Source organism: Pseudomonas sp. 65/3-MNA-CIBAN-0223 (assembly GCF_040310425.1).
Lineage (GTDB): Bacteria > Pseudomonadota > Gammaproteobacteria > Pseudomonadales > Pseudomonadaceae > Aquipseudomonas > Aquipseudomonas gregormendelii.
The window spans coordinates 57672-113587 of the sequence record NZ_JBEOPV010000003.1 but is presented as its reverse complement, the minus strand read 5'-3'; the positions used below and the strand labels follow the sequence as shown (position 1 = coordinate 113587).

The following is a 55916-nucleotide window of genomic DNA, read 5'->3' as shown; positions in this document are numbered from 1 at the left end:
ATTTGTCTATATTTACTTCGGCAGCTTCTCTAACTGGCAACTAATGGCTCGGACTGATATCGCGGATACCCACCCAATGTCAGCAGCAGCAATGGGCCGACGACAAAGCAGATAAAACTGAACAGCAGCATGGCCGAGTAGCCACCGGTGAGCTTGAACAACCCGGCGAACAGTAACGGCGAGATCGCCGCACCTGCGGTAATCAAGCCCAGGTGCGCGCCAAACAAGCGGCCGTAGTCGCGCATGCCGAAGTAACGGGCGATCAGGAAAGCAGCGATATCGAACTCGGCACCGGCACCCACGCCGACCAGCAACGTGGCGAGGGTGTACATCGCAATACTGGAATCCCCATAGGCAAAAATGCCGCAGGCAAATGCCGGCATCAGCAGCGCGACAGAGGCAACACCGGGCGCCCACAACCGGTCAATCAGGTAGCCCACCAATAGTCGGCCAAGGATCAGCGACACGCCGAAGCTGGCGAAAATCTGACTGGCCTGCAGGGCGCTCAGGCCACGGTCCTGCAGCAACGGCACAATGTTGGTGACCATGCCCACCACGCACGACACCACCAACGTCATCGACAGGTTGCACACCCAGAAACGCCAGGAGCGCATCGCCTCGCGCAGCAGTAGACCGCCGGTTTGTTCGCTGGTGGCGGGGAGTTGCGTCGAGTTGTGGCTGACATTGGTGGTCGGCAACAACCAGCGTAAGGCCAAGGGCAACGCCAGCAGCACCGGCAATACACCCAGCGCGAGGAATCCCGCCTGCCAATTCCACCGGCTGATCGCCCAGGCGGTGATCAGCGGAAGCATGATGGCCGCCAGTCCGGAGCCACTGAGGATGATCGCCAGCGCCAGACCACGGTTTTCCTCGAACCACAAGTTCACCAGGTGCGACCAGGTCACCTGCAACGTACCCAGCCCGGCTAGCGGCACCAGGAAAAAGCCAAGGTAGAGGGTCCAGATCGAGCCATTGATACAGGTCAGGGTGAAGACACTCAGGGACAACGCGAGCAGCGACAGCAACGTGACCCGGCGCAAGCCGTAGCGCGAGTTGAGCCAGCCGGCCAATTGCGACGCGACGATGGTGCCCAGCGATAACGCGGTGATCGCCGCCTGCAACTCCGCCCTGCCCCAGCCCATGGCCTGTTCCAGCGGAATCACCATGGAGCTGAAGCTGTACAGCAGCAACGAACTGGAACTGGTGGCAACGCCCACCAGCGCCAGAATCAGCACCCGCCAGCCGCGTTTGAATTCTGCGTTATCAAAGCCTTTCATGGTGTGTGACCTCAGTCGTTGCCAATAAACACAGCCGCTTGCGCGCTCTTGCTCAGTACCTGGGCACGACGTGCCGGGCCAGGTGCGGTCTCGACCTGAACAAGGGTGTCTTCGGGGTGAATCAGCGTCGGGCCATTACCCAGTTGCTCAAGCGCCAGAAGCGCCAAGTCATCTGCTTTGGGCAAGGTCATGGTCAGGGCGTCGGCAATGTTCAGTTTGACCATGGCATCGCGCATGGTGGGTGTGTCGACAGTGCCGATGACCAAATTGAGCACGTCGACGCCACGGTCTTTCCACTCCGCCCATAACGATTCGCCGAGGTTCAGCGCAAACCCTTTGGTGGCGGTGTACATCGCCAGTTTGCGAATACCCCCCAATGCAGCCTGGGAACCCACCAACAGCAAGCCGCCCTGCCCGCGCTCCAGCATCGCGGCACCAAAGGCATGGCTGCATTGCATCACGGTCAAGCAATTGAGGCGCAGCAACGCGCCCCAGTCCTCGGTCGAGGTATCGAGGAAGCGCGTGATGTAGGGATCGCCACCCGCGTTGTAGATAAACAGACCAACTTGACGTTCACCGACAGCCGCGAGCAATCGCTCACAGGCATCGGGCTGAGAAAGGTCCTGGATTACCACCAGCACTTCGATGGCGTAACGTTGCTCCAATTCGCCTTTCAATTGCGCCAGGGCGTCGCCACGGCGCGCCACCAGGACGCAGTTGAGGCTACGCTCGGCGAGGGCACGGGCAAACGCCGCGCCCACACCATGGGAGGCACCGGCAATCACCGCCCACGGACCATACCGATGCAGGAAGGCATTATCAGGAACAGACATAAACACTCCGAATACGAAGGCCCGGCGACCAGCCACCGGGCGAGAAAGGTTTCACCCTGTCAGGCCACGGGTGGCAGGTCGATGTGGCGGGCGGAGGCGCCAATGGCGGTGCTGCCGTAGACCAGGACGCGCCGCTCGATGTGCGCCATGAACAGGCGCAGCAAAGGCCCGTCGTATTCAGGCCCGGCGCTTTTGACAAAGGCTTCCAGCGCTGCATCAATCTCGCTGTAGTCACTGAAGGTGCGGTCCAGCAGGACTTGCGCCTCCTGTTGTTCCAGCTCGCGCAAGTGCAATTCCATGGCATCGCCACGGCCCAGGTACTCCACCAGTTTGCTCACGGCGCGCAGCTTGGTTTTCTGGAAGTCACTGCCGACTTCCACCTGCGCCAGGGCATCGGCGAGCATGGTCAGCAACTGGGCATTCGGGCCGCTGCTGACCATGTCCAGTTTCGGCGTTTGCAGAGGCACACCCATGGCTTCGGCCAGCGCATGCACCACCACCCGGCGCAGGGCGATGTCAAACTCGGTGTAGGTGTCATGTGGGTCGCCCGGTTGTGGCGTGGCCACCGACGCCGAGAACTGCATCGTGCTGACGGTGGCAAACAGTGCCGTGTGGTAACGCACCACATCGGGCTCCGCCGGTTCGCCGGTTACTTGCTGGTAGTAGCGATACAGGGCGGCGAAGCTGTCCCCGAGCGGCTCGTAATTGTCACGCATGCGCGCCGACGCCAGGTCGGCCAAGGGATCGCCGATCATGGCAAATTCGAAATCGTAGAGACCCTGTACCTGTCCGCTCTCGAACAGATATTGCCCTGAATCGTACTGCACGAAAGCAGGCCGGATACGGTGCTGCGGCACATTGCGGCGCAACCAGCCGAGGGCGAATTCAACCAGCGGCTGAGGCCTGGTTTTATTGCGTGCATACAGCGGGTAGTAAGCTTCCAGACCTGCGAGGGTAATGTCCTCGGCACTGGTCGGCAGGTGAATGCCCTGCTCAATGAAGGGTTGCAACGGCAATTGGTGCATGCGCGCCATGGCGTCGACCCACTGGCGTGCGACAGCATGGCGCTCGGCATCACTGATCGCCGTGCTGATATCACGACTGCCCGGCACTAACTCCATCACGATGGCTTGCGGGTCTTCGCAGAAGCCGTAGATACGCGGCACCGGCACACCTTGCTGGCCGAGCAAGGTGAGAATATCCGCCTCCCGGCGCAGATCCGGGAATGGGCTGACATCACCACCTCGCTCGCCACGAATATGCAATTGAAGGGTTTCGCCATCGCGTTGCAGTTCAAGGTTCCACGCCGGACGCCAGCGCAGCAGGCGTTGCATGGCCGTGATGTTTCCGCCCAGCAGCCCTTCGACAAAGGTGCGCAGCTTTTCTTCGACCGGATCAACAGTCGTATTTATTGTTGTTGGCATACGGGGTCTTCCTCAGGCGCTGATGTCCAGCGCCGCTCTCAATGGGTGCTGGTGCTACCAGCGTTCGGCCCGCCTACCTGCTCCAGCGGCACGCCCTTTTTCTTCGCCAGGTCGGCGGTGTCCAGGTACTCGCGCCAGGCACAGATCAGTCCGTGTTCGTCCAGCTCATACACCGCCACCATCGAGTGCGGCATGGGGACGCCGTTGCTGACGCAGTAATCGTCGCGTTCGGTCATCACCACGCGCTCCGAAGAGACGATGTGGCGCGTGGTGCAACGGTTATGCGTGACATAACTCATCTGTCGCTCTATCTCCCGGCGTAACGCATCGCGCCCCCGGATCACGGGACCACCGGGCACCCACAGTTGCCAGACGGCGTCGTCGGCGAAGGTGGCCATGATGCGTTCGATATCGGGGCGGCTGCCGTCGCTGCCATCGCCCCAGGCGGCCAGCATGTCGAGGATGAAGCGTTCCTGTTCGAGTGCCATGAAACGGGCTCCAGTGCAGTGAATGGATCGGGATCAGACCGAGGTTTGAGGCAGCAGGAAGTTGCGCACCACCGGCACCATCGGTGTGCCGCAACTCATACCGCCGTCCACGCGCATCAGCGTCCCGTTGACATAGGCGGCGTCGTCGCTGGCGAGGAAAGCGGCCATGGCGGCGATGTCTTCCGGCTCGCCCAGTTGCGGTACGTTTTGCAGGTCGAGAAAGGCCGACTTCATCGCCTCGTTGGCCCAACTTTCCATGGCTGGCGTGCGAATCACTCCCGGCAGGATGCCGTTGCAACGAATGCCGCGTTTGCCAAAGGTGGCGGCAATGCTTTGCACGTACCAGTTGAGCGCGGCCTTGGAGGCGCCGTAGCTGAACTGAGAAATTTCGCCGGCAATCGAGCTGGTGGACGAGGTGAACAGAATCGAACCGCTGCCCTGGGCGAGCATGTGCGGCAAGGCGTATTTGCACGCCAACACGCCACCCAACACGTTGACCCGCATGCAGTTGTGGAACAGCTCGGTGTTGAAGTTGATGAAGTCGATATCGCGGGTGGTGGCCGGGTTTCTGTACACGGCGTTATTGAACAACACGTCGATACGACCGAAGGTCTCGACAGTCTGCTCGACCATCTCCCGCAAGGCGCCTTCCTCACCAACATCCACTTGCATGGCCATTGCCTTGGCACCTATTTCAGCTGCCACGGCCTGCGCCGATTCGGCGAAAAGGTCGGTGACCACTACCGTGGCGCCCTCCCGGGCAAAACGCAGTGCCGAGGCGCGGCCGATGCCACTGCCGGCGCCTGTGATGACGCAGACCTTGCCGTCTAAACGTTGCACAATCTCGCTCATAAAAGGGTCTCGGGACGGATAAAAAAATCGGCGCCTGTGACAAGCGCCGAAAAGGAGCATGAGGTCAGCGGGTCTGGCCACCGGCAATGGTCTGCGGATTGGCTTCACGCTCGGCGACCGGTTCCTGGCGGTAGCGCGTCGGGCCGTTGCCGAACATGCCGTACTGGTCACGGGTGAAGTCGTACAACGAGTAGGAATCCTGTTGCGGGTTATTGGGAATGCCATACGCCTCGATGTTGTATTGCGAGCCGGTACGGAACAGCGCGCCGCTGTCGTCCCAGGCGTCGTAGACCGCAGCACCAAAGGTGTCCTCGTCGATGTAGTAGCGGCGTTTTTTCTGCGCGTGGCGGACGCCGTCCTTGCGGGTCGCTTCCACCACCCAGACACGGTGCAGTTCCCAGCGTTCACACGCGGGATTGATGTGTTTGGGCATGAGTTTCTTGTCCATGTCGCAACCCCATTTCAGCGTGTAGTTGCTGTAGGGGATGAACATTTCCTTTTTACCCACCAGCTTCCAGTCGAAACGGTCCATCTTTCCGGAGAACAGGAAGATTTCGTCGTAGAACGCCACCCCGCCGAACGCCGAGTTGGGGGTGTCGTAGTTGAATTCCGGAGCCTTGCGCACGCGGCGCTGGCCGGTGCTGTAGCTCCAGGCGTAGCGGGAGTCGGCGACCGGGTCGAGATAATCCCAATACCCGGATGCCTGGCCGGCCGTACGGGCCGGCGCGACGATGCGCGACCAGATACGCTGGGCGATTTTCGGATCACGCCCGGGAACATCCATCTGGTAGAAGGGTTTTTCGCCGGTGGACCGATTGGTGTTGGTTAGCGTCGCGTGGCCTTCATTAACCACGTAGGCACTGTGGTTCCAGTCCCAGCCATTCACGCCCTGATAGTTGAGGATGTAGTTCCACATCAATTCCCGGCCATCTCGCGGCAGCGGGAATGGCAGGCCGCCCCGGCACCCTTCGCTGATCGACAGCCCGTCGTTCTCGGTTTTGCAGTCCTTGCGGCTGGCGTTGCGCTGGGTGGCTGCCAGGAAATTCGCCGGAAAGGTTGCCGTCCTGTGGGTGGGGTACACCTCAAGATAATAAGTGTCGGGGTTCTGCTTGAGCAGTTGCAGCTGCCCGGCCGCCAATTGGTCGGCGTACTGGTCGGCGTTAGCCGCCGTAATGCGCAAGCGGGGTTTTTCATTGGCAAACGGGTTGGGCCAGTTGCCGTCGCCGGGCACCAGCCCTGCGGGCACTTTCAGGCCACCGTCGTAGGGCGGAATAGTGCCTGCCGCGTTACCCGCCACAATCGCGCCAAAGCTCGTGAGCTTACCGCCCAGGTCGGCGGTGGTAGCGCCCTCATCGGCCACAGCCGCCCCCGCCAAAGCAATGGCCACAAGGCCCATCGCATATGCATTAACCGTCATAACGTTCTCCATTCAGATGGGTGATCGCCGAGTCCGGTGATCACTGCATTGCAGTTCAGGCGCGGCTCAGAACGCAGTGCTGAGGGTCAGCGAGACCCAGTTGCGGTCGGTCAGGCCGACGTCGCCGGTGCCCCCGACGACGGTTTTTCCGACGCCGGCAACGTCTGCATATTTGCGTTCGCTGCCGTAGCCGATGTACGACAGAGTCACGTCGACGCGCTCGTCGTAGGTGCCCTTCACACCTGCTTTCCAGGTGTATTTGCCTTCGTTGCCACCGCCCGTGGCGGCATTGCCGTTGACGCCGTAATCCACACTCATGGGCGTGGAAATATTCCAGCCAGGGAACACCCCAAGCCATTGCGGCGCAAAGCTAACGGCCAGGCCGACATAGTTCTTGGTAGCGCAGCCGTAATGCTTGTCCTGCCCCGCCGGGCAGCCGCCATAGCCTTCTCCTTTGAACAGTTCCTCGTGCTTGGTCACCCGTTGCACATGACTGAACGCCATTTCGGTGATCAGGCTGCCGGTGTCGAAGTAATCGGTGCGCGGCAGCAACCACAGGCCGTTGACCACCATGTGCCACGTGTCACCGCGAGCGCCCTGATTGTCGGCAGTGCTGATGTTGCTGGAGACCAGCGAGGTGTTCTGGCGATACGACAGGTCGACGCCGAGGGAACCTCCGCCCAATACCGGACCTGCGGAGTAACCCAGGCCATAGAGCTTGACGTTCTCGGCGTACACGTAACGGGCGAAGGTCGGCGCTACTTGCAGGCCCCACGGGTTGTAGTCATCGAACTCGCGATAGAACGCGCTGACCTCCGAATGCAGGAAGTCGAAGCTGTAGGTGCCCATCACGCCCCAGTTGCCCCTGTCCTTGGGTTTGACCGGATCAATCAACGGCCGCGAAACACCGCTGAACAATGGCAAACGGTCCGGCCCTTCCAGGGCGACGTCGGCGGAGGCCAGATAGGTACCGCCTTCAGGCGCGCGCGTGGTGTCCCATTCGAAGAAGTATTGCGCTGCCAGCGACAACTTGTCGGTGACCTGAGCCTGGGTTGAAATCTGCGTCAGCGGCAGGAAGATTTCACGGGTCTCGGTACCAGGGTTGCTCACCGCCTTGCGCCCATCCAACGGTGCTTGCGAGTAGGACACCGCATGCCCGGCAATCAGCAGGCCGTTGCCCCAGTACACGGTATGCCGGCCGGCACGCACGCTGACCGGAATCTCACCCAGGTCGAAGCGGGTAAACGCAAAGGCGTCCAGCAACTCGCCGCTAGGGCCACGGTGATAGCGTTTGGTGAAGCTGGAGTATTTACCGTTGTTGTAGCTCGGCGTGCTGGTACCGGGGAACGCACCTGGGTAGTAAACATTGCCGGGGCTGGTTTCGACATCAGTGTTTTCATATGCCTGGTCGTACCAGCCAGCGCCGCTGATGCGAAAGCCGTTGTACTGCTTGTACGCGACCTCCATTTCGCTCATCAAATCGACACGATTGGTCACCACATCGCCCCGATCAAACTTGGCGTCGGACTCGTCGTAGCTGGCGTTATTGGCCAACGCGGAGTCGCGCCCCTCGGCCCGTATGCCCAGGTTGTAACGTACGGTGTTGTCCCAGCGCGCGGTCCAGTCCGGATTGCCGGTATCAAACTCGGCGGCCTGCACAGCGCCAACAGTCAAGGCACACCCGGTCACGCTGAACCAGACAGCCAGGCTTAACGGCTTTAGCTTTGCGTCGATCATCAACACTCCCATTACTTTTTATTGTTGTTGGCAGCCGAAGCGTTGGGCCGTCTGGACCGCGCCAATGAGCGCTCGTCTGTGGGCTTTCGGTATGGACTGAAGTAGACGGGACGGGGAGGTTCGAGACAACGATTGGGAGTATTGCTGAAATGCATTTTGGTATTGGTCAAATACTCCCGACCTATACTCAAAGGTCCTGGATCGTACTTTTTGAGTACAGGAGGTGACCATGAAATCGGGAACCCGGACAGCGACACTCCTAGCCGCTGCGATGATCGTCGGCTGTACGACTTCATCAAGCCAGACAGTGACTGTTCCCTTGAACGCTACACCACGCAACGGCGGTCAGATCGCCAATGCAACGCTGGCCGTTCAGGGCAATGAGACAGCGTTTTCCTTTGTCGTCAGTGGAGTTCCAAGCGGCACCCTTCGGCCCTTGAATCTCTACACCTTTATCAACAAAGGCAGCTGCGAGCGCCCCGGGACTGTCGCCTATGCAATGAATGACCGGATCAACACCAATCGCATTTCTGCAACGCGCGGCTGGACCTATTCACGAAGTGCGCCAGTGACGCTGGCAGAGCTGCTTTCTGGTGGATATTACTTAGTAATAAGGACCACTCCGGCCGATGGCAACGTGGATATTTTCTGTGGGGATATCAAGCCCGAAACAAGGTGAAATGACACCAGACCGATAACCGGCTTTATCTACAACAGCGTGAAGAACAGTGTGCGTTGCGGTATTTGAATATCCGATACCGCCCCATTGTTTTTGTGATTTTACGATGGCAAAACTGCTCCCTAGACTCCAGCCAATAACTAGGCAACGCCGCTCTCCTGGCGCCGCCATGACAATAAAGCCTGGAGGATGAACATGAGTGCGCCCCCGTCTCTGGATGACAAGTACGTCCAGCACACTGGAAAAGTTTTGCTCACCGGGATTCAGGCGCTGGTGCGTCTGCCGCTGATGCAGCGCCAACGCGATCTGGCCAATGGCTTGAATACCGCCGGTTTTATTTCCGGGTACCGTGGCTCGCCGCTGGGTGGTTTCGACCAGGCATTGTGGAAGGCGCGCGACTACCTCAAGGAACACCACACGGTGTTCCATCCAGGCATGAACGAAGACCTCGCTGCTACCTCAATCTGGGGTACGCAACAGGTCAATCTCTTCGAAGGCGCCACCTACGATGGCGTGTTTGGCATGTGGTACGGCAAGGGTCCGGGCGTCGATCGCTGCGGCGATGTGTTCCGCCACGCCAACGCCGCCGGCACCTCGAAATTTGGCGGCGTGCTGGCCATTGCCGGCGACGACCATGGCGCACGCTCCTCCTCGCTACCGCACCAGACCGAACACATTTTCAAAGCGGTGATGATGCCGGTGCTGGCGCCATCGGGGGTGCAGGAATACCTCGACTACGGCATGCATGGCTGGGCCATGTCGCGCTATTCCGGCTGCTGGGTCGCCCTCAAAGCGGTGGCCGATACCGTAGAGAGCGCGGCCGTCGTCGACATCGACATTCATCGCGTACAACCGATCATTCCCGATATCCCGCTGCCCGAAGGTGGCTTGAATATCCGTTGGCCGGACCCGCCCCTGGCACAGGAACAGCGCCTGCTGGAACACAAGCTATATGCTGCCCTCGCCTATGCACGGGCCAACCGCCTCGACCGTGTCGTGATGGACTCAGCGAAAGCGCGCATCGGCATCATCACGTCAGGCAAATCGTACCTCGACGTTTGCCAGGCACTGAAAATCCTCGGCATCGACGAAACACTCGCCCAGCAGATTGGCCTGCGGGTCTACAAGGTCGGCATGGTTTGGCCGCTGGAGGCTGAAGGCGTCCGGCAGTTCGCCGAGGGCCTGGAAGAAATCGTGGTGGTGGAAGAAAAACGCCACATGATCGAGTACCAGTTGAAGGAAGAACTCTACAACTGGCGCGAGGATGTGCGCCCGCGCATCGTCGGCAAGTTTGACGACAAGGGTGAGTGGAGCCTGCCGCACACGGGTTGGTTGCTACCCGCCATCAACGACCTGACCCCGGCTATGATCGCCCGGGCGCTGGCCAAACGCATTTTGCGCCTGCATCAAAGTGGCCCGCTGCAAGTGCGCCTGGCGGTGCTGGATGCGCAATTGGCGAGCAAAGACCAGTTCAGTAACCTGATGGAACGCGTGCCCCACTACTGTTCCGGTTGCCCGCACAACACCTCGACCAAAGTCCCGCAGGGCAGTCGCGCATTGGCCGGCATCGGCTGCCATTACATGGCCGCCTGGATCTACCCGCAGACCCAGACGTTCAGTCAGATGGGGGGCGAAGGCGTGGCGTGGATCGGCCAGGCACCGTTTACCACTACTCAACATGTGTTCGCCAACCTCGGTGACGGAACCTATTTCCACTCCGGCATTCTCGCGATTCGGGCTGCCATCGCGGCCAAGGTGCAGATCACCTACAAGATTCTCTACAACGACGCCGTGGCCATGACCGGCGGCCAACCAGTGGACGGCAGCCTCAGCGTGGCGCAAATCAGCCGGCAACTCGTTGCAGAAGGCGTGCAGCGTGTGGTGGTGGTCAGCGAAGATGTCGAGAAGTATCAGCACATCCATGATCTGGCAGACGGCGTGCCGGTGCTGCGTCGCGACCAGATGGACGAAGTGCAGGAACAGCTGCGCCAGTTCCAGGGCGTATCCGCAATCATCTATGACCAGACCTGCGCTGCGGAAAAGCGTCGGCGTCGCAAGCGCGGCAAGTTTCCGGATCCGGCACGCCGTGTCGTAATCAATGAAGCAGTGTGTGAAGGCTGTGGCGATTGCAGCAGCAAATCCAACTGTATGTCGGTGGTGGCGGTGGAAACCGAGTTCGGCCGCAAGCGTGAAATCGACCAGTCCTCTTGCAACAAAGACTTCACGTGTCTCAACGGTTTTTGCCCGAGTTTTGTCACGGTCGAAGGTGGCACCTTGCGCAAACCCAAGGCCTTGGCGGCCGCGAAGGATGACGTGTGGGATTTGCCGACGCCCGCGACCGTCGCGCTGGATGAGCCTTACAGCATCCTGATCACTGGCGTGGGCGGTACGGGCGTGGTGACCATCGGTGCCCTGCTGGGGATGGCGGCGTTCATCGAAGGTAAAGGCACGCTCAATCTGGACATGGCCGGCATGGCGCAAAAAGGCGGCGCGGTGTGGTCGCACATCCGCATCGCCGCGCACCAGGAACAATTGTTTGCACCGCGGATTGCCGAGGGTGAAGCGGGCTTGCTGCTGGGTTGCGACCTGGTGGTCAGTGCCAACACCGAAACCTTGTCCAAGCTGCGTCACGGCGTCACCCATGCCGTGGTCAACAGCGAGGAAAGCATTACCAGCGCTTTTGTGCGCACCTTCGCCCAGCAAGCGGAAAGTGGTGATTTGCTCAAACACCCGGACCCGAAATTCCAGACCCAGAGCATGTCGGCACAAATTGTCGAAGCAGTGGGCTCCGACCAGGCGGACTTTGTCGACGCCAGCAAAATTGCCACGGCGTTGTTGGGTGATTCGATAGCCACGAACACCTTCATGCTCGGCTATGCCTACCAGAAAGGCTGGTTGCCGGTGGGTAAAGCGGCGCTGCTACAGGCCATCGAACTGAACGGCACCGCGGTGCCCTTCAACCTCTCGGCCTTTGACTGGGGCCGGTGCAGCGCCCATGACTTGCCACGGGTTTTACGCAAACTGGAAGCCGGCAAGGTGCAAAGCCCGGACCGCTTACTGTCGCAAAGCCTGGAAGAAACGCTGGCACGGCGCATGGAGTTTCTCACTGCGTACCAGAACTACGCCTATGCCCAACGCTACCGGTTTCGTGTCGAGCAATTCATCAAGGCGGAAACCGCACTGTTCGGACAACCCGGCAAGCTGTCGGCGAGTGTCGCCCGATATTACTTCAAAGTGCTGGCGATCAAGGATGAATACGAAGTGGCGCGCCTGTTTACCGATGGACAATTCCTGGAAAAAATCCAGGCCGGCTTCGAGGGCGACTACCGCCTGCGCTTCCACCTGGCACCACCGCTGCTGAACGATAACGGCTCCGGTCGCGAACCGAAAAAACGCAGCTTCGGCCCGTGGATGCTGCAAGGCTTCAAGCTGCTGGCCAGGCTCAAGTTCCTGCGTAATACCTGGCTTGATCCGTTCGGTCGTACCCATGAACGCAAGGTGGAACGCAACTGGCTGGCCAGTTACGAACGCGTCCTCGATGAAGTACTCACTGGCTTGACGGCCGACAAGCTGAGCCTTGCTCAGGAGTTGGCGGAGTTGCCAGACAGCGTTCGCGGTTATGGTCCGGTGAAAGAGCGTTTCCTCGGCCACGCCGAAAAGCGCCAGGCGCAATTGCTTGAGCAATGGCGTAATGGTCCGAGTGTCACGTTTCACGATGCCAGCCAGGTCACCGGCAAAATCGCCATCACTCAACTGTAAATATCCCGGCCCTGGGCCAGGTGCCAGGACCCGGGTTGCATGCGATGCCGCCCGGGAAGTTGGCTAAAACAATAAGGTCGACCCATGAACGAAGAGCTGGCCAGAAACTACCGGGAGATTCTTCACGGAGTGGGCGAAGATCCAGAGCGAGAAGGCTTGCTGGACACGCCAAAACGCGCGGCGAAAGCCATGCAGTACCTGTGTCATGGCTATCAGCAAAGCCTCGAACAGATCGTCAACGGCGCGTTGTTTGAATCGGACAACGATGAGATGGTCATCGTCCGTGACATCGAACTGTACTCACTCTGCGAACACCACCTCCTGCCGTTTATTGGCAAGGCCCATGTCGCCTATATTCCCACTGGTAAGGTGCTGGGGCTGTCGAAAGTGGCCCGCATTGTCGATATGTTCGCTCGCCGTTTGCAGATTCAGGAAAACCTGACACGGCAGATTGCCGACGCGATTTCCCTAGTGACCGATGCCGCCGGAGTGGCGGTAGTGATCGAGGCAAAACACATGTGCATGATGATGCGCGGTGTGGAGAAGCAGAACTCGGTGATGAGCACCTCGGTAATGCTCGGCGCGTTCCGCGAGTCGTACAACACCCGCCAGGAGTTTTTGCAGTTGATCCGCGGTCGCTAGGAGAGGCGCCAGGCGCCCCACCTTCAACTCAACTGAGCATCAGCATGCCGCCATCAATCATCAACGTTTGCCCGGTGACAAATCGCGAACCGTCTCCGGCAAGAAATACCAGCACAGGCGCCAGATCCCGGGCCGGTTCACCCAGCTGTCCGCCGATGGGCACTTGCCTTGTCATGTAGGCATCGTGCTGCTGCAATTGCTCGGTGCTCATGCTCGCGCGAGTCGCCTCGTACATCGGCGTCCACATCGCCGGGGCGATAGCGTTGACGGTAATGCCCAAGGGGCCCCATTCCCGCGCCACCGTGCGCGTCCACGCCAGCACCGCCCCCTTGCTGGCCGCGTAATGGGCTTTGCCGGGCTGTCCGATGACGCCTGCCGCAGAGGCGAAGTTGATGATCCGCCCACCGCTGCCCTTCAGCAGCTCATAGGCCGCGCGGTTGGTCAGGAATGTGCCACGGGTATTCACCGCAAAGACTTTTTCCCACTCGTCCAGCGTGATGCTGTCGGCACTGGCATTCGGCGCGATACCCGCAGCATGTACCAGCACATCCAGACCATTGAGCCGTTCGTTGGCCCAGGCGAAAGCGGCATCCACGGATTGGCTGTCAGCGATATCGCAGACTCGTGTATGCGCCCACCCGCCACCGTCCCCCGTCATCAAGGCGGCTTCGCCCAGGTCGAGGCTGACGACATAGGCTCCCTCCTCCACAAATGCTTTGACCACTGCCGCGCCGATACCCCTGGCGCCTCCCGTGACGATGATTCGTTTACCGGCCAGTTGCATGGGCTTTCCCTCTGGTTATCAGGCGGTTTGATCGATGCGCTGCAACGCCGTAGCGAATAGATGCAACGCTGAGGCGTGGTGTTTTTCACCCGTGACCATCGAGGCTTTACCCGCACACGCACGGGCGTAACTGACTTCGAGAAAGATGCCGAGTTTGAAACCCGCCAACACCAGGTACCAGGTGAAGTCCGCCAACGAGCGCGAGCTGCCGGCGTGGTAATGGGCGACCAGTTCGTCGCTGCTGCAAAAGCCGTCCCAGGGATGCACTTCGATGGTGCCGGCACCACGACCGTCGGCACAGGGCCAGGTGACCACCAGCCAGGCAAGGTCGAGCAACGGATCACCGATGGTCGCCAGCTCCCAATCGACGACCGCGGCCAACTCCCCGCAGTCATGCCGGAACATGACGTTGGACAGGTGAAAGTCGCCATGTTGAATACCGGCCTCAAACTGCTGCGGGCAATGATCGCTCAGCCAATTGGCCAAACGTGCAAGTCCCGGCAGGCTGCTCGCCCCCGGCCAACCGGGGTAGTCTTTGACGCTGTCCAAGTGTGCCAGCCAGCGTGAGACCTGACGCTGATGAAAACCGTCCGGGCGGCCAAAGTCCGCCAGCCCCACCGCCTGGTAGTCAATGTCGCCCAGACGCAATAGCGCATCCACCATGGCAAAGCCCATGCGCCTGCGCAGCGCCGGCCGTTCAGCATGGGGTGCTGGCAATCCTGCGGCGCTATTGGGGTTGAAGCCCTGCACTGGTTCCATTAAATAAAAACTGGAGCCCAGAACGGCCTGGTCAGTACAGTCGGCGATCAAACCGGCATGGGGCACTTGCGATCCGGCCAATACCTTGAGCAGGCGCGCTTCACGGACGATGGTTTTACCGCCGACTTCGCGCAGTTCCAGGGAAGGCCGGCGCAACACGAATTCACGCACGCCTCGCCGAAAGCGCAGCAGCAGATTCTGCGTGCCGCCGGCTAAACGTACCGCAGCCTTGATCGGGCCACTTTCCAGGTCTTGGGTGTCCATCCAGTCGGCCAGGCGCTCGAGGTCGACCAGATCCTGCCAATCGTTCATACGTCGCGCTCGCCGAGACTGGCCAGCACGCCGGCGTATTTTTCCCGGGCGCGGGCCGCGGCGGTGGGCCGATGGTAATCGGGGAACAACTCGTCGCAGGGCTGATAGTCGCGCAGCAGCTGTTTGGCCACCGTGACTTTGTGCACTTCGGTGGGCCCGTCGGCCAGCCCCATCTGGAAGGAGCGGACGATGTACCCGGTAAACGGCATTTCTTCGCATACCCCTAACGAGCCATGTACATGCAGGGCGCGCGCGGCGATGTCATGCAAAACCTTGGGCATGGCGGCTTTCACCGCAGCGATGTCCTTGCGCACCCGCTTGTAGTCCTGATACTGATCGATGCGCCACGCCGTACGCATCACCAGCAAGCGAAACTGCTCCAGTTCGATCCACGAATCGGCAATTTTTTCCTGGACCATCTGCTTGTCCGCCAGGCGGCTGCCCTGGGTACTACGCGACAGGGATCGTTCACAGAGTGCATCAAGGGCTTTTTGCGCCTGGCCGATCACCCGCATGGCATGGTGCACGCGGCCACCACCGAGCCGCACCTGAGCCACGACAAATGCCTGGCCGGGCGCACCGAGCATGTCGCCCGCAGGCACTCGCACCTTGTCGAATGACAGGTAAGCATGGGTGGCGGCGGGGTCATCGGCGATACCGACGTTACGGATAATGCTCACCCCGGGCGCGTCAGCGGCGACGATGAACATCGACATGCCTTCATACACCGATACGCTTTTATCAGTGACCGCCATCACGATATAGAACGCTGCGTAGCGGGCATTGGAGGCGAACCATTTTTCGCCGTTCAGCAGCCAGTCATCGCCATCGCGCACCGCTTCGGTGGTGAACACGGCAGGATCCGCGCCACCTTGCGGCTCGGTCATGGCGAAGCAGGACACGATATCGCCATCGAGCAACGGTTGCAGGTAGCGCTGCTTCTGCGCCGGGGTGCCGTAATGGGCGAGGATTTCCCCGTTGCCTGAATCGGGGGCCTGGCAGCCAAACACAATCGGGCCGAACAGCGAGCGGCCGAGAATTTCATTGATCAATGCCAGGCGCACCTGGCCATACCCTGCCCCGCCCAGTTCCGGGCCCAGGTGACACGCCCACAACTTGCGAGCCTTCACCTGCGCTTGCAGCGGTTTGACCAGTTGCTTGAACAACGGATCGTGGATATTCCACGGGCTGCCCAGCACATGATCGAGGGGCTCGACTTCCTCCCGTACAAACTGCTCGATCCAATCCAGTTCCGCCTGTATCTCGGGGTCGGTCTGAAAGTCCCAGGCCATGGTGTGTCTCCTAGCAAATAGCGATCAGGCCAGCAGCATGCCGCCGTCGACCAACAGGGTTTGGCCGAGCACATAGCTGGCCAGCGGCGAGGCAAGGAACAGGGCCACGTTGGCCATGTCCTGGGGCGTGCCCAAGCGCCCTTGAGGAATGGCGCGCAATGCGCCTTCGAGGCGCTTGGGGTTGCTGGTGGTCACCCGCGTCAGCTTGGTTTCCACCAAACCGGGGGCAATGCCATTCACCCGGATGCCGTCACGTGCCCAGGCTTCGGCCAGGGTGCGAGTCAGTCCGAAAGCACCGGTTTTCGAGGCGTTGTAGGCCGGGTTGCCACGCGTGGAGTGGAAGGCGGCAGCGGAGCTGACAGTGATCATCGAACCCTTGGCCTGCATCAGCAGTGGGTGAAATTTCTGCGCGCACACCATCAGGCTGGTGAGGTTGACGTCGAGTACTCGCTTGAAACCCTCGGTGAGAAATTCCTGACGGTCGTAGAGCACCGTGCCTTGTGCCTGCACCAACACATCCAGGCGGGTGAATGGCACACAGACCCCTTCGATCAATGCCGCATCCGCGACGTCTACCTGGGCGTAATGCAGGCCTTCAAGATTAGAGTCAGGTGAGTCGTTATAGGCCGCCGCCGAGGCACGCGTACCCCAGACATGCACCTCGGCACCGCGCTGGCGAAAGTTCTGCGCAATGCCATTGCCGATGCCACTGGACCCGCCAACTACCAGCACGGTTTTACCGCTGAAATCCAACTCGTACATGGGTATTCCTTGTGCTTGTCGAAAAATCCTGTCGGGCAATAGGCCCACCGTTACAGCGCCACCAGGCCAACCGAGGCCAATCGTTCGAGCTCGCTGCCGGTAAAGCCGAGGCCTTCCAGAACTTGCCGGGTATGTTGGCCGAGGGCGGGTGGCGGACGCTGCAGCGATAACGGCAAGTTGCCGAAGTCCCAGAACGCGCCGATCTGTTGCAGGTCACCGTAAACAGCATGTGAGTAATGAGCGTGCAGACCCGCTTCGGCGTGTTCGGGGCTGTCGAGAAAGGCATCCATCTGCGCTTCCAGCACTGCCTGTGCAGGAACCTGCGCTGCGACCAATGAGGCGAGCGCCGCTTGCCGGGTCTGATCGGCAAACCAGGTTTCGGGCTGATCATCCACCAGCCTCTCGAAACGTTGCACCTCATCCGGTTGCAGCGCTGCCACCACCAGCCAGGAATCGCTACACCGATACAAACGATGGGCATCACTCAGACCGGTCTGTTGCGCGTCCAAATGATCGATTGGTGTGAGGCTGCCGTCTTCCAGCACCACCGCTTCGCTCATCGACAGCATCGTGGCGCCCAGCAATGACGAGCTGACCATTTGTCCGACGCCACTGCGGTTGCGCTCATACAACCCCAGGAGCAAGGCGTAGAGCGAGGACAGACCGGCAAAAAAATCACCCACGCCGAAGCGCAGCCACATGGGCGCCTGGCCCTCACCGCCCTGCTCGACTTCCCAGCCGCAAGAGGCCTGCATCAGTTGGTCAAAGCCCGGCCAATCCGTGCGCGGTCCGGTCGGTCCGTAGGCACTGACATGGCAATACACCAGCTGCGGGTTGAGCGCTTTGAGGCTCTCGTAGTCGACCTTGAGCTTGCGTGCGGCGGGAAGCCGCATGTTGTGGTGTACCACATCGGCCCAACGTGCCAACGCCTCTACGGCGGGCTCGGTCTGCCGATCGCCCAACTGCAACGCGACGCCCAATTTGCCACGCTGGGTACCGCTGAAAATCCGCTCCAGGCGGCGCATGGCATCGCCCTTGGGCGCCTCGATTTTAATGACTTCTGCCCCCAGGTCCGCCAGCAACATGCAGGCAAACGGCCCGGCCAGATAGGCGCCCAGATCCAGTACTTTCAGACCGTGCAGCGGAGGCAAGGGCGCCGGACTCGACCTGGGCAGTTGCGAAGGGATCACAGCATCGGCGCCAGACAGTCCGGCGTTCCCCTCACCTGCCAGAGGTGCGCTACCGCCAACTCGTGCGGGTGGCTGCACCTGCCAGGCAGGGCCTGGTTGCAGTGTTTTGCCCAACTGCACATCGTCGACTTCAACCACATAGCCATTCAGGCGTGCTTGTTCGTCGAAGTAGATATCGCCAAATGGAGCGGCAATTTGCGCAGCAACGTCGTGCTGCCAGAAATGCTCGACCCATTCCTGTGCCGACCGTGTGGCAATGATCGCCTTGTTGGCGCCGAAGTTTGGCGCCACATGGCTCGATGGCCACAGCGCGTTCAAGCGAGCCACTTCGGTTTCGCCGAACTCACTGAGTGCCGCGGCCATCCAAGGGGATTTGTCCGGCGAATAATGCACATGCAACCAGCGGCCATCAGCGCACTGGTGCAATGGAATTGGAATGTGTTTATCCAGACCTTTGGCAAAGGCCGGGGTCGGTGTTTGTGCGCGGTTCCAATGCATGGTCATTGGCACCAAGGCTGCCTGAGCCAAACTCGTATGAGCGATGCCGCCGCAGCCGTCACGGTCGCGCGCCAGTAACCGCGCCATCACCCCGACCACACACAGCCAGCTGGCCAGCCAATTGGCAAATGGCATGCGTACGAACACCGGGCCGGGGCGATGCGCCGGCTGTTCGTCCAACAGGCCCAGGCGCGCCAGGATAAGCGTTTCCCGGGGAATGGAATTCGCCAGTGCATGCCGATGGGGCCAGCCGCTGATCGCTGAGATAACCAATCGAGGGAAGTCTGCAGTGAGCTGCGCGTCTGCCAGACCATGGGCCTGCGCTACCGCGGGGGTGAAGTCATGCAGCAGCACATCGGCGCTGGCTAGCAACGAGTTCAGTTGCTGGCGATCTGCGGCATTTTCCAGGCAGAGGATGACACTTCGTTTGCCACGGTTAAGCACAGCAAACAGCGCCTGTTTCTCTCTGGCACGGTTGGCGGGTGGCTCGATCATCACCACTTCGGCACCCGCTTCGCAAAGATGCATGCCAGCGGCAGATCCGGCAATGCCGGAACACAGACTGATGACGCGAATTCCTTCGAGGATTGCCTGGCTCATTCAGCACCTGTCTTCTTCTGCGCTTAGCGTTTTGCAGCAGAGCTGCAGAACGAATCCATGGCGTTACCCTAAGCGATCGGCGATAAATTCCATAGATAGATTAGTATTCCGAATATAGAATCATAAGCATGAATATGAACAATAAATAACAATTCGTCTAAATATCACTAAAAGCCGATTAAGGGCGTTGCGATGATCCTGCGCATGGACCACTTCACCATCGTCTCAGACCAACTGGAGGCGACACGAAATTTCTATGTTGGAGTACTCGGGTTGGTGGAGGGGCCACGCCCGCCCTTCCCGGTTCCCGGATTCTGGCTGTACACCCAGGAACAACCAGTTCTGCATGTGGTGGGCGTATCACAAATGCCGGAGCCGCGACGTGGCGTGCTTGACCATATGGCGTTTCATGCCCAGGGCTTGCAGAGGATGTGGAAACACCTGAGTGAGCACGGCGTGCGATTCAAAGTGATCCGTGCGCCCGGCGCCGAGCGCACGTGGCAGCTGTTCATCCAGGACCCCAATGGGGTTGAAGTGGAGTTGGATTTCGACGCCAGCGAAGTGCCGCCCGCCGACTGGAAAGAACGCCGGGGTGGCTAAATCAATCCGGCATAGCTGCCGCCGTCGATCTGCAAATTTTGCCCGGTGATATAGCCGGCTTGCGCCGAACAGAGAAATGCGCAGGCCGCTGCCAGTTCGCTCGGCTGGCCAAATCGTCGTGCGGCTATCGGCTTGAGCATTTCCACCCGTGCTTGCTCAAAACTGAGCTGGCGAAGTTCCGCCAGTTGCTCGGTCATAAAGCGCAGACGGTCCGTCTCAATGCGCTCCGGCAGCAGATTGTTGATCGTCACATTGTCCCGCACCACCTCGACCGACAGAGCTTTGCAAAAAGCGGTCAGCCCCGCACGCGCCGCCGTGGACAAACCCAATGGCAACCGGGGCGACTTAACCATCGCCGAGGTGATATTGACGATACGGCCGAAACCTCGCGCACGCATACCAACGACCACCGCCTGAATCAGCAGGATACCCGAGAGCATGTTGGCCTCAATGGCCGCCAGCCAGGCAGCATGATCCCAATCCTCCGGACGACCCGGCTCTGGCCCGCCGTTGTTGGTCACCAGAATATCCATCACCGGACAGGCAGCCAGCAGCGCCTGTCGCCCGGCGGCGGTGGACAGGTCGGCCACCACGGTGCGCGGCAGCCGGCCGGTGCTGCGCAAGATGTCCTGCGCAGTGTGTTCCAGGCTCTCGGCATCGCGGCCGTTGATCAGCACCTCACAGCCCTCCTGCGCCAATGCCAGCGCACAGGCTTTGCCAAGTCCCCGAGAGGATGCGCACACCAGAGCAATACGTCCGCCAATACCCAGATCCATTGCAGCACTCCTCGTACATTGGTGTCAGTCGTTCATGCCGAGCAAGGCCGTGATGTCGCGCCCGGGTTCAGCATCGCCGCCGTAGGTGAATTGGCCAGCGCGCTGGCGTTCGGCCAACTGCTCCATCTGGTAGCGATAACGGGTACCCGGCGTATCGAAGCGCGAGTGCAGGTCGCGACGTGGGTCGACCTCGAAATAACGTTGGTTCTGCGGGCGCACCACCGAGTTGTCCTGGGGCTGGATGATGTAGTTGATGCGCGGCATCACATAACGAAAAGGTGCGGGTGCAGCGGTGGTGTTGAAGGTGACGTCACACCGCGAGCGATGCTTGCCCACCGGCAGGAAGGGTTGCAGGTTGGGCACGTCGTAACCGGGGCGAAAGCGCGGATAGGAGATGCATACGTTGCTGCGTAGATGAATGTGCAGCACGGCGCGAAAATCCTGATACCTGGCGCGCACGCCGCCGACCCAGCGCATGATCGGCGCCACTGACTTTTGCGCCACGGTACGGGTGCGAGTCACGGTCTCGGAGGTCCATTGCACTTCCACCACGTCCGACTCGCTTACACCGTCGCCAATGGTATTGGCATGCAGGAAATCGGCATGGGTCAGATCAATCAGGTTTTCCACCGACAGCGCCGAGGTCGCATCAAACCGCACGGTTCGCTGGGTGTAACCGGGAAGACTGCCATCCTGGGGTAGAAACGGAATATGCGGGAGCAACTGCATGTCGGCAGCGTCCGGATTACCGTACCAGACCCAGATGTACCCGTAGCGCTCAACCAGCGGATAAAAGCCCCGTCCCCCGGTAAACGCTGTGAGTGTCAGCTCTTTATGGGGGAAATGCGGGTGAAACTCGGCCGCCACCGCACGCCCGTTGTCGCGCCACAGGTAATAGGGCTGAGCATGAATGATCCGGCGAATGGGCCGGGTACCCAGGTCGCGGCTATGGGACACCGGGAACCAGGTGTCACGCAGGTCGTAGTTGATTGGCGTCCAGTCACCCCGAACTTTGCCAGGGATCGTATCGGTGGAGGAAGGCACGGCATGCATGGTGGGAGCTCCTGTGCTCAGACGACTGCGCTGACGGGAATCAGGGTCGGTTGGCGCAACTCACGCAGTTCGCGGGATGAGGTTTGCAACAAGGCCGCGACGGCTGTGCCGTCGATCCGGCTGTTCACCTGGAACGGCGCCTGTTTGCGCAGGCGGGCCAGACGCCAACGCAGGGGTGCCCTGAGGTGTACGTGCTCATGCACAAAACCACGCCAGCACAAACTGGTTGTGCCACGACGGTTGGCACCGGTGGCGATCATCAGCGTCACCAGCGGCAATTCATCTTCGCTCAGCAAATCCACTCGAACAGTACCGCCGTTAAAGGGGACCGCGGTGCGCACGATCAAGGGGTAATCCACCACAAACTGCGAAGGCAGGATTTGTGTGGTCCATACCGCACCTCGCTCCAGAACCACCCGCCCCTGCTCGCTGCGCAGATCGCCAAGGAAAAAATCGGTGAGGCGCACATGGGCAAACCCGAGCAAGCATTCCGGGCCGTCGAGCATCGCGTCCAGGTACTGGTCGTGACTCATGTTGACGATGGTGGAACCGGTAAATTCGCGTCCGCCCGGTTGGTAGCCGCTGCTGGGCAATTGCCCTTGCGGTGCCCCTTCACCCAACCACACATGGACAAAACCATTCGCCTCGCTGACCGCAAAGGCACGCGCGGCATAACGTGCAGGCACACGCTCATCGGTATGCAGGTTGGGGATCTGCGTACAGCCACCACTGGCGCCATCAAAGGTCCAGCCGTGATAACCGCACTGCAGACCGGACTCGACGACTCGCCCCAAAGCCAGCGGCACCCGCCGATGTGGGCAACGGTCTTCCAGGGCAAAGGCCTGGCCGGCTGCGTTTCGGAACAGGACCAGTTCCTCGCCGGCAAAGGCCACGGCCAATGGCACTTGATCTTTCACGGCCTCGCAAAGCGCCATGGCCCACCAGCCAGGGGTCATCATCGGGCTGCCTCTTTGTTATTGGTCTTGGGCAAATGCGTTGAACGCAGTCAGCGCTAACGGTAGTGCTTCGCGGCAGAGAGAGCAAACACAAATAAACAGTATTTTGTTTTCTGTTGAAATTATTTACAGCCAACGAAAACCGCAAGATGTGGCCACAACCCTCTACGAACCTTGGTTCAATAGACACATTTCCGCTCTTTAGGCCACCTACAAATGGACATTTCTTCTATTAGTGATCATGTTCTAATGGAAAATAGCTAGCGAGCAATCCATAAGCCTGATTACCATTAGCTTGCTCATTAACTCCAAGGTGCGCTGACGATGACCCAATCCACCCTCGGCTTTGTCCTCCATGACGTTGCGCGCGAGGTGAAACATGGCTGAGCCGACATTGCAGCGCCCTGCCGTGCACGCCGAAGCCCGACCGCTCGAGCCCGTGGAAAAACCCCGGATGCAGGCGCCCGAGGCTTCCGCCCTTGATGGCGATGCTCAAGAACCGAATGACACGGCGCGCCAACGCTGGCGCATCGGTCTGTTTTTGCTGGCACCGATCAGTGTCGTGGCCTGCGCCGCCTGGTATGTGTTGGGTGGCCAGGTCGTGAGTACCGACAACGCTTATATCCAGGCCGAGCGGGTGGGAGTTTCAACCGATGTCGCCGGGATCGTCGCGGCCATTGAAGTCAGTGACAACCAGACCGTGAGCAAAGGCCAGGTCTTGTTCCGCCTCAAGCCCGAGCCGTTTGAAATCGCCGTGGCCAGCGCCAGGGCGCAGCTGGAGAACGCGCGCAACCAGATCCTCTACCTCAAGGCGAGCTACAACCAATCTCTGGCCGAAATCGCCCAGGCTGAAGCCAAATTGCCGTTTTACCAGACCAATCTGCAACGGCTGGAAAAGCTGGTCAGCGTTGCCGCCGTCTCAAGGACTATCTACGACGACGCCCACCAGGACCTCGACAATACCCGTCAGCAAGTATCGGTCGCCAAGGCCCAGGCTGCCGCGGCGTTGGCCCAACTGGGTGGGCGCCTGGACAGACCACTTGAGCAGCATCCTTCCTACTTGCAGGCGCTGGCGGCCCTGAATGAAGCCGAACGCAACCTGCGAAACTCCGTGGTCATCGCCCCGTTCGACGGCGTCGTCACCAACGTTGACTCGCTGCAAGTGGGCGCGTATCTGCAACCACCCCAATCGGGCTTCAGCCTGGTCTCCAGCGAGCGACTGTGGGTCGCGGCGTCCCCGAAAGAAACCGAGCTGACCAACGCCCGGATTGGCCAGGGCGTCACCATCGAGGTAGACACTTATCCGGGTATCACCTGGCATGGCACCGTGGAAAGCATCAGCCCGGCCTCCAGTTCGAGCTTCTCCCTGCTGCCGGCCCAGAACACCACGGGCAACTGGGTGAAAGTCGTGCAGCGCATTCCGGTACGCATCCATATCGACGATGCTGTCGGCAAACCGGCGCTGCGCCATGGCATGAGCGCCGTGGTAGATATCGACACCGGCACCGCACGAGGCCTGCCCAAGCCACTGGCAAACCTGCTCGCACGCCATCATGAATGACGTGTCCGGACCGCTGCCGCCCTCGCCGCTGCGGGTACTGATCACACTGTGCGTGGTGCTGGCGGTGGTCATGCAGGCGCTGGACACCACCATCGCCAACGTCGCACTGCCCTTTATGCAGGGCAGCGTATCGGCCAGCGCCGATCAGATTAACTGGGTGCTGACTTCCTACATCGTCGCCACAGCCATCATGACGCCGCCCTCGGCATTCCTTGCCCGACGCTTCGGTCGCAAGCGCGTATTGCTGTGGTCGATCTTCGGTTTTGTATTGGCCTCGGTGCTCTGTGGCATCGCCCGCTCCCTGGAAGAAATCATCCTGTTCCGCCTGCTGCAAGGGGTGGCCGGGGCGGCATTGGTGCCCTTATCGCAAGGCATTCTGCTGGATATTTACCCGCAGAAAGACCGAGGGTCGGCAGTGGCCCTGTTCGGGGTATCGGTCATGGTCGGCCCGGTATTAGGTCCGATGCTCGGCGGCTGGCTGACGGAACACCTCAGCTGGCGCTGGGTGTTCTTCATCAACCTGCCTATCGGGTTGCTGGCCTTTATCGGCATGACCCGCTTCATACGGGAAACCCCGGCCGACAAGACTGCACGCCTGGACTGGCTGGGCTTTGGCTCGCTCAGCGTGGCGATCATGTCGATTCAATTGTTCCTCGACCGCGGCGAACAACTGGGCTGGTTCGACTCCGGGGAAATCATCCTGGAAGCGCTGGTGGCCGCCGTCGCTTCGTACATCTTCATTGTCCACACCTTCACTCATGACAAGCCCTTTATCAGCCTGAAGCTGTTCAAAGATCGCAATTACTCGGTGGCGGTGGTGTTTATCTTTATCATTGGCATCACCTACCTGGCCTCGCTGGCACTGATGACACCCTACCTGCAAACCCTGATGGGGTACCCGGTGCTCACCGCCGGCATGGTCATGGGGCCACGCGGACTGGGGACGATGCTCAGCATGTTCCTTGCCGGGAAGATCATCGGCAAAGTGGATATTCGCTGGATACTGTTTTGCGGTTTGTTGCTGTCCGCCTGGTCGATGTACATGATGACCGGCTGGACGCCGGCCGTGTCCATCGACACCATCATCTACGTCGGCTTTATTCAGGGCGCGAGCCTGGGTCTGTTGTTCGTCCCGCTGACCACCATCGCCTTTACCACCCTGCCCCCGCATTTGCGAGGCGAAGCCACGGGCCTGTACAACCTGTCACGCAACGTCGGTTCGAGCGTTGGCATCTCGATCGTTACGGTGCTGCTGGCGCAAAACACCCAGATAAACCATGCCGAAATCGGTGCATACGTGACGCCGTTCAACCGCCTGTTCGATGCCTGGCCTGTCAACCATCAGCTCAATCCATTGACCGCCAGCGGGCGTGCAGCACTGGATGGCTTGATCACTGTGCAGGCCAGCTGGGTGGCTTACCTGGATGACTTCAAGCTGCTGATGTGGTTATCCATCGGCGTCATACCGCTGCTGCTGATATTCAGGACGGCGAAGTCTCAAGCGAATCAGGCCTCGTAGCGAAAACGTCCCACCGCCACATTCAGCTCATCGGACAGCTCGCGCAAAGACACCACGGCTCCGGATACCTGATGGGTGATCGCATCACCCTCGCCGGCCATGCGTGCGATGTGCTCGACGTTGGCCACGATGCCTCGCCCACCCTCGCTCTGCACGCTTACCGCATCGGCGATCCGGTCAACCCCGCGCGTAGAGTCACCCACCAGTTCCGTTGCCTGCTGCAGGGTGCTTTCCAACTCACTCAGCAGCCGGCCGCTTTCTTCCAATGCCACAGTGCCCGCGCTCAATGCCTGGTCGACGATCCCGGACTGGCTCTCCAGCTTCAACGTCAGCTGGTTGATCGAGTTGGCCGCCAGCGCAGAGCGTTGTGCCAGGTTACGCACTTCGTCGGCCACCACGCTGAAGCCGCGCCCCCTCTCTCCGGCACGCGCCGCTTCGATGGCCGCATTGAGCGCCAGCATGCCCGTCTGCGCGGAGAGGTCCTTGACCTGACCGATGCTGGCGGTAATCGCTGTCGTACTTTCGACAAAATCGCCCACCGAGCCGCGGATCGCGGAGAAGGCATGGCGCACGCTGTCGATTTTCTCAAGCAGTCGCGATAAGGCCAAGTGTCCATCCTGCGCACCGCGCAAACTGGCTTCGGCGCAGCTGCGCAGGCTTTCAGCATGACTGGAGATTGCCGCAATACCGTCGCTCATCTGCTCGATGGTCATCGACACCGCGCCCACCGCACCGGCCTGCGCCGTAGAGCTTTGCGCCACCCGCGCCGAAGCGCCCACCAGCTCCTCTGCCGAGGCGCCGACCGATGCCGCGACTCCGGCAACCTGGCGCATGGCCTGCTGGAAGCTATCGATGAGTTCGTTGAATGCTTGAGCCGTATGGGCAATCTCGTCTCGACCCATGACCCGCACGCGTCGGGTCAGGTCGCCATCGCGCAACTCGATCGACGCCCTCTCGATTTCCCGGATGGGCCGGATGATTTGCGCACGCAACAAAAGACTGACTAACACAGCCATTAAGCTGCCACCCAGCAGCACCGCCACGAGCATCCGTGAGACCTGCTGTTGTGTTGCGCCCGCCTCAGCGAAGGCGCCAGAGGTCAGCTCGGCTTGTAGACCCAACAGCCGGTTGAATTGACCTTGCAAGCCATTGTTGTCGGCACGCACCCGACCCAGCAGCGAGGCAGCCTGTATCTGGTCGCTCAAAGCAGTGCGCTTGAATTCGGCAAGCCCCTCGCCGACCACTGCGGCCTGCTCCTGCACCGCTTGATAGAGCGCTCTCTCCTCTTTGCCCAAGCGAGTTTCACGGGCCACTTTGTCCAGCCCGGCACGCATGTCGTCGACACTGGCCTGCATATCCTCAAGATATGACTCAAGGTCCTCCGCAGAAGCTTGACCACTGGATTCAAGGATGCGCGCGCCTGTGGCATAGGCGCCGACCATCGCCGCCTGCGAGGCGGCCGAGGTTTCTAACACTTGCCGATACTGCTGGAAACGCAACTGGTCGATTTCCTCGATTACCGCTTGTTGCTTGGCCAGCCCGCGATAGGCCAGACCCGAGACAACCAGAAGAGCGAGCACAAATAACCCGGGCAGCACGAGGAGCTTGGCGCCGATTGAGAAGCCTTTCAGAAATGGCATGTTGGTTACCGTTTTTGTTTTTATAGAGCATGACTAGGCAGGCAGTTTATCCTGCATTATTCTTTATACAGTATTTAATTCTATTATCAGAACGATATTGAAGGTTTGATGTCCCGCCATAGCGCCTTGCCTCCGCCCTGCAACTAACGCCTGGCGTAACCAAAGCCAGCCAACCAGCACTGGAACGAACAGCCCAGGTAAGCAGCGGCATTGCAAAGACCAAGGTCAGGTTCGATACCGCCCCCCACAGAATCGCCAGCGCCTTGATTAATTCCGCCGCCAGTACCGATGAATGCCGCAGCCCTGCGGCCTCATCGAGCCCGCGGCGACCTGCTCAGCCGTAAGCGAACGTCCATGTGAGGCTTTCAGCAAGTACTTACCTATTCAGGCGAGGGGAAGTTTTTCAATGAAGGCCGTGAATTCCGTTAAATGCGGAGTCACCGGGCAAGCAGGGAGGAACCCGCACCCTTCACGTAACGAAAAAATCGACGCTGACTGGTGTCCCCAATTGCAGACAAGTTTTTGAATGGCGCGGCCGAGGTACTGTGCTCAACAGGTGAGCCAACATCGAAGGATCGAAGTCGAAGGTCAGAAACCGAGATGAGCGAGGCAGTAAGGTTAGGACCGGATGTGAATACTTAATATGCAGTGGTCCATGCCCACTTCAGAGGAACAACTGCAAGTAATTTTGTGGGGGTAAAAAGAACAAAAATAAAAAAGGGTCGCGAGATAAAATCTCGCAACCCCTTGAATTATATGGTCGGGACGGAGTGATTCGAACACTCGACCCCTAGCACCCCATGCTAGTGCGCTACCGGACTGCGCTACGCCCCGACTAGGCGTGAAACTCATCCTTCACCTCGAAGGACGCTCAAGAATATATCGCAAGCTTTTGAAAACTGGAAGTATTTAAAAGCAAAAAATCATTTCTTGAGTACAACCAGCACATCTTCCAACTCGGCAATCATCTGCCGGATCATCTGTTTGTACTGGGTGGTGTCATCTTTGGCTTCGTCGCCGGACAAACGCAAGCGTGCGCCGCCGATGGTGAAGCCCTGATCGTAAAGAAGCGCGCGGATCTGCCGGATCATCAGCACGTCTTGTCGCTGATAATACCGGCGGTTTCCGCGGCGTTTGACGGGGTTGAGTTGAGGAAACTCCTGCTCCCAATAGCGCAGAACGTGCGGTTTTACCGCACACAGCTCGCTGACTTCACCAATGGTGAAGTAGCGTTTGCCTGGGATGACGGGTAGCTCGTCGTTATGACTTGGTTCCAGCATAAGCCTCAACTCGGGCCTTCAACTTCTGCCCTGGACGAAAGGTGACCACACGGCGAGCCGTGATCGGGATTTCTTCTCCCGTTTTCGGATTGCGGCCAGGCCGCTGGCGTTTGTCCCGAAGGTCGAAATTGCCGAAACCGGACAATTTGACTTGTTCGTTGTCTTCCAGAGCGTGCCTGATTTCTTCAAAAAACAGTTCGACCAATTCCTTGGCCTCCCGTTTATTCAGGCCCAACTCCTCATACAGACGTTCCGCCATCTCAGCTTTCGTCAGAGCCCCCATACGTCACTTCCTTAACGTGGCGTTCAACCTTTGTTCGAGCGAGGTGAGGATATTTTGCGTCGTGGTATTCACCTCATCGTCATTAAGAGTGCGCGATGGATGCTGCCAGGTCAAGCCGACTGCAAGGCTTTTTCTATCAGGATCAATGCCTTTACCCTGATACACGTCAAATAGCCTGAGGTCTGTCAGCCATTCGCCTGCATTTTCACGGATTACGTCGAGAACGGCGCTGGCTGCGACGTCTTTTTCCGCGATCAGGGCCAGGTCACGTCGCACTTCAGGAAAGCGCGATAACTCCCGGAATTTAGGCATTTTACCCAGTGCCACTTCCGCCAGAACCAGCTCGAATACGAACACCGGACGGTCGAGACCGAGGGTTTTCGATAATTCCGGGTGGATGGCGCCGACGAAGCCGACCAGGCGGCCTTCGCGTTCGATGCGCGCGGTTTGACCCGGGTGCAGCGCTGGGTGTTTGCCCGGCACGAACGTGAACGAATCCAGTGCACCGGCGAAGCCCAATACCGCTTCCACGTCGGCCTTGACGTCGAAGAAGTCGACGACGTCGCGACCTTGCGCCCAGCCTTCCGGCAGGCGGCTGCCGCACACTACACCGGCGATCATCGGCTCTTGCTTGAGGCCGTCGAGTTGACCGACGAAGCGCAGGCCGCTTTCGAACAGGCGCACGCGATCCTGCTGGCGGTTCAGGTTGTGCTGAAGCGCCTTGACCAGGCCTGGCCACAGCGACGAACGCATGGCAGCCATGTCGTTGGAGATCGGGTTGGCCAAGAGCAGTGGTTCAACACCTGGATTAAACAACTCGAACTGTTTCGGATCGATGAAACTGTAGGTGATCGCTTCCTGGTAACCACGGGCAACCAGCAGGCGACGCAGTTCTGGCAGGTCACTGCGGGCTTCGGCCTTGGCTTGTGGCGCCAGGCGGGCTTGCGGGTAGCGGACCGGCAGGCGGTTGTAGCCGTACAGGCGAGCCAGTTCTTCGATCAGGTCGACTTCCAGGCTGATGTCGAAGCGATGGCTTGGCACTTCTACGCGCCACTGCCCTGCCCCGTCGGCGGAAATTTTAAGGCCCAGGCCGTTGAGCAGGCGCTCGACTTCGGCCGGTTCCATTTCCATGCCGAGCATCTGGCTGATGCGCTGGGCACGCAGGGTGACCGGTGCGATCGACGGCAGGTGCTGTTCGCTGACGGTTTCGATGATCGGGCCGGCTTCACCGCCGGTGATTTCCAGCAGCAGGCCGGTGGCGCGCTCCATGGCTTCACGGGCCAGCTGCCAGTCCACGCCACGCTCGTAGCGGTGCGAGGCGTCGGTGTGCAGGCCGTAGGAACGGGCCTTGCCAGCGACGGCGATCTGGTCGAAGAACGCGCTTTCGAGGAATACGTCGCGAGTGGTCGCGGTGTTGACACCGCTGTGCTCGCCACCCATGACGCCGGCAATCGCCAGGGCGCGGGTGTGGTCGGCGATGACCAGGGTATCGCTCCGCAGGCTGACTTCCTGACCGTCGAGCAGTACCAGTTTTTCGCCTTCTTCGGCCATGCGCACGCGGATGCCGCCATTGATTTCGGCGAGATCGAAAGCGTGCAGCGGTTGACCCAGTTCCAGCATCACGTAGTTGGTGATGTCGACGGCAGCGTCGATGCTACGGACGTCGGAACGACGCAGGCGCTCGACCATCCACAGTGGCGTTGGCTTGGACAGGTCGACGTTACGGATCACGCGGCCCAGGTAGCGCGGGCAAGCGGCCGGCGCCAGGACTTCGACCGAGCGCACTTCGTCGTGCACGGCGGGCACAGTGGCCACGACCGGACGGGTGACCTGGGCGGCGTACAGCGCGCCGACTTCACGGGCCAGGCCGGCCACGGACAGGCAGTCGCCGCGGTTCGGGGTCAGGTCGACCTCGATGCTGGCGTCGTCCAGGCCCAGGTATTCACGGATGTCCTGGCCAACCGGTGCATCGACCGGCAATTCCATCAGGCCATCGTTGCCTTCGCCAACCTGCAGTTCGGCTTGCGAGCACAGCATGCCGTTGGACTCAACGCCACGCAGCTTGGCTTTCTTGATCTTGAAGTCGCCTGGCAGCTCGGCACCGATCATGGCGAACGGGATCTTCAGGCCCGGGCGCACGTTAGGCGCACCGCACACGATCTGGAAGGTTTCGGCGCCATTGCTGACCTGGCACACACGCAGCTTGTCGGCGTCCGGGTGCTGCTCGGTGCTCAGCACCTCGCCCACGACCACGCCACTGAATTCACCGGCGGCCAGCGTGACGCTGTCGACCTCAAGACCGGCCATCGACAGACGAGCAACCAGCTCGTCGCGACTTACCTGCGGGCTTACCCAGCCGCGCAGCCATTGTTCACTGAATTTCATCCTGCTCTCCTAAGAATTCGTTACGACTAGCGAAATTGCGCGAGGAACCGCAAGTCGTTGTCGAAGAACAGACGCAAGTCGTTCACGCCGTAACGCAGCATGGCCAGACGCTCGACGCCCATGCCAAAGGCAAAGCCCGAAAACTCTTCCGGGTCGATCCCGGACATGCGCAGCACGTTCGGGTGAACCATGCCGCAGCCCATGACTTCCAGCCAGCCAGTCTGTTTGCAGACACGGCAGCCTTTACCGCTGCACATCACGCATTCCATGTCGACTTCAGCGGATGGCTCGGTGAACGGGAAGTACGAAGGACGAAAGCGCACCGCCAGTTCCTTCTCGAAGAACACCCGCAGGAATTCTTCGATGGTGCCCTTGAGGTCGGCGAAATTGATGTCGCGATCGACCAGCAGGCCTTCGACCTGGTGGAACATCGGCGAGTGGGTGATATCCGAGTCGCTACGGTACACACGGCCTGGGCAGACGATGCGGATCGGCGGCTGTTTCGATTCCATGGTGCGGACCTGTACCGGCGAGGTATGGGTGCGCAGCAACATGTTGGCATTAAAATAGAAGGTGTCATGCATCGACCGGGCCGGGTGGTGGCCTGGGATGTTGAGCGCTTCGAAGTTGTGGTAGTCGTCTTCGACCTCAGGGCCTTCGGCGATGCCGTAGCCGATGTGGGTGAAGAACTGTTCGATTCGTTCCAGAGTACGCGTAACCGGATGCAGACCACCCGAGGTCTGGCCGCGGCCAGGCAGGGTCACGTCAATGGACTCGGCAGACAGTTTGGCGGCCAGGTCGGCCTCTTCAAACAGTGCCTTGCGGGCATTGAGAACCTCTGTGACACGCTCCTTGGCAACGTTGATCAGGGCGCCGACTTGCGGACGCTCTTCTGCCGGCAGATTTCCCAGGGTCTTCATCACCTGAGTCAATTCGCCCTTCTTGCCAAGGTAGTGAACCCGGATTTGCTCCAGGGCATTGATATCTTCAGCGCTTTGCACAGCCTCTAGTGCTTGAGAGACGAGCGCATCCAGGTTTTCCATGTACAGACTCCAGATACAAAATAGGGGAAGAGCTTGAAGGCTCTTCCCCTATTTATGACGTTTAACACCTGGCCCCACAAAGGTGAGGCAGGGTGACTGTCGGGGGTACTTAAGCCAAGGTGGCTTTAGCTTTCTCGACAATCGCAGCAAACGCCGCTTTTTCGTTCACTGCCAGATCAGCCAGAACCTTACGGTCGATCTCGATGGACGCTTTTTTCAGGCCGGCGATGAAACGGCTGTAGGACAGACCGTTGATACGTGCACCAGCGTTGATACGAGCGATCCACAGAGCGCGGAACTGACGTTTTTTCTGACGACGGTCACGGTAGGCGTATTGGCCTGCCTTGATTACCGCTTGCTTGGCAACACGGAATACGCGCGAACGAGCGCCGTAGTAGCCTTTAGCAAGTTTCAGAATTTTTTTGTGACGTTTACGGGCAATGACGCCACGCTTTACACGAGCCATGAGTTACTTCCTCTATTCTTGACTAAATTAACGAAGGCGCAGCATGCGCTCGACTTTTGCCACGTCACACGGTGCCAGCAAGCTGCTACCGCGCAGTTGACGCTTACGCTTGGTCGACATTTTAGTCAGGATGTGGCTCTTGAAAGCGTGCTTGTGCTTGATACCGTTAGCAGTTTTCAGAAACCGCTTAGCAGCACCACTTTTAGTTTTCATTTTTGGCATGTTCGGATACTCCGCATTCAGTTGATAAACATAATCAGTAGGCCTGCCGTGCCCAAATGATTACTTCTTCTTTTTCGGGGCGATGACCATGATCAGTTGGCGTCCTTCCATCTTAGGATGCTGTTCGACCGAACCGTACTCGAGCAAGTCACCTTCAACTCGCTTGAGGAGTTCCATCCCCAGCTCCTGGTGGGCCATCTCACGGCCGCGGAATCGCAAGGATACCTTGGCCCTGTCCCCATCACTCAGGAAACGTACCAGGTTGCGCAGTTTTACCTGGTAATCCCCTTCCTCCGTCCCTGGACGAAACTTGATTTCTTTAACCTGGATCTGCTTCTGGTTCTTCTTGGCTGCGGCAACCTGCTTCTTCTTTTCGAAGATCGATTTGCCGTAGTCCATCAGCTTGCAGACAGGAGGTACAGCATCGGCGGAAATTTCCACCAAATCGAGCTTGGCTTCTTCAGCCTTAAGAAGCGCGTCTTCAATTGACACAATCCCAAGCTGCTCGCCTTCAGCCCCAATTAACCGAACCTCGCGTGCCGAGATATTCTCGTTGATCGGGGCTTTCGGTGCAGCTCGTTTATCTTGTCTCATTTCACGCTTAATAGTAATTACTCCGAATCTGGGCGACCACGCCGGGAAACCGCTTGCGCGAGAAACTCAGCGAACTGGGCGACGGGCATCGAGCCCAGGTCAGCACCTTCACGAGTACGCACAGCGACAGTCTGCATCTCGACTTCCCGATCTCCGATAACCAAGAGATAGGGAACCTTGAGCAAAGTATGCTCGCGGATTTTAAAGCCGATCTTTTCATTTCTCAAGTCAGACTTGGCACGAAATCCGCTTTCGTTGAGAGTTTTTTCAACTTCAGCGGCGAAATCAGCCTGCTTGTCAGTGATATTCATGATCACTGCCTGGGTCGGAGCCAGCCACGCAGGGAACGCGCCCTCGTAATGCTCGATCAGGATTCCAACGAAACGTTCGAAGGAGCCGAGGATCGCCCGGTGCAACATGACCGGGTGCTTGCGACTGTTGTCTTCGGAGACGTATTCGGCTCCCAGACGGACAGGCAGGTTAAAATCGAGCTGCAGGGTACCACACTGCCAGACGCGGCCAAGGCAATCTTTCAGCGAGAACTCGATCTTCGGACCGTAGAAAGCGCCTTCGCCCGGTTGCAGATCGTACGGCAGGCCCGCGCTATCAAGGGCTGCAGCCAGGGCAGCCTCGGCGCGATCCCACAGTTCGTCGGAACCTACGCGTTTTTCCGGACGAGTGGACAACTTCATCTCGACGTCTTTAAAGCCGAAATCGGCGTAGACGTCCATGGTCAGCTTGATGAATGCGGCGGATTCGGCCTGCATCTGCTCTTCGGTGCAGAAGATGTGGGCGTCGTCCTGGGTGAAGGCACGCACGCGCATGATGCCGTGCAACGCACCCGATGGCTCGTTACGGTGGCAGGCACCGAACTCGGCCAGGCGCATCGGCAACTCGCGGTAGCTTTTCAGGCCCTGGTTGAACACCTGCACGTGGCACGGGCAGTTCATCGGCTTGATGGCGTAGTCTCGGTTTTCCGACTGGGTGGTGAACATGTTGTCGGCGTAGTTGGCCCAGTGCCCGGATTTCTCCCACAGGCTGCGGTCAACGACTTGCGGAGTCTTGATCTCCAGGTAGCCGTTGTCGCGCTGAACCTTGCGCATGTACTGCTCGAGCACCTGGTACAGGGTCCAGCCGTTCGGGTGCCAGAACACCATGCCCGGCGACTCTTCCTGGGTGTGGAACAGGCCCAGGCGCTTGCCGATCTTGCGGTGATCGCGCTTTTCAGCTTCTTCGATGCGCTGGATGTAAGCCGCCAGCTGCTTCTTGTCAGCCCAGGCGGTGCCGTAGACGCGCTGCAATTGCTCGTTCTTGGCATCGCCGCGCCAGTAGGCGCCGGACAACTTGGTCAGCTTGAAGGATTTGAGGAAGCGGGTGTTCGGCACGTGCGGGCCGCGGCACATGTCGACGTATTCTTCGTGATAGTACAGACCCATGGCCTGTTCGTTCGGCATGTCCTCGACCAGGCGCAACTTGTAGTCTTCGCCACGGGCCTTGAACACTTCGATCACTTCGGCGCGCGGAGTGACTTTCTTGATCACGTCGTAATCTTTCTCGATCAGCTGCTGCATGCGCTGTTCGATCGCGGCCAGGTCGTCCGGGGTGAAAGGACGCTCGAAGGCGATGTCGTAATAGAAGCCTTCGTCGATGACCGGACCGATGACCATCCTGGCGGTCGGATACAGCTGCTTGACCGCGTGGCCAACCAGGTGGGCGCAAGAGTGGCGAATGATCTCCAGCCCCTCTTCATCCTTTGGCGTGATGATTTGCAGCGTGGAATCGCTGCTGATGATGTCGCTGGCGTCGACCAGCTGGCCATTGACCTTGCCGGCCACGGTGGCTTTGGCCAGGCCAGCACCAATGGATGCGGCGACCTCGGCTACGGAAACCGGGTGATCGAATGAACGTTGACTGCCGTCGGGAAGAGTAATAGTTGGCATGGCGCCTCCTCTCCTAGTGGTGACCCCTACCAAAGGTCACGTGGGTTGGGATGAGCCAGTACAAGATCCGGTCCAGGCCATTCAATGACGAACGCCTGCCTTACAGCGGCAGGAGCCTTGCGGCCAACCGGAAACCGAACCAGAGTGACTGGGATTCAAATCAGGGTTATTCGGGCCTGTGCCGCCACCGGGACTGAAGGTCATCCGGAGCCTGCTAAACGCCCGAGCGAGGCATGCTAGCACAGATGAACGGTCGTCGACGCCATGCAGCGCGCCGCTAGGGCAAATCAGGGCTTTTTATGCCAGAGTGCTGAACTTGAACCGGGTTTTACCCCTCAGATAACAAGACATTGACCCACAAGGAGCATCCCAGCATGCGTCTGAATCGTTTATTCGCCATCGTCGCCCCCGTCGTCCTGCTGCTGCCACTGGCCGCCCACGCGGACTGGCCGAAGGGCGAGCGCGAGAAATACATGGCTCAGTGCACCCAGGCGGCCACGCCGCAGATCGGCGCAGCTGCTGCCAAGTCCCACTGCGCCTGTGGCGCCGATGCGATCAAGTCGTACCCGGCCAGCGACATCCAGGCATTGATGGACAACAAGGCCAGTGACGCGCTGAAACAGAAAGCGCTGACCCAGATCGCCTCCTGCAAAGCCGATCCGAAGGCGAAAAAATAAGCCCATCGGAGCTCGTTTTCAGCCTGGACGAGCGCCTAAAAGCCCCTGAAAACCGCCTTTTACTACAAATTTTTCAGGTTTTTACGCTTTTTTTATCGTCTTTACTTTCGGCTGAAAGCCTTTTAAATCGGGGCTTTCAGCCAATATGAGCAGCAAAGCAAGCGTGACGGCAAGGCAAACAGCACCTGCGGGGGGCTCCCAAAGCGAACATTTCGACTATGATACCCCGGTGTGCCCAGTTGGCCTGAGCAGCACAGTACTGAAAAAATATATGTTTCTTGGAGATACACCATGTCTAATCGCCAAACCGGCACCGTTAAGTGGTTCAACGATGAAAAAGGCTTCGGCTTCATCACTCCTCAAGGTGGCGGTGACGACCTGTTCGTACACTTCAAAGCTATCGAAAGCGACGGTTTCAAAAGCCTGAAAGAAGGCCAGACCGTTTCCTTCGTGGCTGAGAAAGGCCAAAAGGGTATGCAAGCTGCACAGGTTCGCCCAGAGTAAGTTTCTGGCGCACTAAAAAAACCCCGTCCATGTGACGGGGTTTTTTATGCGTGCAACAAAAGCCGGACGCTGTCAGCCGCAGTTGACGCGGGTGACCACTCGAGCCGCATCGGTATTGAGGTTCAGGCGGTCGGAGCGATATTCCAGGGTGACCATGTCATCGGGCATCAGGAACCGGGCATTCTGCGCGCCTGCGCGAGTGCGGGCCTGCTCCAGCAACTCAGATGAAGCCTTCTTGCCGATGGCGAATTCGGCAGCCTTCGCTTCACAGCGGCTGTGACCCGTATCGGTCGACGCTACAGGGTCTGTTGCCGACTCGGAGGACGTACTGCTGCAGCCAGCCAGCAACGTGGCGGCCAACAAAGTACCCAATGACGCGAGCTTCCAAGGCATGAAGCCTCCTCTTTTCAATAGTTAAGCTGAGATCGTGCGACCGCCATTCTGGTGATTGGTTTCACCGTGGCTGATAGCACCCTGCCCCCAGACAGGATAATTGCCAAGTTTGCCTGAGCACCAGCAGGCTGATCATTGTTCAATCGTGACTGAATATGAACAAGCCTCAGTAGACGTCGATGTAGTCGAACGGCGGGTTCGGCCAGTTCTCTTTCAGCGCGTTGTAGATCTGCATCACCCACACCTCATCGCTGGCGGCGACGCGCCCGACATAACCGGAACCCTTGGCCCAGGTCTCCAGGCGAAACAGCAGGTCGCCGATGTCGGTACCGCCGACGACACCTGAGGATATATAGGCAATGCCGGCTTTAGTCACCCGCAACTGGGTGTGCTCATCGTCACTGGCTGAGGCCAGCAAATGGCGAACGGCATCCAGGGTCAAGCCGTCGGGCGTGTTCAAATCAATCTGCACGGGGTGGTCCTTGGACATTGTTCGAAGACCAAGTGTCGCATAGCCCTCCCCTCATGCCTAAGTCGGAGTGCCAAACGTCGCGCAAAATGGTTAACTCCGCAGACAGACTTCTACCCATTCACGAGCGCTATTCATGACCACCGTAAGTATCGATGCCGACATCAAAGCCAAGTGGCCGCAGGGCCACAGCTCCTACAGCCCCGGCAGCCCTGAAGAATTGGCAATCATCGGCATAGATCTTCTGGTCAAGGAACTGGGAACCGAAGCGGCCCAGTCGTTCATCACTCAGGTATTTGAGAAGTACCCGGTGAACTACATGGGCGCTGCGTACACGGCGGCCAAGTAACTCCCGCAGGCTGGCACCTGCGGGAAGCGACTGCTGCTTACTTCAAACGCGCCAGACGCTGGGTCAGCAGGTCAAAGAAACCCTGGGCGTCGCCGTTTTCAACCCAGAACGCGTTTTTCGGCGCCTTCAGGCCGTCGTACCAGTCGACGATGGTCTGGCCGAAGGTCGGGCCTTCGCGGCTGTCGACCACCACATTGACCGCACGACCGCTGAACAGCTCGGGTTTGAGCAGGTAGGCGATGACGGTGGCGTCATGCACCGGGCCACCGGTCATGCCGTAGTGTTCCATGTCGCCCTTGACGTATTCATTCAGAATATCGCCCACCAGCTTGCTGGCATTGTTGTTCAGGGCAGCGATCTGCTTCAGGCGCGATTCGCTGGTGAGGATCTTGTGGGTCACATCCAGTGGCAAATAAGTCAGCTTCACACCGCTCTTGAGCACCACTTCTGCCGCCTGGGGATCGGCGAACAGGTTGAACTCGGCCACCGGGGTGATGTTGCCACCGTTGAAGTGCGCGCCGCCCATGATCACTACTTCCTTGATGCCCTGGACGATCTCGGGCTCCTGGATCAATGCCAGCGCCAGGTTGGTCTGTGGGCCGAGCATGGCGATCGTGATGCTGTGGGGCTTGGCGGCTTTCAAGGTGTCGATCAGGTAGTTGACCGCGTTGCCCTCGGCCAGGCCTGCTTTCGGTTCGTGCACGGTGACACCCGACAGGCCTTCCTTGCCATGGATGTTCTCGGCGTAGATCGGCGTGCGCATCATCGGCCGGGCTGCACCGGCGTACACCGGCACCTCCTCGCGCCCTGCCCACTCGCGTGCCAGGCGAGCATTGCGCGAAGTCTTGTCCAGGCGCACGTTGCCGGCCACGGTGGTCAGCGCACGAATGTTCAATTCTTCAGGGGAAGCCAGGGCAAACAGCAAGGCAACCACGTCGTCGGCACCGGGGTCGGTGTCGATGATCAGGTCGATCTTTTCCGCCGCCTGGGCGCCTGTTGCAGTAATCAAGGACAAAAGCAGCAAACTCCGGATCAGTTGGTGCAGTTTCTGAGCATAGCGGTGCATGGCGCACTCCTTGTGCGTGAGGAAACAGTGATGTCGAATGTCTAGAAGGTCACTCCGGCGATCAGCACGATGTTGCAGTACGGCTGGCACTCGCCCGTACGAACCACCGCCCGCGCCTGCCGGCTGAGCACCTTGAACTGGTCGTGGCTGAGCAGCTCGCGCCGGCCCAGTTCGCCGGCGGCATCAAGCTCGTCCAGAGTGGCCAGCGCCGTCGGTTGTTTATCGAGAATCTCCTGGGCCAGCACGTGGCTTTCAACCTGCATCTCGCTGAGCACCACCTTGAGGGTGCTGATGAAATCCGGCACGCCATGGGTCAGGGCCAGGTCGATCAGCTCGACGCCGGCGGGCACCGGCAGGCCGGCATCGCCGATCACCACCATGTCGCCATGCCCCAGGGAGGCGATCAACCGCGACAAGGCGACGTTGAGCAAAGGAGTCTTTTTCATGATGGTTTGAACGCCTGCACGTCGGACAAGGTGGGAATCGAAGGTTGCGCGCCGGCACGGGTCACCGACAGCGCCGCAGCCACCTGGCCAAAACGGATCGCTGCGGCTTCGTCCTGACCATTGGCCAGGGCCGCCGCGAAGCCGCCGACGAAGGTGTCGCCGGCTGCCGTGGTATCAATCGCCTTCACGACCGGTGCCGGGAAATGCTCCAGGCGGCTGCCACTGGCGAACAGTGAACCTTGGGCTCCCAGGGTAATGATGACTTTGCCGGAGCCCAGGGCGATCAACCGGGCGGCAGCTACCTTGGCGGAGTCCAGGGAATCCACGGGCACACCGCTCAGGGCCGTGGCCTCGCTTTCATTGGGGATCAGGTAATCGATGTTGGCGTACCAGTCTGCCGGCAGCGGACGACTGGCCGGCGCCGGATTGAGGATCACGGTCTTGCCCAGCTCACGGGCACGCTTGAGCGCATGACCGACCGACGCATCGGGTATTTCCAGCTGGCAGATGATCACATCGGCCGCCTGCAATACCGCATCGAAGCAGCCGATGACTGCCGGGGTCAGCGCACCGTTGGCCCCGGCGACAATCACGATGGCGTTCTGGCTGTTGTCGTCAACCACGATCAAGGCCACACCGCTGGAGCCTTCGACGGTGCTGACCGCCTGGCAGTCGATCTGCTCGGCCACCAGTGCGTCGCGCAGCTCCCTGCCGTAAGCGTCGTTGCCGACACAACCGACCATGGACACCTGGGCGCCCAGCCGGGCGGCGGCGACGGCCTGATTGGCGCCCTTGCCACCGGAAACCGTGGCGAACGATTGGCCGATCAGGGTTTCACCGCCACGGGGCAGCCGTGGCGCCCGGGTGACCAGGTCCATGTTCAGGCTGCCTATTACCGCTACGTTTGCTGGCATTCGTCACTACTCGTCAATTGTGTTTCAGTGATGCGATTGGTTCAGCGGTACTCGACAAAGACTCCCGCCAATGGCGCTGTCGATTCTCGCAGGACAATACTGGGGGTCACGATCCGCTGATCGGTAGCCATGGCCGGGCTGGCGATCCGGCGCAGCAGCACTTCTGCAGCCATTTCGCCAAGCTGCAGGATCGACTGGCCGACAGTGGTCAGTGCCGGGTACACGTAACGACTCATCTGGATGTCGTCAAAGCCGATCACCGACAGCTCGCTCGGTACGCGAATGTTGCGCTCGGCAGCGGCGCGCAGTACGCCGATGCCAATCATGTCGTTGCCGGCGAAAATGGCGCTGGGCGGATTGTTTTCCAGCAACAGCGCCGCCGCAGCGTAACCGCCGGTGCTGGTAAAATCGCTTTCCAGCATGCGCTCGCCCGGCACTTCAATGCCGGCCTCGCTCAAGGCCCTACAAAAACCGGCCAGGCGCATCTGCGCCACGCTGGTACTCGCCGGGCCGCCAATCGTGGCGATGTCCCGATGCCCGAGTTCCAGCAGGTGCCGGGTGGCCAGGTAGGCGCCGTACTCGTGATCGATGCGCACCATGTCGGCGTTCACGCCTTCCAGGCCACGGTCGACGATCACCATCGGCGTGCGCACGGCGGCAAGACCTTGCGCCAGCCCGGCATCACCGCCGGCCGAAGCCACGATCAGGCCGTCGATGCGTTTTTCCAGAAGCACCCGCAGGTAGCTGCGCTGCTTGTCCGGGTTATCGTCGGAGTTGCACAGGATCACGCAGTAGCCATTGCGCTCGCAGTAATCCTCAATCCCCCGCGCCAGCTCGGCGAAGTACGGGTTGAGGCTGTTGGGCACCAGCAAGCCGATGGTTGCCGTGGTCTTGGCCTTGAGCGACCGCGCCACCGCGCTCGGCACATAGTCGAGGGTCTTGATGGCGGCCTCGACCTTGATCCGTACCTCTTCGCTGACCGGACGGCTCTTGTTCACCACGTGGGACACCGTGGTGTAGGAGATTCCCGCCAGTGCAGCGACATCCTTGATGGTTGCCATGACTCAGGTCCGCCGGCTTGCGCGCTGACTGCGATAAGTATCGAGCACCACCGCAATCACGATGACCGCACCGGTGATGATGCGTTTGGTTGGCTCGGTGGCGCCAATCTGCGCCAGGCCGGCAGCCAGTACGGAAATGATCAAAACGCCAAAGAAGGTACTGATCACCGAACCCCGGCCGCCCATCAGGCTGGTACCGCCGATCACCACGGCCGCGATCACCTGCAGCTCAAGGCCGGAACCGGCATTCGGGTCCGCCGCTTCCAGGCGCGAGATCTGGAACAGCGCGGCAATCCCGGCCAGCAACCCCATCAGGCTGAACACCAGTATCTTGTAAGGCTTGGGATTGATCCCGGCCAGGCGTACGGCTTCCTCGTTGGTGCCGATGCCAATCAGGTAACGACCGAACACGGTGCGGGTCAGCACGGCCTGGGCGATGATAATGATCAGCAAGGCGATGATGAAAGAAGGCGAGATGCCGAAGGCGATCGGGTTGGACAGCCAGGCAAAGGCGTCGCCAATGTAGGCGGTGCGCGAACCGGTCATCTGATACGCCACGCCCCGCGCCATCTCCAGCACGCCCAGGGACACGATGAACGACGGGATGCGCCAGGCTACCGTGATCGAGCCGGTAATGGTCCCGGCCAGTGCAGCAATGGCCATGCCGAGCAAGGCCGCCGGCAATACGCTCCAGCCCCAGCCGAGGATCGCCACGCTGACTGTCGATGCGGCGAGCGCCAGCACCGAACCTACCGACAGGTCGATGCCGCCGATGATCAACACGAACGTCATGCCGACCGCCAGCACCATCAGGTCGGGGATCTGGTTGGCCAGGGTGCTGAAGGTGTCATAGGACAGGAAGTGGCTGCTGAGCACCGAGAACAGCGCGATCATTGCCAACAGGGCACCGGCCAGGCCCAGGTAAGTACCGAGGCCATAGAAGTTGCCACTTCGCTTGCCAACAGGCGTTGCAGTTTTCATTGAGGGTCCCTAGGCGCTGCTTCATTGAGCAACGCATCACGTTTTTGGTAGCCGGCAAAGGCGGCAGCAAGCAAATCATCCTGGGTCCAGGTATCGCGTTCGAACGTGTCGATCAGGCGCCCGGCGGACAGCACGCCGATGCGGTCGCAGATCAGCATCAATTCGCGCAGGTCGCTGGAAACCACCACCAGCGCCTTGCCCTGACGGGTCAATTCTCCCAGCAAGGCATAGATGTCGAACTTTGCGCCGACGTCGATGCCCCGGGTTGGCTCGTCGAACAGCATCACTGAGCAATCGCGCTCGAGCCAGCGGCCGATCACGACCTTCTGCTGGTTGCCCCCGGACAATTGCGACACCAGTTGCGTGGGGCTGGAGCTGCGGATACGCATCGCGTCGATCTGGCGCTGGGCCAGGGACATCTCGTCGCCGTTGTTGACGAAGCCGCCGCGGGAAATCACCGGCATGTTGCCCAGGGCGATGTTCGCGCTGATCGACTGGGTCAGCAGCAGGCCTTCGCCCTTGCGGTCCTCGGTGATCAGGGCAATGCCATGACCGACTGCGTCGGCGGGCGAACGGATACTCACCACCTGCGCCGGCGAACCCAGGGCCACCGTGCCGCTGTCGGCAATATCGGCACCGAAGATCAGCCGCAGCAGTTCGGTGCGCCCTGCCCCGATCAGCCCGGAAATACCGTAGATTTCGCCAGCGCGCACTTCAAAGGACACGTCGCGAACCTTGTCGGAACGGCTCAGGCCGCAGACCGTCAACGCCGGTGCGCCGACTTTGCGCGGGCCCATGTCCATGTGTTCGCCCAGCTCGCGCCCGACCATCAACGTGACCAGTTGCTCGCTGTTGTAGTTGGCCATGGGCTCGACGCACACCAGGTTGCCGTCGCGCAGCACCGCGATGCGCTGGGCCACACGGGCCAGCTCTTCGAGTCGGTGCGAGATATAGATGATCGACACGCCGCGTGCCTGCAGGCGTGTGATCTGTTCAAAGAGCATTTCGACTTCCCGGGCCGTGAGCATGGCCGTCGGTTCGTCGAGGATCAGCACGTGGCAGTCGCCGATCAGGTTGCGCGCGATCTCGACCATTTGCTGGTGGCCGATGCCGAGCTCGCCGACCAGGGTGTCCGGGTCGATCGCGTCGAGCCCGACCTGCGCCATGGCCTCGATCGCCGCCTTGCGTAATTGCTTGCGACTGATCCAGCCACCGGTGCTCGGCAGCTTGTGCAGGAACAGGTTTTCCGCCACCGACAGGGTCGGCAGCAGATTGAGTTCCTGCATCACCATGCGGATGCCCAGTTCTTCGGCCTGGGTGCGGCTGCCAGGACGGTAATCCTGGCCCTGGAACTGCATCTGCCCGGCGGTCGGCGTCACCAGCCCGCCGATGATTTTCGACAGCGTGCTTTTACCCGCGCCGTTTTCACCGGTCAGCGCCAGCACTTCGCCGCGCATCAGCGTCAGGTCGATGCCGGTGAGGACAGGCTGGGCGTAGGTCTTGCCGATACCGCTGACCGAAAGGACAGCGTTCACAGCGGAAACTGACATAAAAACTCTCCATGCGCTCGCTCACCAGGAGCGAGCACCTTGCGTCACCAGAAGGACTACTTGGTCACCAGCTCGACCGGGGTTTCGATCACGCCATTGGCGCCGCTGTCGACTTTCTCGCCCTTGATGATCTTCAAAGCAGTCTCGATGCCGAACACCGCCTGCTTGGCGGCAAACTGGTCAGCGGTGGCCAGGACGCGACCGTCCTTGAGCATTGGCTGGATGGCGTTGATGTTGTCGTAACCCACCACCTGGACCTTGCCCGCCTTGCCCGCAGCACGCACCGCAGACACCGCGCCAACGGCCATGCTGTCGTTACCGGCCAGCAGCGCCTTGACCTGCGGATACTCGCTGAGAATCGAAGCGGCTACCTTGTTGCCCTTGTCGATTTCCCAGTCGCCGGACTGCAGTGACACCACCTTGATTTGCGCTGCCTCCATTGCATCCTTGAAGCCTGCGGTGCGGGCCTGGGCGTTGGTAGTAGTGGACACGCCTTCGATGATGCCGACTTCGTCACCGGCCTTTAGCTGCTTGGCCAGGTACTCACCGACCAGGCGTGCGCCTTTGCGGTTGTCCGGCCCGACGAAGGGCACGCTGATGTTCTTGCTCTTGACCACGGCCGGGTCCAGCTGGTTATCGATGTTGATCACGGTTATACCGGCATCGATGGCTTTCTTGATCACCGGCACCATGGCCTTGGAATCCGACGGCGCGATCACCAGGGCATTGACCTTGGCCAGGATCATTTGCTCGACGATACGGGTTTGCCCAGCGGTGTCGGTTTCGTCCTTGATGCCGTTGGAGATCAGGTCGAAATCGGCGGAGTGTTCTTTCTGGTAAGCCTTGGCGCCGTCTTCCATGGTGAGGAAGAATTCGTTGGCCAGGGATTTCATGACCAGCGCGACTTTAGGTTTTTCCGGGGTTTCGGCGAAGGCCGAGGAGATGGGCAATGCGGCGGATGCGGCAGCCAGCATGGCGACAGCGAGAAGGCGTCCAGCGAATGGCAGCTTCATGGGTTCACTCCGATCTTATGATTATTCTGAGCAACGCTTGCGCTGGCGTAGGCTATACAGCGTTCTGTAGGAACAGGCTATCAGAACACTGCGCAAACGTTTGCGAAGACCGAACTATGCGAACCCTGCAAAGATTTGTCAACGCCCGGCAATGCTGATCGCATAAAGGACATAAGTCAGACCGAGGTGCTGACCATACTGCCACTGGTCGAACCCTCAGTCAGCGCCTTGGCCAGCGCGCCCGCCACCTGGGCGATCGCCCCTGCGGTGTCGGCAATGCGCTGCTGAACCGCCATGACCGCGGTCGCCTTGGCTTCTTCGTTGGCAAATTTGGTGGCCTGGGTCGCTGCCAGTTGCTGCTGTTGTTCGCGCAACTGTTGCTGCAGTTGCTTCATGCGCTTGAGCAACATCTGCACCGTAACACTTTGGCTGCTGCTACTGCTCTCGGCTTTTGCGTCTTGCTGGGCAGGCGCCACGCTCAAGGGTTTTTTATCGCCCTCTTCCGGGGTCGCAGCCTGCGCGGTGGCTTCGGCGGTTGTTTTAACAGCGGCGTCCGCAGGTTTGTTGCCAATATTGATCACACGCGCATTCGACAAAGCGACGGTCAACGACATTTCCAATCCCTCTTGAACGATCCATTACAGGGGCATCGACCGGGACTGCGGTTTCTTTAGGGGGGCGAGCAGCAATTGAGCACCTGAACGCGCATTTCAACAGCATGTGCAGGGACTTTCGGTAGACCGAACAAAAAAACCGTCACTGTTCGGAAGCCCGGACGAACTGGTTACGGACGCCTGCGCTCATGACACAAATATTTGTTACATATCATTAGCTTACAAATAGTTTCGTTACACATTACAGCTGGTATGGATCCTGCTCTCTCACTCCCACCCCGGCATTCAGGTGTGCCGGGGCCATTTGGAAGACCTGCAATCAGCACCGTCTCACCACAAGAGAGAAAAAAATAATGACATCTGCTCTTAAGTCCTTCGTTCCGGGCACTTTGGCCCTGCTGCTCCTCCTGCCTACCGCGCTCCAGGCTAAAGAAGCCCAGACCCAGACCGAACAGAAACTGGCCAACGTGGTGATCCTCGCCACCGGCGGCACCATCGCCGGCGCAGGCGCCAGCGCAGCCAACAGTGCCACCTACCAGGCGGCGAAAGTCGGCATCGAGCAATTGATCGCCGGCGTTCCGGAACTGAGCCAGTTGGCGAATGTGCGTGGCGAACAAGTGATGCAAATCGCCTCGGAAAGCATCACTAACGACAACCTCCTGCAACTGGGCCGCCGCGTGGCGGAACTGGCCGACAGCAGCGACGTCGACGGCATCGTCATCACCCATGGCACCGACACCCTGGAAGAAACCGCTTACTTCCTCAACCTGGTGGAAAAAACCGACAAGCCGATTATCGTCGTCGGCTCCATGCGCCCGGGCACCGCGATGTCCGCTGATGGCATGCTCAACCTGTACAACGCTGTGGCTGTCGCCAGCAGCAAGGACGCACGAGGCAAAGGCGTGCTAGTGACCATGAACGACGAGATCCAGTCGGGTCGTGACGTCAGCAAAATGATCAACATCAAGACTGAAGCGTTCAAGAGCGCCTGGGGTCCGCTGGGCATGGTAGTCGAAGGCAAATCCTATTGGTTCCGCCTGCCGGCCAAGCGTCACACCATGGATTCGGAATTCGACATCAAGGACATCAAGAGCCTGCCCGCCGTTGAAATCGCCTATTCCTACGGCAATGTCAGCGACACCGCGTACAAGGCCCTGGCGCAATCTGGCGCCAAAGCCATCATCCACGCCGGTACCGGCAATGGCTCGGTGTCTTCGCGCGTGGTTCCAGCCCTGCAGGCGCTGCGCAAGGACGGCGTGCAAATCATCCGTTCTTCCCACGTCAATGCCGGCGGTTTCGTATTGCGTAACGCCGAACAACCGGATGACAAGAACGACTGGGTGGTGGCCCACGACCTGAACCCGCAGAAAGCCCGCATCCTTGCCATGGTTGCGCTGACCAAGACCAATGACAGCAAAGAACTGCAGCGGATGTTCTGGGAGTATTGATCCCTCCTCGCCCGACCGATTCCGGTCGGGCAGCCCTGACTTCTCCTGAAGGGGTCAGGGGCCTGATAAAAAACCTGCCCCCTTCCTACACCAAAAAGCGAAAACCGCTGTCAGAGGAATTTCTTGAATTTTAAGCAGTTGCGATAATTCCTACAGTTTAATACTGTATGCACGTACAGCTTAATAAGGATAATTCCGTGACCACCGCCTCCTCCGCTCCAGATTCCTACGCACGCATGGGCATGCGCGTTCAGAAAATCATCAATTCCCCCACCGCGCAGAAAGCCAAAGCCGCGCTGATCTTCCGCCTGCCCGACGAACCCGTGGACGAGTGGGAGCAGTTGCTCGAAGAAATCGACGAAAACGATAACGTCACCCTCGCCTACCGCGACGATGGCGGCGTGCAGATTTTTTGGGTTGTGCCGAAGGAAGACTGAGTCGATGAGTGTCCGTTGTTTAGCTTTACTGCTGCTGTTCTGCGCCATGGGCGCCCAGGCAGCCGCACCGCGAACCTTTTCCGAAGCCAAGAAAGTCGCCTGGAAACTCTACGCACCGCAATCGACCGAGTTCTATTGCGGCTGCAAGTACACGGGCAACAAGGTCAACCTGTCCGCCTGTGGTTACGTGCCGCGCAAGAATGCCAAGCGCGCCGCGCGCATCGAGTGGGAGCATATCGTGCCGGCCTGGCAGATTGGTCATCAGCGCCAGTGCTGGCAGGAAGGTGGGCGCAAGAACTGCACCCGATACGACGCGGTGTACCAGAAGGCGGAAGCCGACCTGCACAACCTGGTGCCGAGCATCGGCGAAGTGAACGGCGACCGCAGCAACTTCAGTTTCGGTTGGCTGCCGGTGCAATCTGGGCAATACGGCTCATGCCTGACCCAGGTCGACTTCAAGGCGAAGAAAGTCATGCCGCGCCCGTCTATTCGCGGAATGATCGCACGCACTTACTTCTACATGAGCAAACAGTACGGGTTGCGCCTGTCCAAGCAGGATCGGCAGCTCTACGAAGCCTGGAACAAGACCTACCCGGTACAGGCCTGGGAAAGCCAGCGCAACCAGACGGTGGCGTGTGTGATGGGACGCGGCAATGAGTTCGTCGGCCCGGTCGACCTCAAAGCCTGCGGCTGATTGAACACCGAACTTTGTAGGAGCGAGCTCGCTCGCGAAGAACGTCAACGATAACGCGTGAAGCCTGGAAAACGCGGTGCCCGTTGGTTCTTCGTCGGAACGCCGCCTGCGGCAAGCTCGCCCCTGCAAAGTGCATGGGAGTCTTACTGACTCAGCGGACGCTCGATCACCAGCAATTCGATATTCTGTTTTTTCGCCCGAACCAGCGCGGCCTGCACCTCGGCTTGCTTGGCCTTGGCCTCAGCCTCGGAACCATAGGGGCCCATCAGGATACGGGTCTTGCCGTTTTCCCTGACCACGCTGGAAACAAAACTGTGCTCGATCAACCAGCCGCTCAGGTCGCTGACGGCCTGGGTGATCTCGCCCCGAACTTCCAGATCCCACTGTGGCGCGGCAGCTGCGGCGGGCGACGTGGCGACTGTCGGCTTCGGCGGTGGCACGTCGCCGCGCTTGCCTTGATCGCACCCTGCCAACGCCAGTATTGCCACTACCCAGACCCATTTGCGCACGAGTTGTCCCTCTAAATGCTTAAAGCAGGCATTTTAGCATTCATGAATAGTTCTTTAGGGCCGAAAAATCGAGATAAAACAACGAGAATGATGGGTGCGGCCTCTGTATAGTTACGCCTTGGGAATTAATGCTGCATCTGCGCGTCAGAAAGAGGCACCCAAATTGTGAGACTTCGCACTAATCTATACGTACCACCGACCTCTGCACTGTTCGAATCAGGTGCCCTACAAAGCAATCAAGGAGAAGACCATGCTGATACTCACCCGCAAAGTCGGTGAAAGCATAAACATTGGTGATGACATTACGATCACCATCCTCGGCGTCAGCGGCCAACAAGTCAGGATTGGTATCAATGCCCCAAAGGACGTCGCGGTTCATCGCGAAGAGATCTACCAGCGCATTCAGGCTGGCCTGACCGCACCGGACAAGCCACAGAACTGATCTTGCGACACCCAGTAGCCAGCCCGTTCGCCCCTGAGCTTCGGCTGGCTAGAATTCCAGTGCAACGCACCTGAACCAAAGCTGGCTAAGCAAAGGTCACACCTCGCGCCATACCTGTGGCCACCACCATCAGCAATACCGGCATCGCCTCCACATGACTGATCCGTGCGAACAGCTTTGCACGCCCAGTGTCTACTGCGCCGCCCCTTCCTCGTGCAATTCGCCATTTGATCAGCGTGATCATCGGCGCCAGTTCCAATAGCAGGATCAGCACGAAGAGCGTCATCTTCAGGTGAAACAACGGCTGGTGCAGATAGTAGTCAGTGCCCTTCTCGAAGCCTGCAAAGGCGCGCATAACCCCCGTCACCAGCAGCACCAGAGCGCTGAGCCCCCAAAGATTATCGGCAATCCGCACGCTGCGTGCCTCTCCTGTGCCCGCCGCCAGTCGCCGAAACGCCGTCCCCCGGGACAATACGGCCCAAAAGCCAAGCGCATACGCTAATAGATGAACCGCAGCCAGCAACCAGTGAGTCAGCATCGAAATACCCCTGTCAGCACCAATGATCGGTCTGTCAGTAGTAGCCCATCGCGGCCTAGCGTGCTTACTCCCCGGCGGGGAACAATACCGAGGCGTGTCGCCCTTTCGTCGCCCACGCCTCTGAGGATACCGAAATGGTCTGCTCGGACAGCCTCAATGTGCAGAAGTTCAACTAGCCTGAGTCTACGTCCCGCCAAGAGGAGTGGTAACGATGATCCTGCGCATGGTGGTTTCAGATTGGGTTTGCCTCGTATTCGCGGGCGCCTGCGGTTTGGCATTGATTTCCATGGTGTTCTGGTGGGATCAATGGCTGGCCCTGATTCTCAATTAACCGAGACTTCCACCCCATACTCTCGACCCCCACCCAGGTCGCCATCGACGTCGCCTGTACCGACACCAGAACATCTATCCCACGCGGGTGATAAATAGATTTGTGGCCTTAGGGGTATGCCGGGTCTGTCTTAAGATAAATCTGGCTCTGGGCAGGCCTGGTCGAAACAATCTTTAAGCCGACGAACCGCCGAGAGCTGTTTTTCCATCTCGTCAGCGCTCAGTGACCGTTCGCAATATTCCCGACTGAGAAAAATAATGGCGTCATTACCGTCAGGGTTGTCGGAATAACCAGGGTGATTTGATATCTCTGCCAGCAACGCTTCCGAGACTGGAGCGACATGAAAATGGACGTTGAAACCAGGCGAGAACCCTAGCTTATAGAACACTACTTTGTAGGGTGCGTAGGCCCTTGTCAGCAGAAGCTCTACCGCTTTCATTACCGGACCTAAAGACGCCAGGGCTTCATGACTCAGACCGCCGAGCCCTGATGCCGTCTCTTCTGATGAAATAATCAAATAGCCGTCGTAACGGGCATCTCTTCGATGAGTCACCGTCCAGTGGGTATTATTGAAAACTCTCAGCTCGTCCATATAGCTCCCACCCTCTCGTCAGGTGCAGTCGGGTTGACTAGTCGCCCCCCATCTTTCAGCTAATTGCCCGCGGTCGGTTTAAGGCCGTCTGCGCTACCATCGGCAACCCACTGTCTGAAGGTGGGCGCCGAACTGGTGTTCTGAGGCGGGACTTTTACAAAAGTTTTGCAAATCCCAGGCAACAAAAAAAGGCCCACCTTTCGGTGAGCCTTTCTAGACCGCCCAGCAGAGCGGATTTTGTTTGGTAGGCGCGATTGGACTCGAACCAACGACCCCCACCATGTCAAGGTGGTGCTCTAACCAACTGAGCTACGTGCCTGCTGTGAGGCGGCATTCTACGGAATTCCGGAGGGGTGTCAACACCTTTTTTCGCGCTAACCCTATGAATATGCAAAATATTTAATTTTGCTGCTGCGAGGAAGATTTTCCGGTGGCTGGCGAGGGATTTTCAACTCGGGTAGGATCGGGATACTCGTAAAATATATTAAACAGAGGCAGCAGGATGGCGAACACTCCTTATCCAGAGTCCTATTACGCCGCATCGGCCAATGCGGCTCCGCCGCGCCCGGCTTTGCAGGAGGAAGTAGAGACTGATGTCTGTGTGATCGGCGCCGGGTATACCGGCTTGTCCTCTGCCCTGTTCCTTCTGGAGAACGGTTTTAAGGTCACGGTGCTGGAGGCGGCCAAGGTTGGTTTTGGTGCTTCCGGGCGCAACGGTGGGCAGATCGTTAACAGTTACAGCCGCGATATCGATGTGATCGAACGCACCGTCGGGCCCAAGCAGGCTCAACTGCTGGGGCAGATGGCGTTCGAGGGCGGACGGATCATTCGCGAGCGGGTGGCCAAATATAATATCCAGTGCGACCTGAAGGACGGCGGCGTGTTCGCCGCCATCACGGCCAAGCAGATGGGCCATCTGGAGGCGCAGAAGCGTTTGTGGGAGCGCTTTGGGCATACGCAGCTGGAGCTCATGGATCAGGCGCGTATTCGCCAGGTGGTGGCTTGCGATCAGTATGTCGGTGGCATGCTTGATATGAGTGGCGGGCATATTCATCCATTGAACCTGGCCTTGGGTGAAGCCGCTGCGGTGGAGTTTCTGGGCGGGACTATTTATGAGCAATCGCCGGCGGTGCGGATCGAGCGCGGCGCCAGCCCGGTGGTGCACACGCCGCAGGGCAAGGTCAGGGCCAAGTTCATTATCGTCGCCGGCAATGCCTATCTGGGCAACCTGGTGCCGGAACTGGCGGCCAAGTCGATGCCCTGCGGGACTCAGGTGATTACCACTGCCCCATTGGGCGATGCGTTGGCCAGCAGTTTGCTGCCGCAGGACTACTGTGTGGAGGACTGTAATTACCTGCTCGACTACTACCGCCTGACCGGCGACAAGCGCCTGGTTTTCGGCGGTGGCGTGGTGTACGGGGCGCGGGATCCGGCGAACATCGAGGCAATCATTCGGCCGAAGATGCTCAAGGCGTTTCCGCAGCTCAAGGATGTGAAGATCGATTACGCCTGGACCGGGAATTTCCTGCTGACCTTGTCGCGATTGCCACAGGTGGGGCGACTTGGGGACAACATCTACTACTCCCAGGGCTGCAGCGGCCATGGGGTGACGTATACGCATCTGGCGGGCAAGGTGCTGGCCGAGGCGTTGCGCGGCCAGGCTGAGCGTTTTGATGCGTTTGCCGACCTGCCCCATTATCCGTTTCCGGGTGGCCAGCTGTTGCGCACGCCATTTGCGGCGCTGGGGGCCTGGTATTACGGGTTGCGGGACAAATTCGGGTACTGACTGACGCGAGCAAGCCGGCTCCCACTGGTGTTGTCCCACAGGGCGTTTAGAGTTGATCCCGGGCGATGCCGCTGCGGATTCGCAGGATGTCGGCGAGCACCGCCAAGGCGATTTCTGCGGGGGTTTTGCTGCCTAGGTTGAGGCCGATGGGCGCGTGAATTCGTGCCAGTTCGGCTTCGCCCAGCCCGCCAATGCGACGCAAGCGTTCGAAGCGTTTTTGCGAGGTTTGCACCGAGCCCATGACGCCAATGTAGAACGCGTCGGTACGCACCGCTTCCATCATCGCCAGGTCATCAATGCGCGGGTCGTGGGTTAATGCAACCACCGCCGTATCGCTATGGCAGCCGCCGTCAGCGATGAAGACCGAAGGCAGCTGCCGGCGGATCTCGACGTTGTTCAGCACCACACCTTCAAGCACTTCATCCCGGGGGTCGCAGAGGATCACTTCGAACCCAAGCCCCACCGCAAACTCCGCACAGGCCTGGGCGACACTGGAGTAACCCGCCAGCAACAAGCGCTGGGCAGCGCCGATGCGCACACGAACCCGATCGACTTCGCGCTCGATACGCGCGCCCTGCTCCCGGTCCACGAACACGTCACGGGCGCCGCTGGCCAGATCGACTTCGCGTATCAGGCGACGCTGGCCCAGCAAGGCCGATTCCAGTTCCCGCAGATGTGCCTGAACCTCGCAAGCCGGCTCAAGCTTCTCCACCAGCACGTCAAGAATCCCGCCACACGGCAGGCTGATGCGCGAGCGGGGGTCATCTCCTTCACCGTACCGAACCACGCACACGGCTTGCTCGAATGCGCCTTCGGCGACGCGCTCGAGAAAGTCTTCCTCGACGCAACCTCCCGACAGCGAACCTATCCACTGCCCCCCGCCGTTCACCGCCATCAGCGAGCCCGGCGCGCGAGGCGCCGAGCCGTAGGTGGCGAGCACCGTGCACAGCCAGACCTGCTGGCCGGCGTTTGACCATTGCAGCGCGCGCCGTACCACTTGCAGATCCAGATGCTGCATATCAATGCACCTTGTGTTCGGTTGGAGGCGCGTCCGCTTGTAGCTTCTGCACGTCGCCGATTGTCAGTTCACCCGGCTGACCACCCCACCCTTGACGCAGGTAATTGAGCAGGTCGGTCAGCTGGCCAGGGCTGAGCTTGTCGGCAAAGCCCGGCATCGGTTGCATGCGTTCGAAGCCGACAAATTGCTGCTCGCCGATGCCGTCCTCGATCACCCGTAGCAGGTTGCGCGCATCGTCCAGGCGCAGCGTGGTGTTGCCACGCATGGCCACTGCGATGTGCGGCTTGCCCTCGCCCTCTGCCGCATGACAACCGGCGCAGACGTTGAGGTATTCCTGGCGACCGCGCCGGGCACCGGCACTCAACTGCTCCAGGGGCACTTCGCTCAGCACTTTCGCCGCTGGCGGTTGATCGCCAAGCAGGTAGGTGGCCATCGCTGCCAGATCCGGATCAGTGAGGCCCTGGGTGCTGTTGTGGAACACCGGGAACATCTCGTTGAACATGGTGCCCTGGGCGCTCATGCCGTGCTTGAGGAACGAACTCAGGTCCTGGTGATTCCAGCCACGGTTTGCCAGGTCTTCGGCCAGCAGGCTGGGCGCCAGGTAGCCATTGAGGACGCCACCGGTCATGCGCTTGTCCTGCTGCATCGCACCGGGCAAACCGCGCGGGGTGTGGCATTCGCCGCAGTGGCCGAGCACGTCGACCATATACTGGCCGCGCTTGAACGCCTCGCTCTTGCCCGCGGTGGGCGACAGCTTGACGTCTTTACCGTACAGCATGTTCCAGCCCGTCAGGCCCAGACGTACGTTGAACGGAAAACGCAGGCTGGTCACCGGCGCCGCGCGCTCGATCGGCTCGACGGTTTTCAGGTAAGCGTGAATCGCGTCGGAGTCGGCCCGGGGCATCAGGTGATAGGAGGTGTACGGCATCGCCGGGTACAGGTTAGCCCCGTCGCGACGCTTGCCTTCGGTGAGCGCAGCGAAGAATTCCTCATCGCTGTATTGACCGATGCCGTGCTCCTTGCTCGGGGTAATGTTGGTGCCATAGATGGTGCCAAACGGCGAAACGATCGGCAGGCCTCCCGCATAGGGAGCGCCACCCGGGGCGGTATGGCAGGCCATGCAGTCGGCCGCGCGGGCGAGGTATTCGCCGCGCTTGACCTGATCGTCGGCGTGCGCCATCAAGACCGGCGCAGCCAGGCCGACCGCCAATGCCAGGCGGGAAAATAGATGCTTCATGTTAGCCCTCCTTGACCAGGCCGAGATCGGTCAGCACGTTGCGCGTGGCGCTGTAGTAACGCACGTAGCCGGTGCAGCGGCAGACGTGGTGGCCGAGGCTGTCCTCGATCACCTGTTCCAGCTGGCTCTTGACGATCGGCTGGCGCTGCAGCTTTTCTACCAGCACGGTCGCGGCATTGACGAAACCGGGCGCGCAGTAGCTGCACTGGAAAGCGAACTCATCGACGAAGCGTTGCTGGATCGGGTTGAGCTCAGTGACTTTGCCCTGCTCATCGCGGGTGGCATGGCCTTCGATGGTCCGTACTTTCTTGCCTTCGAAATAGTGCGCACCGGTGATGCAGGTGCGCACTTCCTCGCTGGTGCCGTCGGGGTTGTCGACGATCACCACGCAGGCATGGCAGATGCCCTGGCCGCAGCCCAGGCGGGAACCGGTGAGGTTCTTGTATTCGTGCAGGTAGTCGATCATCGGCAGGTCATCAGGGATGTCCACCGGGCCGACGGTTTGACCGTTGAGGGTCAGTTGAAGCGGACGGTTAGCCATTGAGGGCCTCCTTGATGCGGGCAGAAGTGATAGGCAGGTCGCGAACGCGCTTGCCGATGGCGTGGGCCACGGCGTTACCGATGGCACCCACGACCGGGATCATCACCACTTCGGCGATGCCTTTGGAGGGGTCGCTCGGGGACAGCGGCGGCAGGATTTCCGCCGTCTGCTTCCAGACCGCAACGTGGCGCGCCATGGGCAGGCGATAGCGGTTGAAGTTCCAGTCACCCTCCCCCGGTCCGCCTTCGTACAGCGGCATTTCTTCCAGCAGCGCATGGCCGATGCCCATGGCGATGCCACCTTCGAGCTGGCCCCTGACCAGTTCTTCCACCAGTACCCGACCGCACTCGACCCACGAGTGATGGTTGAGCACCTGCACTTCGGCCGAGCCCTTGTTCACTTTCAACTCAACCAGGGTGGCCACCGGGCTGTAGTAAGTCACTGCGGCGTTGTTCAATTGGGTGTCCGGGTAGTGCACGTTCTGCCGATCGAGCAGATGGAAACCGGCGCTGTTCATCTGCGCCTTCTTCACGCTCGGAGCGCCGTCGCCGTACTTCACCGCCAGGCTGTCGAGCGGCAGGCGCTCGCGCACGCCATCGATGCTGAACTCGGCCTCGGCCCAACTCCAGCGGTTAAAACCGTGCACGGTGGCGCCGGTGACCAGACCTTTTTCGTGAGCGTGT

Annotated in this window: 55 protein-coding genes and 2 tRNA genes (1 of these 57 only partly in view); 14 read left to right on the top strand and 43 right to left on the bottom strand. The window is 59.8% G+C overall.

Features of this window, described 5'->3' with window-relative positions; all coding sequences use genetic code 11:
* Positions 1-29: 29 nt before the first annotated feature.
* The 7 genes from AAEZ09_RS03840 to AAEZ09_RS03810 form a co-directional block, all read right to left on the bottom strand.
* The gene (locus AAEZ09_RS03840; RefSeq protein ID WP_020300828.1) at positions 30-1277 is read right to left on the bottom strand and encodes an MFS transporter; all 1248 of its coding nucleotides are present in this window, start codon (positions 1275-1277) and stop codon (positions 30-32) included.
* An 11-nt stretch (positions 1278-1288) separates the two neighbouring features.
* The gene (locus AAEZ09_RS03835) at positions 1289-2110 is read right to left on the bottom strand and encodes an SDR family NAD(P)-dependent oxidoreductase (RefSeq protein ID WP_020300829.1); all 822 of its coding nucleotides are present in this window, start codon (positions 2108-2110) and stop codon (positions 1289-1291) included.
* A gap of 59 nt (positions 2111-2169) precedes the next feature.
* Entirely contained in the window at positions 2170-3534 is a 1365-nt protein-coding gene (locus AAEZ09_RS03830; RefSeq protein WP_020300830.1) for a phosphotransferase family protein, read from the bottom strand.
* A gap of 38 nt (positions 3535-3572) precedes the next feature.
* Positions 3573-4022 (bottom strand): nuclear transport factor 2 family protein, encoded by a 450-nt coding sequence (locus tag AAEZ09_RS03825; RefSeq protein ID WP_020300831.1) that lies wholly within the window; start codon positions 4020-4022, stop codon positions 3573-3575.
* A 33-nt stretch (positions 4023-4055) separates the two neighbouring features.
* Positions 4056-4874 (bottom strand): SDR family NAD(P)-dependent oxidoreductase, encoded by an 819-nt coding sequence (locus AAEZ09_RS03820; protein ID WP_020300832.1) that lies wholly within the window; start codon positions 4872-4874, stop codon positions 4056-4058.
* Between the two features lie 64 nt (positions 4875-4938).
* Positions 4939-6291, bottom strand: coding sequence for a DUF1329 domain-containing protein (locus AAEZ09_RS03815; protein WP_057005036.1), 1353 nt, complete (start codon positions 6289-6291; stop codon positions 4939-4941).
* 66 nt (positions 6292-6357) lie between these two features.
* A complete protein-coding gene (locus tag AAEZ09_RS03810) occupies positions 6358-8028 on the bottom strand; it encodes a DUF1302 domain-containing protein (RefSeq protein WP_090234955.1) in 1671 nt (556 codons plus the stop codon).
* Positions 8029-8257: 229 nt separating this feature from the next.
* Between AAEZ09_RS03810 and AAEZ09_RS03805 the strand changes: the two genes are divergently transcribed.
* The 3 genes from AAEZ09_RS03805 (at position 8258) to folE (ending at position 13108) form a co-directional block, all read left to right on the top strand.
* Positions 8258-8707: a hypothetical protein gene (locus AAEZ09_RS03805; protein ID WP_082643857.1), complete on the top strand. Its 450-nt coding sequence runs from the start codon at positions 8258-8260 to the stop codon at positions 8705-8707.
* 195 nt (positions 8708-8902) lie between these two features.
* A complete protein-coding gene (locus tag AAEZ09_RS03800) occupies positions 8903-12466 on the top strand; it encodes an indolepyruvate ferredoxin oxidoreductase family protein (protein ID WP_057005035.1) in 3564 nt (1187 codons plus the stop codon).
* A gap of 84 nt (positions 12467-12550) precedes the next feature.
* Complete coding sequence (folE, locus tag AAEZ09_RS03795) at positions 12551-13108, top strand: GTP cyclohydrolase I FolE (protein WP_057005034.1); 558 nt, start codon at positions 12551-12553, stop codon at positions 13106-13108.
* A 28-nt stretch (positions 13109-13136) separates the two neighbouring features.
* Here folE and AAEZ09_RS03790 read toward each other — a convergent pair whose 3' ends face one another.
* Genes AAEZ09_RS03790 through AAEZ09_RS03770 form a run of 5 tightly spaced genes read right to left on the bottom strand, consistent with a single transcriptional unit; the run spans position 13137 to position 19305 of the window.
* A complete protein-coding gene (locus AAEZ09_RS03790) occupies positions 13137-13892 on the bottom strand; it encodes an SDR family NAD(P)-dependent oxidoreductase (protein ID WP_126588869.1) in 756 nt (251 codons plus the stop codon).
* An 18-nt stretch (positions 13893-13910) separates the two neighbouring features.
* A complete protein-coding gene (locus AAEZ09_RS03785; protein WP_126588868.1) occupies positions 13911-14963 on the bottom strand; it encodes a phosphotransferase family protein in 1053 nt (350 codons plus the stop codon).
* Complete coding sequence (locus tag AAEZ09_RS03780) at positions 14960-16255, bottom strand: acyl-CoA dehydrogenase family protein (RefSeq protein WP_057005031.1); 1296 nt, start codon at positions 16253-16255, stop codon at positions 14960-14962. Before AAEZ09_RS03780 ends, AAEZ09_RS03785 begins: the two co-directional genes overlap by 4 nt.
* A 24-nt stretch (positions 16256-16279) precedes the next feature.
* Complete coding sequence (locus AAEZ09_RS03775; RefSeq protein WP_126588867.1) at positions 16280-17017, bottom strand: SDR family NAD(P)-dependent oxidoreductase; 738 nt, start codon at positions 17015-17017, stop codon at positions 16280-16282.
* A 50-nt stretch (positions 17018-17067) separates the two neighbouring features.
* Entirely contained in the window at positions 17068-19305 is a 2238-nt protein-coding gene (locus tag AAEZ09_RS03770; protein WP_057005029.1) for a CoA transferase, read from the bottom strand.
* Between the two features lie 192 nt (positions 19306-19497).
* Between AAEZ09_RS03770 and AAEZ09_RS03765 the strand changes: the two genes are divergently transcribed.
* Positions 19498-19905 (top strand): VOC family protein, encoded by a 408-nt coding sequence (locus AAEZ09_RS03765; protein WP_057005028.1) that lies wholly within the window; start codon positions 19498-19500, stop codon positions 19903-19905.
* Here AAEZ09_RS03765 and AAEZ09_RS03760 read toward each other — a convergent pair.
* From AAEZ09_RS03760 to AAEZ09_RS03750, 3 genes are read right to left on the bottom strand one after another with little or no spacing between them, the layout of a single operon-like run.
* Positions 19902-20681 carry an SDR family oxidoreductase gene (locus AAEZ09_RS03760; RefSeq protein WP_057005027.1) on the bottom strand — a complete coding sequence of 260 codons (780 nt, stop codon included), beginning with the start codon at positions 20679-20681 and terminating at the stop codon, positions 19902-19904. The two genes, AAEZ09_RS03765 and AAEZ09_RS03760, sit on opposite strands and share 4 nt — an antisense overlap.
* Positions 20682-20705: 24 nt before the next feature.
* The gene (locus AAEZ09_RS03755; protein WP_057005026.1) at positions 20706-21734 is read right to left on the bottom strand and encodes an aromatic ring-hydroxylating oxygenase subunit alpha; all 1029 of its coding nucleotides are present in this window, start codon (positions 21732-21734) and stop codon (positions 20706-20708) included.
* 17 nt (positions 21735-21751) lie between these two features.
* Positions 21752-22693 (bottom strand): Rieske 2Fe-2S domain-containing protein, encoded by a 942-nt coding sequence (locus AAEZ09_RS03750; RefSeq protein ID WP_350598192.1) that lies wholly within the window; start codon positions 22691-22693, stop codon positions 21752-21754.
* Positions 22694-23069: 376 nt separating this feature from the next.
* Between AAEZ09_RS03750 and AAEZ09_RS03745 the strand changes: the two genes are divergently transcribed.
* A complete protein-coding gene (locus tag AAEZ09_RS03745; RefSeq protein WP_057005024.1) occupies positions 23070-24251 on the top strand; it encodes an HlyD family secretion protein in 1182 nt (393 codons plus the stop codon).
* Positions 24244-25770, top strand: coding sequence for a DHA2 family efflux MFS transporter permease subunit (locus AAEZ09_RS03740; protein WP_057005023.1), 1527 nt, complete (start codon positions 24244-24246; stop codon positions 25768-25770). Before AAEZ09_RS03745 ends, AAEZ09_RS03740 begins: the two co-directional genes overlap by 8 nt.
* On the opposite strand, the gene AAEZ09_RS03735 is transcribed toward AAEZ09_RS03740, so the two are convergent.
* The 10 genes from AAEZ09_RS03735 to thrS form a co-directional block, all read right to left on the bottom strand.
* On the bottom strand, positions 25758-27410 hold the full coding sequence (locus AAEZ09_RS03735; RefSeq protein WP_149417029.1) for a methyl-accepting chemotaxis protein: 1653 nt from the start codon (positions 27408-27410) through the stop codon (positions 25758-25760). The genes AAEZ09_RS03740 and AAEZ09_RS03735 overlap by 13 nt on opposite strands.
* Before the next feature lie 757 nt (positions 27411-28167).
* A tRNA-Pro gene (locus AAEZ09_RS03730) sits at positions 28168-28244 on the bottom strand.
* Between the two features lie 89 nt (positions 28245-28333).
* On the bottom strand, positions 28334-28690 hold the full coding sequence (locus tag AAEZ09_RS03725) for a MerR family transcriptional regulator (protein ID WP_003179985.1): 357 nt from the start codon (positions 28688-28690) through the stop codon (positions 28334-28336).
* Positions 28671-28973, bottom strand: a complete 303-nt coding sequence (gene ihfA / locus AAEZ09_RS03720) for an integration host factor subunit alpha (protein WP_002553164.1) — start codon at positions 28971-28973, stop codon at positions 28671-28673. The genes AAEZ09_RS03725 and ihfA overlap by 20 nt, the downstream gene beginning before the upstream one ends.
* A 3-nt stretch (positions 28974-28976) precedes the next feature.
* Positions 28977-31358: a phenylalanine--tRNA ligase subunit beta gene (gene pheT / locus AAEZ09_RS03715; protein WP_350598189.1), complete on the bottom strand. Its 2382-nt coding sequence runs from the start codon at positions 31356-31358 to the stop codon at positions 28977-28979.
* A 26-nt stretch (positions 31359-31384) separates the two neighbouring features.
* Entirely contained in the window at positions 31385-32401 is a 1017-nt protein-coding gene (gene pheS, locus AAEZ09_RS03710) for a phenylalanine--tRNA ligase subunit alpha (RefSeq protein WP_007905876.1), read from the bottom strand.
* Positions 32402-32510: 109 nt separating this feature from the next.
* Complete coding sequence (rplT, locus tag AAEZ09_RS03705; RefSeq protein ID WP_007905879.1) at positions 32511-32867, bottom strand: 50S ribosomal protein L20; 357 nt, start codon at positions 32865-32867, stop codon at positions 32511-32513.
* Positions 32868-32894: 27 nt separating this feature from the next.
* Complete coding sequence (rpmI, locus tag AAEZ09_RS03700) at positions 32895-33089, bottom strand: 50S ribosomal protein L35 (RefSeq protein WP_008145659.1); 195 nt, start codon at positions 33087-33089, stop codon at positions 32895-32897.
* Positions 33090-33149: 60 nt separating this feature from the next.
* Positions 33150-33701 (bottom strand): translation initiation factor IF-3, encoded by a 552-nt coding sequence (gene infC / locus AAEZ09_RS03695; RefSeq protein WP_176469887.1) that lies wholly within the window; start codon positions 33699-33701, stop codon positions 33150-33152.
* A complete protein-coding gene (thrS, locus tag AAEZ09_RS03690) occupies positions 33701-35623 on the bottom strand; it encodes a threonine--tRNA ligase (RefSeq protein ID WP_045057908.1) in 1923 nt (640 codons plus the stop codon). Before thrS ends, infC begins: the two co-directional genes overlap by 1 nt.
* 374 nt (positions 35624-35997) lie before the next feature.
* On the opposite strand from thrS, the gene AAEZ09_RS03685 reads away from it, so the two are divergent.
* Both AAEZ09_RS03685 and AAEZ09_RS03680 read left to right on the top strand, forming a co-directional pair.
* Positions 35998-36300 carry a hypothetical protein gene (locus tag AAEZ09_RS03685; protein ID WP_122838303.1) on the top strand — a complete coding sequence of 101 codons (303 nt, stop codon included), beginning with the start codon at positions 35998-36000 and terminating at the stop codon, positions 36298-36300.
* Positions 36301-36591: 291 nt separating this feature from the next.
* The gene (locus AAEZ09_RS03680; RefSeq protein WP_003179963.1) at positions 36592-36804 is read left to right on the top strand and encodes a cold-shock protein; all 213 of its coding nucleotides are present in this window, start codon (positions 36592-36594) and stop codon (positions 36802-36804) included.
* Between the two features lie 72 nt (positions 36805-36876).
* On the opposite strand, the gene AAEZ09_RS03675 is transcribed toward AAEZ09_RS03680, so the two are convergent.
* The gene (locus AAEZ09_RS03675; RefSeq protein ID WP_122838302.1) at positions 36877-37197 is read right to left on the bottom strand and encodes an I78 family peptidase inhibitor; all 321 of its coding nucleotides are present in this window, start codon (positions 37195-37197) and stop codon (positions 36877-36879) included.
* A 166-nt stretch (positions 37198-37363) separates the two neighbouring features.
* A complete protein-coding gene (locus AAEZ09_RS03670; protein WP_045057961.1) occupies positions 37364-37669 on the bottom strand; it encodes a hypothetical protein in 306 nt (101 codons plus the stop codon).
* 133 nt (positions 37670-37802) lie between these two features.
* On the opposite strand from AAEZ09_RS03670, the gene AAEZ09_RS03665 reads away from it, so the two are divergent.
* Positions 37803-38015, top strand: coding sequence for a hypothetical protein (locus AAEZ09_RS03665; protein WP_045057911.1), 213 nt, complete (start codon positions 37803-37805; stop codon positions 38013-38015).
* Between the two features lie 37 nt (positions 38016-38052).
* On the opposite strand, the gene AAEZ09_RS03660 is transcribed toward AAEZ09_RS03665, so the two are convergent.
* From AAEZ09_RS03660 to AAEZ09_RS03625, 8 genes are all read right to left on the bottom strand, one after another.
* On the bottom strand, positions 38053-39081 hold the full coding sequence (locus tag AAEZ09_RS03660) for a nucleoside hydrolase (RefSeq protein ID WP_045057912.1): 1029 nt from the start codon (positions 39079-39081) through the stop codon (positions 38053-38055).
* Between the two features lie 41 nt (positions 39082-39122).
* Positions 39123-39527, bottom strand: coding sequence for a D-ribose pyranase (gene rbsD, locus AAEZ09_RS03655; RefSeq protein ID WP_045057913.1), 405 nt, complete (start codon positions 39525-39527; stop codon positions 39123-39125).
* Positions 39524-40441 (bottom strand): ribokinase, encoded by a 918-nt coding sequence (rbsK, locus tag AAEZ09_RS03650; protein ID WP_350598183.1) that lies wholly within the window; start codon positions 40439-40441, stop codon positions 39524-39526. The genes rbsD and rbsK overlap by 4 nt, the downstream gene beginning before the upstream one ends.
* A 41-nt stretch (positions 40442-40482) precedes the next feature.
* A complete protein-coding gene (locus tag AAEZ09_RS03645; protein ID WP_350598182.1) occupies positions 40483-41502 on the bottom strand; it encodes a LacI family DNA-binding transcriptional regulator in 1020 nt (339 codons plus the stop codon).
* Between the two features lie 3 nt (positions 41503-41505).
* On the bottom strand, positions 41506-42483 hold the full coding sequence (locus AAEZ09_RS03640) for an ABC transporter permease (protein ID WP_045057916.1): 978 nt from the start codon (positions 42481-42483) through the stop codon (positions 41506-41508).
* Positions 42480-44033, bottom strand: coding sequence for a sugar ABC transporter ATP-binding protein (locus AAEZ09_RS03635; protein ID WP_350598179.1), 1554 nt, complete (start codon positions 44031-44033; stop codon positions 42480-42482). The genes AAEZ09_RS03640 and AAEZ09_RS03635 overlap by 4 nt, the downstream gene beginning before the upstream one ends.
* Before the next feature lie 56 nt (positions 44034-44089).
* On the bottom strand, positions 44090-45046 hold the full coding sequence (locus AAEZ09_RS03630; RefSeq protein ID WP_122838297.1) for a sugar ABC transporter substrate-binding protein: 957 nt from the start codon (positions 45044-45046) through the stop codon (positions 44090-44092).
* A 176-nt stretch (positions 45047-45222) separates the two neighbouring features.
* Positions 45223-45660 carry a hypothetical protein gene (locus AAEZ09_RS03625; RefSeq protein ID WP_045057919.1) on the bottom strand — a complete coding sequence of 146 codons (438 nt, stop codon included), beginning with the start codon at positions 45658-45660 and terminating at the stop codon, positions 45223-45225.
* 353 nt (positions 45661-46013) lie between these two features.
* Here AAEZ09_RS03625 and AAEZ09_RS03620 point away from each other — a divergent pair, with 353 nt between their 5' ends.
* From AAEZ09_RS03620 to AAEZ09_RS03610, 3 genes are all read left to right on the top strand, one after another.
* On the top strand, positions 46014-47108 hold the full coding sequence (locus AAEZ09_RS03620) for an asparaginase (RefSeq protein ID WP_045057920.1): 1095 nt from the start codon (positions 46014-46016) through the stop codon (positions 47106-47108).
* Positions 47109-47275: 167 nt separating this feature from the next.
* Positions 47276-47545, top strand: a complete 270-nt coding sequence (locus tag AAEZ09_RS03615; protein WP_045057921.1) for a DUF1654 domain-containing protein — start codon at positions 47276-47278, stop codon at positions 47543-47545.
* 4 nt (positions 47546-47549) lie between these two features.
* The gene (locus AAEZ09_RS03610) at positions 47550-48239 is read left to right on the top strand and encodes an endonuclease (protein ID WP_045057922.1); all 690 of its coding nucleotides are present in this window, start codon (positions 47550-47552) and stop codon (positions 48237-48239) included.
* Between the two features lie 143 nt (positions 48240-48382).
* On the opposite strand, the gene AAEZ09_RS03605 is transcribed toward AAEZ09_RS03610, so the two are convergent.
* Positions 48383-48748: an SPOR domain-containing protein gene (locus AAEZ09_RS03605; protein ID WP_205893190.1), complete on the bottom strand. Its 366-nt coding sequence runs from the start codon at positions 48746-48748 to the stop codon at positions 48383-48385.
* 250 nt (positions 48749-48998) lie between these two features.
* Here AAEZ09_RS03605 and csrA point away from each other — a divergent pair, with 250 nt between their 5' ends.
* On the top strand, positions 48999-49190 hold the full coding sequence (csrA, locus tag AAEZ09_RS03600; protein WP_045057924.1) for a carbon storage regulator CsrA: 192 nt from the start codon (positions 48999-49001) through the stop codon (positions 49188-49190).
* Positions 49191-49275: 85 nt separating this feature from the next.
* Here csrA and AAEZ09_RS03595 read toward each other — a convergent pair whose 3' ends face one another.
* The 3 genes from AAEZ09_RS03595 to AAEZ09_RS03585 form a co-directional block, all read right to left on the bottom strand.
* Positions 49276-49728, bottom strand: a complete 453-nt coding sequence (locus AAEZ09_RS03595; protein ID WP_350598175.1) for a DUF2214 family protein — start codon at positions 49726-49728, stop codon at positions 49276-49278.
* A 461-nt stretch (positions 49729-50189) separates the two neighbouring features.
* Positions 50190-50651, bottom strand: a complete 462-nt coding sequence (locus tag AAEZ09_RS03590; protein ID WP_350598173.1) for a hypothetical protein — start codon at positions 50649-50651, stop codon at positions 50190-50192.
* 242 nt (positions 50652-50893) lie between these two features.
* Positions 50894-50970: transfer RNA gene (locus AAEZ09_RS03585), tRNA-Val, on the bottom strand.
* Positions 50971-51153: 183 nt separating this feature from the next.
* Here AAEZ09_RS03585 and AAEZ09_RS03580 point away from each other — a divergent pair.
* Positions 51154-52437, top strand: coding sequence for an NAD(P)/FAD-dependent oxidoreductase (locus AAEZ09_RS03580; RefSeq protein ID WP_350598172.1), 1284 nt, complete (start codon positions 51154-51156; stop codon positions 52435-52437).
* Positions 52438-52483: 46 nt separating this feature from the next.
* On the opposite strand, the gene AAEZ09_RS03575 is transcribed toward AAEZ09_RS03580, so the two are convergent.
* The 4 genes in view from AAEZ09_RS03575 to AAEZ09_RS03560 are tightly spaced (at most 1 nt apart) and all read right to left on the bottom strand, a layout consistent with a single transcriptional unit that may run on beyond the window.
* Positions 52484-53455 carry an XdhC family protein gene (locus AAEZ09_RS03575; RefSeq protein WP_350598169.1) on the bottom strand — a complete coding sequence of 324 codons (972 nt, stop codon included), beginning with the start codon at positions 53453-53455 and terminating at the stop codon, positions 52484-52486.
* Between the two features lies 1 nt (position 53456).
* Complete coding sequence (locus AAEZ09_RS03570; RefSeq protein ID WP_350598168.1) at positions 53457-54692, bottom strand: c-type cytochrome; 1236 nt, start codon at positions 54690-54692, stop codon at positions 53457-53459.
* Between the two features lies 1 nt (position 54693).
* Positions 54694-55233 carry a (2Fe-2S)-binding protein gene (locus AAEZ09_RS03565; protein ID WP_045057932.1) on the bottom strand — a complete coding sequence of 180 codons (540 nt, stop codon included), beginning with the start codon at positions 55231-55233 and terminating at the stop codon, positions 54694-54696.
* On the bottom strand, positions 55226-55916 hold the end of the coding sequence (locus AAEZ09_RS03560; RefSeq protein WP_350598166.1) for a xanthine dehydrogenase family protein molybdopterin-binding subunit. 2141 nt of this gene lie beyond the right edge of the window; the window shows 691 of its 2832 coding nt (coding positions 2142-2832); the start codon falls outside the window, past its right edge; its stop codon occupies positions 55226-55228. Before AAEZ09_RS03560 ends, AAEZ09_RS03565 begins: the two co-directional genes overlap by 8 nt.

Bases quoted from the DNA above. Each gene is read 5' to 3' on its own strand.
- rpmI (WP_008145659.1), bottom strand. From the start codon at position 33,089: ATGCCAAAAATGAAAACTAAAAGTGGTGCTGCTAAGCGGTTTCTGAAA.
- AAEZ09_RS03640 (WP_045057916.1), bottom strand. From the start codon at position 42,483: ATGAAAACTGCAACGCCTGTTGGCAAGCGAAGTGGCAACTTCTATGGC.
- csrA (WP_045057924.1), top strand. From the start codon at position 48,999: ATGCTGATACTCACCCGCAAAGTCGGTGAAAGCATAAACATTGGTGAT.
- AAEZ09_RS03820 (WP_020300832.1), bottom strand. From the start codon at position 4,874: ATGAGCGAGATTGTGCAACGTTTAGACGGCAAGGTCTGCGTCATCACA.
- AAEZ09_RS03765 (WP_057005028.1), top strand. From the start codon at position 19,498: ATGATCCTGCGCATGGACCACTTCACCATCGTCTCAGACCAACTGGAG.
- AAEZ09_RS03725 (WP_003179985.1), bottom strand. From the start codon at position 28,690: ATGCTGGAACCAAGTCATAACGACGAGCTACCCGTCATCCCAGGCAAA.
- AAEZ09_RS03835 (WP_020300829.1), bottom strand. From the start codon at position 2,110: ATGTCTGTTCCTGATAATGCCTTCCTGCATCGGTATGGTCCGTGGGCG.
- AAEZ09_RS03790 (WP_126588869.1), bottom strand. From the start codon at position 13,892: ATGCAACTGGCCGGTAAACGAATCATCGTCACGGGAGGCGCCAGGGGT.
- folE (WP_057005034.1), top strand. From the start codon at position 12,551: ATGAACGAAGAGCTGGCCAGAAACTACCGGGAGATTCTTCACGGAGTG.
- AAEZ09_RS03630 (WP_122838297.1), bottom strand. From the start codon at position 45,046: ATGAAGCTGCCATTCGCTGGACGCCTTCTCGCTGTCGCCATGCTGGCT.
- AAEZ09_RS03580 (WP_350598172.1), top strand. From the start codon at position 51,154: ATGGCGAACACTCCTTATCCAGAGTCCTATTACGCCGCATCGGCCAAT.
- rplT (WP_007905879.1), bottom strand. From the start codon at position 32,867: ATGGCTCGTGTAAAGCGTGGCGTCATTGCCCGTAAACGTCACAAAAAA.
- AAEZ09_RS03805 (WP_082643857.1), top strand. From the start codon at position 8,258: ATGAAATCGGGAACCCGGACAGCGACACTCCTAGCCGCTGCGATGATC.
- AAEZ09_RS03785 (WP_126588868.1), bottom strand. From the start codon at position 14,963: ATGAACGATTGGCAGGATCTGGTCGACCTCGAGCGCCTGGCCGACTGG.
- AAEZ09_RS03590 (WP_350598173.1), bottom strand. From the start codon at position 50,651: ATGGACGAGCTGAGAGTTTTCAATAATACCCACTGGACGGTGACTCAT.
- AAEZ09_RS03595 (WP_350598175.1), bottom strand. From the start codon at position 49,728: ATGCTGACTCACTGGTTGCTGGCTGCGGTTCATCTATTAGCGTATGCG.
- rbsD (WP_045057913.1), bottom strand. From the start codon at position 39,527: ATGAAAAAGACTCCTTTGCTCAACGTCGCCTTGTCGCGGTTGATCGCC.
- AAEZ09_RS03660 (WP_045057912.1), bottom strand. From the start codon at position 39,081: ATGCACCGCTATGCTCAGAAACTGCACCAACTGATCCGGAGTTTGCTG.
- AAEZ09_RS03810 (WP_090234955.1), bottom strand. From the start codon at position 8,028: ATGATCGACGCAAAGCTAAAGCCGTTAAGCCTGGCTGTCTGGTTCAGC.
- pheS (WP_007905876.1), bottom strand. From the start codon at position 32,401: ATGGAAAACCTGGATGCGCTCGTCTCTCAAGCACTAGAGGCTGTGCAA.
- AAEZ09_RS03615 (WP_045057921.1), top strand. From the start codon at position 47,276: ATGCACGTACAGCTTAATAAGGATAATTCCGTGACCACCGCCTCCTCC.
- AAEZ09_RS03775 (WP_126588867.1), bottom strand. From the start codon at position 17,017: ATGTACGAGTTGGATTTCAGCGGTAAAACCGTGCTGGTAGTTGGCGGG.
- AAEZ09_RS03740 (WP_057005023.1), top strand. From the start codon at position 24,244: ATGAATGACGTGTCCGGACCGCTGCCGCCCTCGCCGCTGCGGGTACTG.
- thrS (WP_045057908.1), bottom strand. From the start codon at position 35,623: ATGCCAACTATTACTCTTCCCGACGGCAGTCAACGTTCATTCGATCAC.
- AAEZ09_RS03665 (WP_045057911.1), top strand. From the start codon at position 37,803: ATGACCACCGTAAGTATCGATGCCGACATCAAAGCCAAGTGGCCGCAG.
- AAEZ09_RS03680 (WP_003179963.1), top strand. From the start codon at position 36,592: ATGTCTAATCGCCAAACCGGCACCGTTAAGTGGTTCAACGATGAAAAA.
- AAEZ09_RS03760 (WP_057005027.1), bottom strand. From the start codon at position 20,681: ATGGATCTGGGTATTGGCGGACGTATTGCTCTGGTGTGCGCATCCTCT.
- AAEZ09_RS03750 (WP_350598192.1), bottom strand. From the start codon at position 22,693: ATGATGACCCCTGGCTGGTGGGCCATGGCGCTTTGCGAGGCCGTGAAA.
- AAEZ09_RS03620 (WP_045057920.1), top strand. From the start codon at position 46,014: ATGACATCTGCTCTTAAGTCCTTCGTTCCGGGCACTTTGGCCCTGCTG.
- AAEZ09_RS03635 (WP_350598179.1), bottom strand. From the start codon at position 44,033: ATGTCAGTTTCCGCTGTGAACGCTGTCCTTTCGGTCAGCGGTATCGGC.
- AAEZ09_RS03685 (WP_122838303.1), top strand. From the start codon at position 35,998: ATGCGTCTGAATCGTTTATTCGCCATCGTCGCCCCCGTCGTCCTGCTG.
- AAEZ09_RS03815 (WP_057005036.1), bottom strand. From the start codon at position 6,291: ATGACGGTTAATGCATATGCGATGGGCCTTGTGGCCATTGCTTTGGCG.
- AAEZ09_RS03825 (WP_020300831.1), bottom strand. From the start codon at position 4,022: ATGGCACTCGAACAGGAACGCTTCATCCTCGACATGCTGGCCGCCTGG.
- AAEZ09_RS03625 (WP_045057919.1), bottom strand. From the start codon at position 45,660: ATGTCGTTGACCGTCGCTTTGTCGAATGCGCGTGTGATCAATATTGGC.
- AAEZ09_RS03570 (WP_350598168.1), bottom strand. From the start codon at position 54,692: ATGAAGCATCTATTTTCCCGCCTGGCATTGGCGGTCGGCCTGGCTGCG.
- ihfA (WP_002553164.1), bottom strand. From the start codon at position 28,973: ATGGGGGCTCTGACGAAAGCTGAGATGGCGGAACGTCTGTATGAGGAG.
- AAEZ09_RS03735 (WP_149417029.1), bottom strand. From the start codon at position 27,410: ATGCCATTTCTGAAAGGCTTCTCAATCGGCGCCAAGCTCCTCGTGCTG.
- AAEZ09_RS03830 (WP_020300830.1), bottom strand. From the start codon at position 3,534: ATGCCAACAACAATAAATACGACTGTTGATCCGGTCGAAGAAAAGCTG.
- AAEZ09_RS03800 (WP_057005035.1), top strand. From the start codon at position 8,903: ATGAGTGCGCCCCCGTCTCTGGATGACAAGTACGTCCAGCACACTGGA.
- rbsK (WP_350598183.1), bottom strand. From the start codon at position 40,441: ATGCCAGCAAACGTAGCGGTAATAGGCAGCCTGAACATGGACCTGGTC.
- AAEZ09_RS03575 (WP_350598169.1), bottom strand. From the start codon at position 53,455: ATGCAGCATCTGGATCTGCAAGTGGTACGGCGCGCGCTGCAATGGTCA.
- AAEZ09_RS03780 (WP_057005031.1), bottom strand. From the start codon at position 16,255: ATGGCCTGGGACTTTCAGACCGACCCCGAGATACAGGCGGAACTGGAT.
- AAEZ09_RS03745 (WP_057005024.1), top strand. From the start codon at position 23,070: ATGGCTGAGCCGACATTGCAGCGCCCTGCCGTGCACGCCGAAGCCCGA.
- AAEZ09_RS03565 (WP_045057932.1), bottom strand. From the start codon at position 55,233: ATGGCTAACCGTCCGCTTCAACTGACCCTCAACGGTCAAACCGTCGGC.
- AAEZ09_RS03755 (WP_057005026.1), bottom strand. From the start codon at position 21,734: ATGCATGCCGTGCCTTCCTCCACCGATACGATCCCTGGCAAAGTTCGG.
- pheT (WP_350598189.1), bottom strand. From the start codon at position 31,358: ATGAAATTCAGTGAACAATGGCTGCGCGGCTGGGTAAGCCCGCAGGTA.
- AAEZ09_RS03645 (WP_350598182.1), bottom strand. From the start codon at position 41,502: ATGGCAACCATCAAGGATGTCGCTGCACTGGCGGGAATCTCCTACACC.
- AAEZ09_RS03675 (WP_122838302.1), bottom strand. From the start codon at position 37,197: ATGCCTTGGAAGCTCGCGTCATTGGGTACTTTGTTGGCCGCCACGTTG.
- AAEZ09_RS03840 (WP_020300828.1), bottom strand. From the start codon at position 1,277: ATGAAAGGCTTTGATAACGCAGAATTCAAACGCGGCTGGCGGGTGCTG.
- AAEZ09_RS03770 (WP_057005029.1), bottom strand. From the start codon at position 19,305: ATGAGCCAGGCAATCCTCGAAGGAATTCGCGTCATCAGTCTGTGTTCC.
- AAEZ09_RS03610 (WP_045057922.1), top strand. From the start codon at position 47,550: ATGAGTGTCCGTTGTTTAGCTTTACTGCTGCTGTTCTGCGCCATGGGC.